Here is a 57671-nt window from a genome sequence, read left to right as displayed (position 1 = left end):
CATGGCATTTGAACCGGCATTGCTGCCTGTTAAAAATCCTCCTATCGCTCCAATGAACGGCGTTACAATCATGAACATCTTTCCGAACGCATTTCCTGCCGTTTGCGCGAGCAGCTGATGCATACCAGAAGCTCCCATTATTTCTGAGATAGAAATAAACATTGTGGTCGTAATCGCAAATGGGATCCATTGCTTTATTGTATTGCGTAATGACCGTTTCACAATTGAAAACGGCACACGAAACAGCATAATCGTAAAAACACATGTAAGGCCGAGCCAAAATCCAGGAGAGTATAAAAGTGCGAGCTTATAGGAATAGGATGGCAGGTCTAGAACGAAATTTGATTGTAGTGCGTATGAAACACTAGGGATTAACCGTGAAAGTAAAATGCATGAGGTAAGAAATAGGTATGGACTTAATATCTTGACAATATTTCGATTTTCTCCAGATAACGAAGCTGCACTTTGTGAGTATGCCGCTTTTCGTTTAGCGGCGGAGGTCTTGATGCTAATTAATCCAAAAGCAATTGTCATCGCTGAACTCAAAATACCCGCAAGCTCCACGCTTACGTAGGTGCTAAATAAAAAGATAGACAGCGAGAATAAAAGAAAAAAACCAAGCAGCTCCCGCCATTTTTTCCGCACTGCCCTCCAGCCCTCTACGATGTACAGAGCAACTATCATCATGTATGCAAAAATAGGTGTGCTTAGAACCGCTGTGCCAGACCCGATAACAGGAAGCGGAATATTCACGAGCTGCGAACCGATAATCGTTCCGGTTGCAAGTGCTCCCCATGAACTAGCCAGCAGTCCGATAAAGGAAAGAAGCGCAGACTGAAACGGCGGGTAACCAAGCGATAAAAAAATCGGCGCCGCAACCATAAAGCCGATGCCAAATCCACTTGCCGATTCGATAAGCGGACAAAGCCCAAAGCATATGAGCAAAGTCTGCATCAGACGGTCATTCGTTGTGTCCGATACAAAGGAGGCAATAGACTGGATTAAGCCTATTTGATTCATAAGGTGAAACAAAAAAATACCAAAACATAATACATACGCAACAATGAGACAAATCAATGCCCCCTTTGCCGTCGCATGAAGAATTTCCCCTGTATGTAACTGAAATGGCTGAAATAAAAGTACGATGCCTAAGCAAACCAAATAAGAGAAAATGGCAGATCGAAAAGATGTTTGCTTGAATACAAATAAAAACAGAAAAATACTGAGAATCGGGCTAAGAGCGAGAAGTATTTCCACGTTTTATCACCTTTTGTATGGTAATTTGACAGGTCATTGACCTGCCAAAAACTATTATATAACAGTTCACGCTAAACATAAACTGTTTTTACACAGTCAATTCCATATAAAAAGGACGCCCTGTTCATGAGGACGTCCCTTTGTATTTTATTTCACTGCAACAGTACGGGCAGCTTGAATCAAGTCACGAATCCCTTGCTTATCTCCTTCTTCCAGCAGGTCGATAATCCGGCTGCCGACAACCACACCATCACACGTCTTCGCCATTTCCTTCACATGCTCCGGCGTAGAAATACCGAAGCCGGCTAGTACAGGCAATGTTGTAACACTCTTTACGTGCTCCAAGTATTTGAACAAACTGTCTTGAAACTCACGGCGGGCGCCCGTTACACCTGTTACTGTTACCGCATATAAGAAGCCGCTCGCTTCAGATGCGATTTTACGGATACGTTCAATCGGGCTTGTTAATGTAACAAGCGGAATCAGCGCGATATTTGCAGGCTTTAGAAGCGGAGACAATATATCATTGTGCTCAAACGGCAAATCTGGAATAATTAAACCATCTACCCCGGCCTGCACGCAATGCTCAATAAAGCGTTCACGTCCAAAGGATAAAATCGGATTTAAGTATGTCATTAAGACAAACGGTACGGACACATGCTGGCGAACCTCTGTAAGAGCTTGAAAAATATCGCTTAGCGTTGTCCCGTTATCAAGCGCGCGCTTGCCAGCACGCTGAATCGTTGGGCCATCCGCAACCGGATCAGAAAACGGAATGCCGATTTCAAGGACACTTGCCCCTTCTTTATCTAAAAACAAAATCGTTTCCTTTAGCTTCTCTAAGCCTCCATCACCCGCCATAATATACGGTACGAATGCTTTCTCTCCTGCTGCCTGTAATCTTTGAAATACGTCTTGAATGCGTTCTGCTCCCATGTTATTTCCCCCCTGCCAAGTAGCCTTTTACGCTTTCTACGTCCTTATCGCCGCGTCCCGATAAGCAAACGACAATGCCTTCTTCCTTCTTCATCGTTGGCGCAAGCTTCATTACGAATGCAATCGCATGAGAGCTTTCCAATGCTGGAATAATACCCTCTTCACGAGCTAGCAATTGAAATGCCTCTAACGCTTCCTCATCTGTTACAGAATGATACTCGGCACGACCTAAGTCCTTCAAAAGGCTATGCTCCGGTCCAACACCTGGATAATCAAGACCTGCCGAGATAGAGTGCGCTTCTTGAATTTGCCCATCCTCATTTTGCAGCAAATACATCATGGAGCCATGCAATACGCCGACTCTGCCCTTCGTTAGTGTCGCCGCATGCTTCTCAGTGTCCACACCAGACCCCGCTGCTTCCACTCCATACAGCTTTACCTCTTCATGCGGAACAAATGGATAAAACATTCCCATCGCATTGCTGCCGCCGCCAATGCAGGCAACAACTGCTTCTGGCATTCTGCCCTCTTCAGCCAAGTATTGCTCGATTGTTTCTTTTCCAATGACGCTTTGGAAGTCGCGTACAATTTGCGGAAACGGATGCGGTCCGAGTACAGAGCCCATAATATAATGCGTATCCGCCACGTTTGTTACCCAGTAGCGAAGCGCTTCATTTACCGCATCCTTTAGCGTTGCGCTTCCAGAGGAGACACCTTGCACCTTCGCACCTAGCAGCTCCATACGGAATACGTTTAGCTTTTGACGGCGAATATCTTCTTCTCCCATAAAGATGATACACTCAAGTCCAAGCAATGCACAAACCGTCGCAGTTGCAACGCCATGCTGACCTGCGCCTGTTTCAGCTACGATTTTCTTTTTGCCCATACGAACTGCTAATAGCGCCTGACCGATTGTATTGTTAATTTTATGGGCACCTGTATGATTTAAATCCTCACGTTTTAAGTAAATTTTCGCTCCGCCTAATCTTTTTGTTAAATTTTCTGCAAAATAAAGCGGCGTTGCACGACCAACATATTTTTCCAAGTAATGGTTCAGCTGCTGGATGAACGCTTCATCCTCCATCGCTTCCTTATACGCAGCCTCTAATTCCAATACTGACTGCATTAATGTTTCCGGAATATAACGACCTCCGTAAATGCCATAATGGCCTCGTTCATCTGGATATGTGTAGTTAAGCATGTTGACTCTCCTTCACTGTTTCTATAAATCGCTTTATTTTTCTAACGTCTTTTTTCCCATCTGTTTCTAAACTGCTGCTTGCATCAATCATATACGGCTGGACAAGGGAGGCAGCTTCCTGCACATTGTCTGCGCTCAAGCCGCCGGCCAAAATAAGCTTTGAGCGAAGATCCTCCGGCATATCCTGCAGCACATTCCAATCAAAGGTTTTCCCGTTACCGCCGTGATACTTCTCCTTCGGACTGTCAAATAGCACATAATCCACATTATACCCCGCCGCCTGCTGAATCGCCTCGGGAGATGCAACGCCGAATGCTTTAATCGCAGGAATTTGTATAGTGCTGCAATACGCTTCATCTTCTTCTCCGTGCAGCTGCGCATAGTCGAGACCGCACTGCCTTACAATTGCCTTCACTCGCTCCTGTGTTTCGTTTACAAACACCCCGATTTTCAGCACATCTTTAGGCAGCTCAGCAATAATCTCTGCTGCCTGCTCCGGCGTCACCTGACGCTTGCTTTTCGCAAATACAAATCCCAGTGCATCCGCGCCATACTCGCACGCTTTCTTTGCTGTCTCTACGTCCGTAATACCGCAAATCTTTACCTTCATCCTCTTACACCTGCAATCCCGCAAACAATTCCTCAAGCGAGGATGCCGTCATAAACGCTTCTCCGACAAGAATCCCCTTCGCGCCCGCACGCTGCACACGCTCTACGTCCTCTCTCGTTTTAATGCCGCTTTCGCTGATGAACAATGCACCCGATTTCACAATGCGCTCCGCCAAACGCTCTGTTGTCTCAAGCGTAACCTCGAAGGTTTTCAAATTGCGGTTATTTACGCCAATAATCGCCGGCTGAATAGAAAGTGCCGTTTCCAGCTCCTCTTCGTCATGAACTTCTACGATTACATCAAGTCCATATGATGTCGCGTAATTGTACAGCTCTTGTAAACGCTGCTGCGATAAAGCCGCAACAATTAATAAAATAATATCCGCCCCTGCATCGTTTGCGCGGTCAATTTGTACCTCATCAATGACAAAGTCCTTGCATAAAAGCGGTACTGTCGTAACGGCACGCACCTTTTCCAAATCCGCAAATGAGCCTTTGAAAAACTTTGTATCTGTTAGTACGGAAATGGCACTCGCTCCGCACCGTTCGTACGTTTTCCCCTGCTCCTGTACATCAACATTTAAGTTTAAATCCCCTTTAGAAGGAGATGCCCGCTTAATTTCCGAGATAATCGTTAAGCTTTTATTACGCAGGCTTTCCGCAAGCGAAGCATGCGGCTTTTTTTCCCTAGAAAATGTTTGTGTCTTAAGTTCCTCAACTTCTACGCGCTTTTGTTCTAAAATCGTATCTAAAATAGTTCCCATCTATTTCACCTCTTCTGCGGTCTTATTGCTTTCTTTCGCCAGCTGCTGTAATTTTGCGAGCGCACTTTTAGAATCAATGCTCTCCTTCGCCAGCTCCACGCCTTCCCCAATTGTTTTTGCTTTTCCGTTCGCAAGCAGCGCCAAGGCTGCGTTTAGCAAGACTGTATCGCGATGCGGACCCAGCTCTCCCTGTAAAACGCCGAGCGTAATACGTGCGTTCTCCTCTGACAGGCCGCCGCGAATCGCGCTATTAGGCACACGTTCAAAACCCAATTCCTCTGGATGCACAACGATTTCTTGAATCTTTCCATCCTCCAGAAGAACAATATGATTTTCACCCTGCAGCGACGCTTCATCTAAGGATCCGTTCCCGTTTAGCACAACCGCCCGTTTTCTGCCAAGCTTATGCAGCACCTCTGCGACCGGCCGCAGCATTTCCCGTTTATAAATACCGATAAGCTGTGTTTCTAAGTCAATCGGATTCGTCAGCGGGCCGATAAAGTTAAATATTGTTGGAATATTCAGTTCTTTTCTGATTTTCGCAACCCGCTTCAGCGCCGGATGAACGGATGGCGCAAATAAAAATGCAATTCCTACTGTCTCTAATAATCGCTCAATTTCCTCAGGCGGGCAAGCAATATTTACTCCCAATCTCTCAAGCACATCCGCACTCCCCGTTTTGCTGGATACGGCGCGGTTTCCATGCTTGGCAACCTTAATGCCTGCACCAGCTAATACAAATGCTGTTGTTGTGCTAATATTAAACGTTTGTGCACCGTCTCCGCCTGTTCCGCAATTATCCATCGCGCCGGCAATTGTTTTTCGAAACGGCACCGCCTTCGCCCGCAGTGCGCGGACGAGGCCGAAAATTTCATCAGATGTTTCTCCCTTTACCTTTAAACCGACTAAAAATGCCGCTATTTCACTATCCGATATTTCCCCATCCACAAGCTGTAAGCCAGCCTCATATACTTCCTCTTCCGTTAGATTCTTCCCCTCAATTAACTTGCGAAGATACAGATTCATAGCGGCTCCCCCTTTGCGTATATTTCAAAAATTGATTGATCATTGTTTTTCCATCCTTCGTCGCAATCGATTCTGGGTGGAACTGTAGTCCAAACAGCGGATATTCACGATGCTTAATTGCCATAATTTCACCATCATCCACGCTTGTCGCCAATATTTCAAATTCGGCCGGAAGCGTAGTCTTCTCTGCTACAAGCGAATGGTAACGCATCACTGTAACCGGCTGCGGTACATCTTGAAAAATTGACGTGCCAGTGTGCTGCAGCACCGATGTTTTGCCATGCTTCACAAGATTCGCGCGCACAACCTTGCCGCCAAGGGCATGAACCATTGCCTGATGGCCAAGGCAAATGCCCAGAATAGGAATCGTTGGCGCCAGCTGCTGCACCACCTCAACGCAAATGCCAGCATCTTCTGGACGACCTGGACCAGGAGAAAGCACGATCGCATCAGGCCCAAGCTGCTTAATTTCGTCGATCGTAATTTTGTCGTTACGAATGACCTTGACCTCCGCATCGCACATACCGAGCAACTGATACAGGTTATAAGTGAACGAATCGTAATTATCAATTAATAAAATCATTTCATAACCTCCAATAATGCTTTCGCTTTATTTATTGTTTCATCGTACTCTGCTTCCGGGCTTGAGTCGTACACAACCCCTGCACCTGCTTGAATATATGCATTACTATCCTTTACAACCATCGTCCGAATCGCGAGCGCCATATCCATATCACCGGCAAAGGAAATATATCCGACCGTTCCCGCATATACGTTGCGCTTTCTGTTTTCCAATTCATCAATAATCGTCATTGCACGTATTTTCGGCGCCCCCGATACCGTACCGGCAGGAAGACAATGCTGCAGAGCATCTAGGCATGTCATTCCGTCACGTAATTGTCCCGACACCTCCGATACAAGGTGCATAACATGTGAGTAACGCTCCACGGCCATGAATTTATCAAGCTGAACAGAGCCGATTTCGCTAATAAAGCCAAGGTCGTTACGACCGAGATCGACAAGCATTAGATGCTCTGCCTTTTCCTTCTCATTGTCTAACAGCTCCTCTTCAATCTGCTTATCAAGCTCCGGCGTTTTGCCGCGCGGTCTTGTTCCGGCAATCGGATTTGTCGTTACCTTTTTTCCGTGCACTGCGAGCAGGCTTTCCGGTGAAGAACCAAGCACGATATAATCCGTAAAATCAATATAGAACATATACGGCGATGGGTTTGTTAAGCGAAGACGGCGGTATAAGCCGAACGGGTCACCCTCAAACTGCGTTTGCAGGCGCTGTGACAGCACGACTTGAAAAATGTCACCGGCGCGAATATACTCCTTTGCTGTTTCAACCATATCTATAAATTGGTCCTTCGTCACATTGGAGGTAAAGGATGCATCGAGGCGAACATGCGGCACATGCACCGTCATGCCTTCCATAACCTGCTGCTTCATCTGCCGCAGCACTTCTCCCACTTCTTCGTAGGATGTTTCTTCTCCCGCTCTGTATACATACACAAATGAGACGGTTTGCATCTTATGGTCATACACGAGAAACGTATTGTAAAACATCATGTGCGCTTCCGGCATCTGTAAATCATCTACATTCACTTCGCCAAGCACCTCATATTGCCGAATCACATCGTAGCCGACATACCCAATCGCACCGCCGCAAAACGGAAACGGGCTTTCCACCTCATGAAACGGAAGAACGTCGCCAATGACATCAAGTACCTTTCCTTCTCGAACCTCCAAGCGATCCTGAAGCAGCAGCTCTACCTGCTCTCCCTTGCTTTTAATTTCTAAATAAGGATTGCCGCCGATAAAAGAATAGCGTCCTTTATCCTCTTGTCTGAGCGAGCTTTCAAGCAAAAACTTTTTCGTCCCCTGCAGTCTTTGATACAGCACAATCGGTGTTACTTGATCTCCCTCCATTTGCTCGATAACTAAAAATGTTTTCCCTGCTTCCTTTTGCTGCAAAAACTGTTCTTTTTCCATCCTAAACCCTCCTATATATATAAACCGCTGCGATTTTTTCCATAAAAAAACCTCTGCATGTGGAATACATGCAGAGGACGATATACAATACCGCGGTGCCACCTCAGGTTGGATTCAAACGAATCCCTCTTTTTTCAGATACAGCTTTCATATCCTATCCTTGTAACGGCGGAACCCGGGCTGCCTACTATAGGTTCAGCGAGCCTCTCGTAAGTCCATTCCGTATGTGCAAACGCGCCGGGCTCTCACCCATCCCCGACTCTCTGGAACGCTGCTATCATACGTACTACTCTTACTCATCGATTTGATTATTTATTTTTTATAAACAAAAAGGGGCCACTCATCCTATCAATGAAAGGACGAGAAACCCCGTGGTGCCACCTTTATTGGCCGCAAATGCAGCCCGCTTTTCACATTCAAGCGATCGCTCGAACGTGTGTCTCTTATAACGATGAGACGGTTTCGCCAAAGCCTACTCCAATTTCGGTTTGGTAGCTCAGAAGCCCATTCCATACTGCTCTCATACTGATTCGCACCAACCATCAGCTCTCTGACATGTTCACAATATGTACTCTTCTTCTTCAACGCTTTCCGTATTTAAGTTACACCTATTGTAGTATATGAGATTTTTACATGTCAACACATTTCCAACTTAATTTTTCTTCCTGCTTTAAAGTTATTATTCTCCAAAATAAAAACAATCCCATAAATAGTCAAAAAATTCGCACTACAACCCTTTATATTTCTATCTTTCCAAGGGAGCTAAGTTCAGAATAATCTTATTTTTAAAAAACAATATCCTTACATCAGAGGAAGCAGCACGCTTGATCTCATATCAACATGAATCTGGGGAAATATAGTAAAAATAAATCGCATTGACATATCCAAAAAAAGAATACAAGCTCTAGCACAACAACAAATGCACACTTTCGACAAAAATACCGCATCCCCCTCCAAATTTCGCCGCAATCTTAATGTTTTCTTTATTTTACATTAAATAAACTGCAATACTTCTTCTGTATGATACTACTTAACCTGTTGAGATATTGCGGCTTCCGTTCAAGCTATCCCATTTATAGGCCCTACTTTTTGAAATAGGAGGTATTTCCATGATCACCCGATTTGAAGAATTCAAAAACAACGGTCAAGCCTCGCTCCCGAAACAAGAAGAACAGCGACATCTCTCCATTGCCCCCAATCCTGCAAGCGTCGTTGGTATACATGTAAGCAAGTCCAAACTAAAGCTGAAGATTGGACAGCAGGAGATACTTCATGCATCTGTTCTGCCTCATAACGCCGCTAACCAATCCGTAGAGTGGAAAAGCAACAGACCGGAGATAGCGGAAGTTATGCAGGATGGACAAGATGTCATTGTGAAAGGCAGACAGCCGGGACGCGCCATTTTAATCGTTACGACAGATGAAGGGAAATTTCGCGACATTTGTATCGTGACCGTACATTCGTACTTAACCAACCCAAAATAGCCTTTACGCATGTTCCGATGAAATCAAACGTCTTTGCTGCTGCGTCAAAAAGAAAAACACGCCAGCCAGCACAAGGGCACCGCCAAGTATCTGCATACCTGTCAAGCTTTCACTCAAGAGCAGAAAAGCCAAGGCCGTCGCGCCGACAGGCTCTCCCAAAATGCTCATCGAGATTGTGGTTGCATTTACATAGTTCAGCAGCCAATTATTGATGAGATGGGAAAGCGTCGGCACGGTGGCAAGCAGGAAAAACATGCTCCAATCAAGCTGCGAATAGCCCGAAAACGGCGTGCTTGTCACTGCGTTATATACCGTAAGAAACCCTGCCGCAAACATAAACACACAAAAGCTGTACAGCCAATGCGAAACTTTCTTCACCGTGCTTTGTCCTATGAGCAAATAGCCGACAACAGCAATCACGCTCAGGAAGGATAGGATATCCCCGAGCATTGCCTGTCCGCTTAAGCCAAAATCCCCCCAGCCAATCATCATTACACCGATGATTGCAATACCCATCGTAGCTAATGCTGAAGCCGTTGTACGCTCCCGAAAAAAGAAAAAGCCCCCTGCAAGCGATACGAGCGGCTGCAATGCTAAAATAATCGTAGAGCTGGCAACTGTCGTAAACTTTAACGAAGCGAACCACAGCAAAAAGTGCAGCGCCAAAAAGAAACCGGAGCCTGCAAGCAACAACCAATCTCTTCTCTCGATACTTTGAAACTCCGTGCGCTTGCGCCAAACCACCGGCAATAAAAAGAAACCCGCTAACCAAAGACGATACATACTTAAAATCGATGCCGGTGCACTCGATACCTTCACAAATATAGCTGAAAATGAAATTGCAATAATTGACACCGCAAGCGGCAGAGCAATCGATTTTCCTTCCTTCAAAGTCCTTCCCCCTCTTGTTTTATACCCAAATTATTATAATATGCCCAGGCATAAGAAAACACAAATTTTGGATACTCTCCAGCTCCCGCGGCCTGCTCCCTTCCGCAGAGCAACCTTCCCCGCCAAAGGCAAAAAGCGCCTCCTTGTGCGGAGAACGATCCCCTTCGCGAGCTAACCAGGCTGTGTCCGCTTTTCTTGTGAGCGGCTGTCGTAGCAATTTTCCGCCGTTATGATAAGATACACATATATACTTCTTGGGGGAATATGTATGTCAAACAAAGGAACCATCGAGGAAATTTCGTTTTACAGTGAAGCTCTTGACGAGCACATACCGCTTATCGTCTACTTACCGCCTTTTTTCACGCCGCTGCAAAAGCATTTGCTTGTGATCGCGCAGGATGGCAAAGATTATTTTCGCTTCGGGAGAGCAGCATCTGTATTAGAAAAGCTGCATGGAGAAGAAGCCATTGACCGTACGATTTTCGTCGGCATCCCGTACAAGGATGTAAGGGACCGCAGGGAAAAATATTATCCAAACGCCTCACAAAATGCGGCGTACATCCGCTTTTTGGCACATGAGCTTGTGCCCTACCTTGATGAAAAATATCCAACGTATCAAATGGGAAGAGGACGCATCCTAATCGGAGATTCACTCGGCGGAACTGTCTCCTTTATGACAGCGCTCTCTTATCCGCATACCTTCGGACATGTCATCATGCAGTCACCATTTGTGAATGGGGATGTGATGGAAAAAGTTCGTGCCTTTTCAGAGCCGCATCTGCTGGATCTATATCATATCATCGGCACAGAGGAAACAGCCGTCAACACAACCAACGGCGAAATACGGGACTTTGTAACGCCCAATCGCGAGCTGCATGCATTACTATCTGAAAAAGGCTTTTCGTACTACTACAAGGAGTTTCAAGGGGGACATATATGGAAGCATTGGCAAGCAAATTTGCCGCATGCATTGTCACACACACTAGTGGTAGAATAAGATTAACCGCTTTCTTACAATTGTTTGTATAATAAATTAATATATTTTTTCAAAGTATATATCGTAAACATAAAGGAGGCTCCTATTATGAAATTCGGAATTGTTATTTTCCCATCGAAAAGCATGCAAGATAAAGCCAACTCATTTCGCAAGCGCTACGATCCGCATTACGCCCTCATTCCGCCGCATATTACATTAAAGCCGGCCTTCGATGCGGCAGAGGAAAAAGCAAAGGACATTGCACGCGAGCTGGACAATATTGCAAGCAAGGTAAAGCCGTTTACGCTTACGGTTGGAAAAGTCAGCTCCTTTGCTCCTGTGAATAACGTCATTTACTTTAAAGTAGAAAAAACGCCCGAGCTTGAAGCTTTAAACGAAAAGCTTCATACAGGCTATTTCGCGCAGGAACGGGAATACGCGTTTGTGCCGCACATTACGCTGGGACAAAGCATGTCCGACGGTGAGCATTCCGATGTGTTGGGACAGCTGCGCATGATGGAGTTTCATCACCAGCAAATAGTCGACCGCCTTCACCTTCTATACCAGCTCGAAGACGGATCGTGGACTGTATATGAAACATTTCAATTTGGAAGGGATTGCTAGAGCTTTGAATGTACAAATCGCAACAACACAGCAACAAAAGCAGGATGCCTTTGACGTCCGTCAGCAAGTATTCGTTATAGAACAGCAAGTATCACCAGAGGAAGAATATGATGAATATGACGCTGCAGCAACGCACGTTGTCCTATATGATAACGGCGTGCCGGTCGCAGCTGGAAGAACGCGCATCGTGGACAGTGAAATCGGCAAATTAGAGCGCATCTGCGTGCTCTCGTCCCATCGCCAAAAGGGAGCAGGCCGTCTCATTGTGGAAGCGCTTGAACAAGCTGCAATCAAGCAAGGATTACATAAAGTAAAGCTGCACGCACAAACACAAGCAGAGGGCTTTTACCAAAAGCTTGGCTACCATACCGTGTCCGATGTGTTTATGGAAGCAGATATCCCGCACGTTGTTATGGTGAAAGAGCTGTAAGAAAAGCTACGGCTATCTCTTGATAAAAGACGAGGACAATTCCGTTCTCGTCTTTTTTGCGTTCCTATGATAAGATGAAACACGTCTAAAGGGGGTTCATTATGAGATTTGCCGTCTATAACGGAAAAGAAATCAATCTACAATACTTCCCGCGGGAAAGCTTCCAAATCCTATACGAGGCAGGTCTTCGCGGCGAGGTCACATGCGCACACTGCAGTGAACCTGTCCGCTTACATCTTGGTATCCGGCAGCCGCCGTATTTTTCCCATATTGTTTCAAGCGGCACGTTCTCCTGCGAAGCAGCCGACCACGCACGTCTAGAGGCAAAGCAAAAGGAATTAGCCTCTGTCGGTTCTCATACAGAGCACGGCGGCTTCCGAATCCCAAAAGCCCGTCCTATTTCTGAAAATCCTGTCTCGGCTTGGAAACAAACACAACCGGTAAAAGGAATTTCCAAGTTTACCGAGCAAAGCGAGCGCAAAATGTATTCCATTTTAAATGAAGAGCAATTTCCGCTCGACTCTGCGCAGTATAAAGCCGTTACACATACGGAAGGCCCGCTGCTCATTCTCGCTGGCGCAGGCAGCGGCAAAACGCGCGTATTAACAGCGCGTACTGCATATATGATTCAAGAAAAGGGAATTGATCCAAAATCGATTATGCTCGTTACCTTTACGACGAAGGCAGCACAAGAAATGAAGAACCGTTTGCTTCGTTTTTCCAGCCTTTCTCCCGCCATCGTACATTCGCTCGTTGTCGGCACGTTCCACAGCATCTTTTATAAAATCCTGCTGCACCATGATGGAGAACGATGGTCGCCGCAGCGCTTGTTAAAGCATGAGTGGATGATTGACCGCATGCTAAAGGAAGCCGGTGCAGAGCTTGGGCTGGACGAAAAGGAATTTCCATATGATCAAGCTGCCCAGCAAATCGGGTATTGGAAAAACACACTTACTTCTTATGACATTGTAAAACCAGAGTCAGACTGGGAGGAAAAAGCGCTGTATTTGTACAAGCGGTATGAAGAGATGAAAAAGGAACGGGGCACGTTTGACTTTGATGACATGCTGCAGGGGTGCTATGAGCTGCTCAAAACGAATGAAGCGCTGCTCGCGCGCTATCAAGAGCGCTTTCGCTATTTCCTCATCGACGAGTATCAGGACGTCAACAAGGTACAGTACGAGATTATGCGCATGCTGTCGCGGCATACAAATAATCTGTGTGTCGTCGGCGATGATGATCAGGCTGTGTACGCGTTTCGCGGCAGCGACCCGATGTTTATCCTGCATTTCGACCGTGATTACCCGGATGCAGCTGTTGTGACACTTAACCAAAATTACCGTTCCTCCCACAGCATCGTCACGACGGCAAACAAAGTGATTACCTTGAACCGGAATCGCCGTGAAAAGCAAATGGAGGCACAGTTTCAATCGTCTTCACAGCCATGCTTTTTCTTTCCATACGACGAGGAGGAAGAAGCAACAATGATTGTGACAGATATACAAGAACAGCTCGCAAACGGCGCACAGCCAGCGGACTTTGCAGTGCTGTACCGGACAAACTCAGCATCCCGTGCGGTCTTTGAACGATTAACAGAGTCAGGTATCCCATTTGTGGTCGACCGCGATTCGCACTCGTTTTACGAACGGCGCATCGTGCGCAGCCTGCTCGCATATTTACGCCTCAGTCTCAACGAAGACGATGAAAATGCTATGAGCGATTTGCTCACAACGCTCTTTCTCAAGCAATCCGTTATGCAGGACTTAAAGGCAACAAGCATCTTAGAGGATTGTACGCTTGTCCGCGCACTCGGCAAGCTGCAAAACGTTCATTCCTTTCAGCAAAAAAAGCTGCAAAAAATTGCCCCGATGTTTCGGAAGCTAAAGGATCTGTCACCGCTGGCAGCCATTGAAATGGCTGAAAAGGAAATGGGCTTTGCTGATTTTGTGAAAAAGCGCGGCAATGAAGGCAATGCGATTGAAAAAGGCTCTGATGATATTCGTGACTTAAAGGTCGCAGCACGGAAATTTACAACGGTTCTTGCCCTTCTCGCTCATGCTGACCATATCACACGCGTAACTGCTGATATGAAAAAACGAAGCGCAGCACCCGATAATGCCGTACAGCTTCTAACCATCCACCGCTCAAAAGGCTTGGAGTACGAGCAGGTGTACCTGCTTGGAGCAGTTGACGGCTCGCTGCCGCATGATTTTGCACTGGAATCCTTTCGGGACGGTAACAGCGCTCCGCTTGAAGAGGAACGCCGCCTGACTTACGTTGCCCTGACGCGCGCAAAGGAATCACTATATGTATCAGTTCCAAGCATGCGGCGCGGCCGGACAGCTTACCCGTCTAGATTTATTAAATCGTTGTTATAAAGCAATAAAGAAAGCAGAGCAAAGTGGCAGCTCTGCTTTACTCGTTTTCCTGGTATCCTTGCTGCGAAGATTGCTTCTTCTTACCGCAGCCGCAGCCTTTTTTCTTTGTGTAGCCTTGCTGCTGCATTGCTTGCTGCTGCTGCATTGCTTGCTGCTGTTGCATTGCTTGCTGCTGCATTTGATAATATTGCCATTGATTGAAACCAGAACCGTTATTCATAGCATCTCCTCCTCGTCTTTTAAGTTGTATTCTATTCAGTATATGAATACACACCGGCTCTAGTTCACCTATTTTATTCCTCTATCAACTTGCTGACAACTGTTTCAATCACAGCTGCTATACCGGCGATGCCCAGCAAAAACACGAGCGGTTCGGCAAGCTTTGGCATCCAATAATACAAAAGCAATAAAAAAGCTGTCATCCATACACCCGTACACCAATAACAGCTAAGCAGCTCCCCGATCCATTTTTGCAGGCCGCTTCCTTTTATTTTTGTGTACGTAACAAGAGAGCCGTCTTCCTCCAATACCTCCAGCTCCTCAATAAAAGGAGCTCGCAGAAATTTTGTAATTTTATCGTAAACAATTAATCTCGTTAACCGAAACGAAGCAAATGAAAACAAGACAAGCAAAAACCAATTGTTTAAAAGCATCCTTCCGCCCCCTCCACCATATGCCCATTTCTAAAAAATCGGCGTTCATGCAGTAACCGAACGTACCCCAAATCAATATCTTATTACTGTAAACCAAAACTCAATTATAAGGAGTGAAATCAATGAGCTGCAATGATAGACACCATCATCATGATCATGACTCCAACTGCGTAGCTGATATACTAAAATTTATTAATGAACTACAAGATTGTGCAACAGGCCCTGCTTCTTCTGGATGTCCTACATCCTGCGAAATGCCTTTCCTTGGAGCAAACCCTGCCATGCCGATAGCAAACACTCGCCCCGTTGCTCTCAAACAAAAAGGATGCTGCGAAAACTTTTCAGCAAACTTCTTTTTGCCAATCGCAGGAGGAACTTCATTTTTTTGCCAAACTTCTGAAGTCTTCCGGGTAGAAAGTGTAGACCATCGCTGCGCAGTACTACGGCCACTAGCTATAAGAACTGCAAGCACAACCACACCTTTTCCTAATGAACCTGTAGAATTCTGTGACGTATTCACTGCAGGAAGTACCCTAGTTGCTACAAACTCTTGTATTACCATCGATTTAGATTGCTTCTGTGCTGTCCAATGCTTACCAGATGTAAATATTGCTGGTGTATAAATGTAAACTAAAAAAACATGAGGTGGTAGGCTACTACCACCTTTTACATATTTACTGCCCAATCATTTGAATGAGTAAGATGTCCTCTATGTTGATAAGCATATCAAACAGCTTTCTAGGCGATTTAACTGAAACAACTCCATCCTCATAAGCTGTAATATATCCTATATGGGATCCCATTTTTGTTCTTATATAGCATCTAACCTGTGGAATATAATGTGGACGATTTAATAAATACTGTACCTTTTCATCATTACTCATCTCCCTAAAGGGCCTTCCCCTCCAATTCCGCTCTTCTTCATCCTTCGCCTGCTCTACATCCTCGCCTGCCGATGTATCTTCTTGCTCCTCTGTTTCCTCTAACTGAAGTGCGGCTCCATTTTCCTGCTCCTCTGTTTCCTCTAACTGAAGCGCGGCTCCATTTTCCTGCTCCTCTGTTTCCTCTAACTGAAGTGCAACTTCATTTTCCTGCCCCTCTACAGCTTCCACCGATAGTACAGCTATACTATCCTGTCCTTCTTTCTCCTCTAGCTTAGATTCCTCAACAAACTCCTCTAATTGTTTGGCTTCAGTTGCCGCAGCATACGTCTCTATTTGCGGCTCAACTGCATAGTTATCCTCTTCATCTGGCGGCTCCTGCCAATTTCCTACTAATTCCGCTGATGTATCTGTTTGTTGAACTATTTCATTTTTTTCTTTTTTTCTGCCCGGCTTAATAACAAATGTATTTTGCATGACATGCTTTCCTTCTTGAAATGTAGGCTGTGCAATATATAGCAACGGTACTTGCTTGCTGTTCTTCTGCTTTTTCTTCACCCCTTGTCTCCTCCGTTTCTCTAAGACTTTTATACTGAGAGTATATTCAAGAAACCTATAAATTTGCTTATTTATTTTTTGCTGCTTTATTCTGTAACAAGAGAACACTCAAACATATCTCATTTAGAGTGGTATTAAATTGTGGATATTTGCAAAAAAAATAAATTGTTTTTTAAAATCTGGGGGCTTATCCATATCACATTAGCAAGTTCCTGCATTAAATATATTGTAAAAATCTTAAGGAGATGAAAACATATGTCTGATTTTTTCAAATGTCCTCCTGCATTTCCACCTAACTTCCCTCCAAAAATTCCAGCATACGGGCACCTATTCAGGGACACAGGAAGACAACCGCTTGTCGTAGGTACAGGAGCAGCACCAGCACCGAATATCGTAACTTTTACTGGAGTCGGTCCAATAAACAGAACGGCTCCTCAAGGTGTGGCTCCTGCAATCGTAGGATTAATTATTCTAGAACCTGGAGTATACGAAATTGACTACAGCGTGACAGTTGAGGCCGTTCTTCCCGCTACCGCTGAAGCAACTACAGCTATAGATGTCACTGCACGATTGCTAGATCAGGGCACTGTTATCCCTGGTTCGCAATCTAGATTTAGAGAAAATAAAGATGTCGCTGCTGCGGCTATTACTATTGCGGAAGTATTGACCAGCCCTGTTATCCGAGTTGTTACAACTGCTCCTAGACTCATCCAGATTGAATTGCTTGTTGCAGGAAATCCAGGAGTAACTGCGTCAGTTCAATTCGCTTCATTGCAAGTAATTCAAATTGCTTAATTCTTAAATAACAAACGTGTGGAGGAAGTTTGTCCTCGCACGTTTTCATATTTTACAACTTATCCAAGATAATCATTTTATACTCCCATCCTATGTTACAGGTCAGTCAGTAACTAATTGGCGGTGTTGAGCCACTTTCAATTACTATAAATATTTATCTCTCCTTTTCTATAAGAAACCAATAATAAGCAAATGAATGAGACACAAATATTTTGCACTACGGCAGATTTTCCAACGAAATAACGTATTGGAAAATTCATATCTCTATTCAAGGATGCTCTTAAGATATGGTAGAATCGGCTCTCTTTTTAATAAATAGTTCCCGCTCATCTACAGATTGGCCTGGTATACTTTCAATTGCTTTGCCTACTAAAAAGGGTTGTTGTAGCTAGTAAGAATAATTGAAACTATTATGGTAAATATATTCATACAAAGCAAACACTATCACTGTATGGTTTCCTAAATAAAGTTTTATCATCTAGCAGTGTATGCAGCCTTTTATAAAAAAATAGAGACAATAGCATAAGGTGCTAAAGAGATAATAGAACATCTTGTAAATCGCATGTATTATCTAGCATCAGCCAAAGAGAATACATTTAAATTAGGATAAAAAGGGTTTTTTCACTAGATTATACTTGCACCGAAGTACAGCTACTAACATATAGTGTATTGTTAGTTTTTATATACTAACTTAATTAATTGACAGGAGGGATATTTATCCATGGCATGTGAAGGAAGCGTATGCAGCATTCTGTTTAACTTAACGCGAGGGATTATTATCACAGTTGTAGGTCAATCAGGCTTTGTTTATGGACCAGCCAGATTTATAGACATTGATCCAATAAATTGCTTGGTTACATTGGAAGAGGAAGTAGGGCTCTCTCCGGTTACTACGAATATTATCCACATTGACTGTGACAATATCGAAAGCGTTATGATTCCAGTTGATACAGCTACGAATTAGGAAGTGACAGTTCCAATTGATGTTGAAACTATTATATATTTCTTCCGGCTACCTAGGCATTTACGATTACCTGGATCAAAGCATTACAGCCGAGCTAAGCAGCCAGCATTATGAATGGACCCACTTTCATCCAACAGAACACATAGGAAAATTAAAATCTATCGTGGCTGCTTTTCAACCAAAGGTCGCTCTGACATTGACAGGCGACCATCTTTCCCCGCAAGCCATTCAATATTTAAAAGAAAGCGGCATTAGCCTGGCATGCTGGATGACTGAAGATCCTTTTTATATCGATAAGACTATAGAGATGATTAAGAGCTTTGATTATGTCTTTACAATTGATAACGGCGCTCTACAGCACTATCAATCCGTTCACCCAAACGCTCATCATGTACCGTTAGGAACAAACCCTGCTATTTTTAAGCCCCTGCCTGTGAAAAATGTATACAAAAGCGATTTGCTTCTTGTAGGATACCCATACCCTACAAGGGTGAATCTTATCCATTTTCTTTTAGAAAATACTAAATATCAAATCACACTAATTGGAAAAGGCTGGTATAATAGACTGCAGAAAAAATGGAGAAACAACCACAGAGTTATTATTAAGGATACATGGATTGAGCCGCAGGAAGTTGCTTATTATTACAACGGGGCCAGCATCGTATTAAATCCTCATCGAAGTCACAATTTTATGTACAATCAAAATACGCGTAGAGTTGTTAACGAAAGTATTAATAACCGAACATTTGATATTGCAGCATGTGAAGCCTTTCAACTAATAGAGGAAAAACCTGATCTTCATTCTATCTTTACCGAAGAAGAAATGATATCCTACCAAGACTATGAAGATTGCTTACAGAAAGTAGTTTTCTATATGAATAATGAAGAACAAAGACGGATAATTGCCCAAAAGGCTCGAAAGGCAGCAGAAAAGCATACATTTCACCATAGAATTAAAGAAATAATTAATATTATTCAATCCCAAAACCTGAATGATTCACAAACATAATTGCTGGAGAAATAAAATCTCAATATCCATTAAAAATACTCATTTCGAGTAATATATCGAATTTTGTGACGCTAAAGTTATAAAAGGAATAGAAAACTTAAAAAGAAAAATAGCTGATCCAATCATCTATCTAGCGAGTGGTATTTGTCCCATGAACCGACCTCAGCTACGACTGCTGCCGCGTTCGTAGCCTGAAAGCAATTCATCGGTACTTGACCATTGTCCAGTTCTCCTACGTCTATTGTCACGTGAATGAACTTAGCTGTTTTTCGGAAGATCCTAGGGCCTTCCGAAAAACAGAAGAAGTACAAGTTCAGGCATAGAGTACTCCCATTTCTGACTTTGCAGAAAAATATATTATTGAATTCACTCAACTCAAGTTACTAATTATATCTTTTAGTTCTATTAATTTCTTCTTTAATGTATTTTGAGAACCTTCTACTTTTACATAATTTAATCCATTTTCCCTAAGTTTACTCCAAGTATCAATATCACTATAACATTTGATGACTTTGTTTGCGAAATCTTCTGAACTCTCACCTATTAATGCTACATCTTCATTTACACCCAACTGCTTTGCTATTAAAGGAGTGACTACAGCAGGTAAACCATGTGAAAATGTCTCAAAAGCTTTTAGAGGGATTCCTGCAGCATATCTTGTAGGTATAACAAAAACTCTGCTTTTATTATAGTAGTCCCACAAGTTATCAACCTTTCCAGTAACTTCAATCTGACTTGAAGATAATTTTTGAATAGATCTCAAGTGATTAGTTCCGACAATCCAAAGCTTTGCACCAAGCTTCTCATAAATTGCTGGATAAATTTCTTTAACAAAATAATTTATGGCATCCTCATTAGGTGAAGGAGAGGAAAGAAATCCCCCTACAAATAAAATATCTTTCCGTTGTTCAAAAGGGGTAGGCGTTACATTTAAATTTACAGCATGCCCTATCACTGCTATAGGTTTCTTAATATCATTACTAATCACTTTTTTTTCAAGATTGGACACAGTTACAACTATATCTGCTTTATCTATTAAATCCATTTCCTCTCGAATCATCTTATTTTTTTCTTGATCTGATAATACTCTTCCCTGCAATTCTAATTCAAGAATTCTCCGCTTGGAATACAATGCTTCAGCATCATATATGATTGTCTGATTTTTATTGATTAATTTAATCATATTGTATATTTCATTCATGTTATGAGGCCGGCTTATCCAAATAACATCATAGAAATCTTTTCTTTCTGCATAAAAGCTAGAAAAATTTATTTTTCTTTGTACAAAATTATATAGCACTTCTATTCCCTTTTGTTGCAATAGACTCGTATAGGGCTCTTTCTTTTCGGGAATTTGAAGAGGGAAAAATGTTACTTGAAAACCAAGTTCAGCAAGGGATTGCAAAATGGAGAAAGTTCTCGGAAAACCCGACCCAAGTTCCAGTGCAGGAATACGGTCATCTACTACTAAGATTTTAAGGTTATTTCGACTATATTCCCTTGCAAAAAGACGATTTTCTTCACTAGGTGAATAATAGAATTGAATTTGTGTTTGCCATTTTTTTTGAAACTTTTCTTGATTTTTCTTCTGTATTTCTATCGCTTTAGCAGACGTTGAGCTTCCAAACTCATGATGAATCACTTTAGATGCAGGTTGAAACATTACTTTATATCCTAATTCTCTAATTTTCATAGATAAATCTACTTCTTCATAATACGCTGGATAAAATTGTTCATCAAACCTATCTACCTTATTAAATAATTCTCTTTCTACTAAAATGCATGCACCAGAACAATAATGCACCTCCCGAACATAAGAATATTCGGGTTTAAATGGATCATCCTCTCTTCCATATCCATAACACGAACCATCATTAAAAACCATACTTCCTGCTTCCTGAAGTTTTCCATTAGGATAAATTAATTTCGCCCCAACCATTCCAATGCTTTCATCACTCTCTATTAACTCAACAAGATGCTTCAGCCAATCCTGTTGTACTTCTGTATCATTATTTAAAAACAATAAATATTTACCTTTTGCGTAACCTGCTGCATTATTGCAATTTTTAATAAAGCCTTTATTTTCCCCATCTCTAATCACAATAATATTATTAAAAAATTTGTCTATTTCTTTTGTTTTATCAGTAGACATATCGTCGGCAATAATAAGTTCATAACTAATCCCATTTGTATTTGCATATATGGACTTTAAACAGGCATATGTGTATTCCCACTTATTAAAGACAGGAATGATAATTGAAACTAATACTGGATCATTATTCTCGAGAACTCTCACTTCACTTGGATCATTATTCTCGGGAACTCTGACTTCACTTGGATCATTATTCTCGGGAACTTTCACTTCACTTGGATCATTATTCTCGGGAACTTTCACTTCACTTGGATCATTATTCTCGGGAACTTTCACTTCACTTGGAATAGTCCCAAACATTTTTCCTCTTTTGATTAGCTTTCCATTCTTTACTTTCAAATTCCCAACTAATCCAGGTTCATTTCCAATTAATTCTTTATCCATGTTTATGAGAATTTCATGTTTCGATCTTGCACAATCCCAAATTCTTATGTCATCTAACCAGCCAATAAAGTGGCCATACGGCTCCAAAACGCCAAACACGCCTGATGGAAAAATATTCTCTTTTTGACTTGTTAACCCCCTTTTTACAAATACACCATTTATATAAAGATTAGGGGTTTTATTGTCAAATACAACAGCAACGTGGGTCCAATCTGTTATTCTAGTATGGTACACCAATGTCGCTGGAAAGTAATTATGGCAATGTTCAAAAACTGCGATTCCGTTTATTCCTACTGATACGCCAGTGCCTGCCTCGTTGCCATCCATTCCTCCATGTCCTGCCCCAATTACCCAAGATTGCCCCTTATGGCCCGAAACTTGAGATGTTGTTTGAAAAGGTGCGTGAATTCTGGCATTGGGTTTCACCCAAAATTCATATGTGAAGGTATTTGATATATTCGAAAACAGCCCTTGTATTGCTATCTTCTCTTTTCCACTAAAGTGTAGGCCTTCTAAATTCATAATCTGTATGTCCCCCTTTCTCCTAATAATAAAAAGAAGCGGTACAAAGATATTACAATTAACAAACAGTTTGGTTAATTGCAGTATCTTTGAATGCCTTCCTTCCGCCTTTCACTATAAAAGAAAAATTCCTCTTTTAACCCTTCACAAGAACTTAACTGTATGAAGCGTAATTTGACATGCCAAATTACTCTATTCTTTTCTTGACTGAATTAGCAACAGCAATTGTGATAAGCAAGTAACAAAGGATTTAAGACATTTATTTAGGAATAGAACAGGAATGGCAAAAATAATGGCTGCAATAGGTGCTATTGATCTGTATACTATCGTATAATTTTTATATCTCATCGATATATTCTTTTCATCCTGTTTCTCAATGCCTTAGCAATTCCAAATAGGGATTCAATCATAATAAGAATATTTCACTCTACAGATTATTAAACTTCTTAGCAAATTATGCATTTTGTAAATAAGAGTAAATCATTGCTAAAGAACAGGCTGTAATCACTTATAACAGCCCTAGTTGAGTCAATTATGTCATCACAGAAAAATCACTGCCGATAATGGTATTATTTCAAATTACGAATGCTTTTTTGCTGAGAATTGAATCCATGTAAAATAATACGGTTCCTCAAACTCATACAGCGAGAGTAAGCTATCTATAACAATTTTATTTGAGCACGACGCTAGAATATACAATAATCAATTACCATGAATAAACTAATAGTAACTATATAAATATAATTAGGAAGGATTAAAAAAATGACCCATAAGAAAGTGGTATGTGTTTTAGGCATGCATAGAAGCGGCACATCAGCAATTACTAGAGCTCTTAATATACTCGGGGTAAATTTAGGAGAAACTGATAAGCTTATGAAGCCAGGTTTTGATAATCCAAAAGGCTATTGGGAAAATAATGAAATCGTTGATATCCACGATCAAATCCTGCAGTTATATTCTAAAACTTGGGATTCTACACAACCTTTACCATACGGATGGTGGAAAAAAGCTGAAATGCTTACATTTCGAAATAGACTTATAGAAATTGTACAAAAAAACTTTGGTGATTATGATTTATGGATGTGGAAGGACCCTAGGACGTCCCTGCTAGTCCCTTTATGGATAGAAATTTTAAAAGACTTAAATATCAGACCTCTTTTTGTCATCTGTATCAGAAATCCACTTGACGTTTACCTATCTTTAGAAAAAAGAAATCAATTCTCTAAAGAAAAATCATTCCGATTATGGAACTTATACACACTATCTTCACTATTTTGGACAAAATACGAAACTAGAATCATTGTCCATTATGACTCTTTATTAAATGAAACGGAGGCTACACTAAAAAAAATATCAAGTAAGCTAAACATACCATGGCCTCAAAATACAGACCAAGTATTTAATGACTTAAATGAGTTTATTGATCAAGAATTGCGGCACAGTTATTCCAGTATTGATCAATTAATGAATACTGATGGTGTACTAAAAGAAACAAAAATATTCTACTCTCAATTACTAAAAGCTATAGAATCCCCTTCAATGCAATTTAATAACATAGTTGACAAATTGTATTATTCGCTATTCTTGCACAGGGAAAAATAGTAATTCCGTTCTACCTATTGCTGCTTCGGGAATAATTAAAATATTACTCTATTCTATATGTATGAGTTGTCATGAGCTAGAGTTATTGCAAAACCTATCTTCTGCAGAACATGCACATAAAAAAGCCGCCTTTCTTCCCCCCTATGATAGACGCTGACCTAACATAGGAAGAATGACGGACTATTATTAGCGCTGCCAACTTGCCAAATCCTCATTCACAAACATATCTATCAGACTAACAACAGTACTCTTCGCGAAATACATGCTCAGAGGGATGGTTTGGAACATTAAAACAGAGCCCCACCTTGGCAAAAACTTATATAAAGGGCATTCAAAGAATCAGATGAAATGTCTCTTTTCGGTGTTGGCATTAAACCAATAAGAACACAGAAAGAAGAAAGGAAAATACAAGAGAGGGGAAATGCAAAGCGCTTTCTCCTTTAGTATCAGCGCTTACACCATGAGATTACGTTTAATATCAAAGGAACTTCTTACCGGTTACAAGAAAAGAAAAAAGCAGGAATTTATCCTACCCAAGCAACTACTTAACCGTTTATAATCAAGAAATTCATTGTCGTTGAAATTGTGAAAAATCCAGGTTCTCCATAATTTTGTGAAGTCTTACTCTACAATTATTTTCTAAAGATGTCTGCATCCTCCTTCAATATAGTTTTTATTCCCGCTTCTAAATCTGTTTTGCATAACCAACCTATTTCTTTTAACCTGCTTATATCAGCTTTTGATTCCATTATTTCGTTTTTCCGGTAAGGTATTACTCCAAAGTTTAAAGTTGTTCTTGACTGTGTAATTTGATGTATCAATTCCACAAACTGTCGAATGGAGATTGCTGTACCACTTCCAACCTCATATTCCTTATAAAACTCTAACCCTTGAATTTCATTGCTCAATATAAGGGAAAAAGCAGAGACCACATCATCAATATAAATAAAATCTCTTTTTTGTTCCCCTTTTGTAAGTCTTAGCTCAGGTACATTCTTTAAACAACTCTTGATAATATATATTGGGAATTTTGAAGCATCATCACCAGGTCCATATATATGTTCCAGTTTCACGTTAATAAAGCGAATCTTTTTTAGAGCAACTAAATGCTTGCTTAATTCTATAAATTGAAATTTTGATAAGGCATAGAAGTTTAAATCTTTGCTGGCAGTAGTATCTGTATTAATAAATATGTTCGTGTTATACGAAGATGCAGCCTCTAGCAATTTAAGAGGAAATAAAACATTTGATTTCAATATTTCCGAAAACGACTCGCCGTTTCTTCCATAACTTGTAGCAGTATGGATAACTGCATCAATTTTTTTATGATCAATAAAAGGTTTCTCAATTGAACATATATCTATATTATAAGTCTGAATGCTTGGCAACACTTCTAATATCCTTGAAGTATTAGAGTGGGATCGTTTTAATAAAATGATTTCATGACCTTCTTCTAGAAGCGCTTTTATAATATGGCTTCCTAGAAATCCTGTTCCGCCTGTTAATAGTATTTTCATGATATACCCTTAGATTTTGTTTTTTGATATTCCTCAATCTGCTTTAAACTAATTTCCCTTACATCATTATTTGATTTGTACTCCTTGATCCACTCTAAAATTCTATCTATTGCCTGATCTATCCCCCATCTCGGATACCATCCTAATTCTGCCTTTGCCTTAGAGCAATCTAATTTTAAATAATGTGCTTCATGCGGGTGAACTCCTTGAACGAACTCATAGGAAGCATTATTCCCCCATTTATTACATAAGTTTTTAGTAATCCATTCTACAGACTTACAATCATTATCGTCTGGCCCAAAATTCCATGCACCCGCGTATTTTTTCCCATTACTGTAGAGCTGTTGAGCTAATAAAAGATAGCCGCTTAAAGGCTCTAATACATGCTGCCATGGTCTAATAGCGTGCGGGTTTCTAAGTTTAATTTTGTTTCCCTTTTGAAGAGCATCTAAACAGTCTGGAATTAAACGTTCTAATGCCCAATCCCCGCCGCCAATTACGTTTCCAGCTCTAACAGTTGCAACTCCTACACCATGCTCATGATAAGTGCCAGCATTAAAGAAGGAGTTAAGATAGCAAGAAGTGATCAACTCCGAACAAGCCTTACTGTTGGAATAAGGATCGTACCCCCCCAGCCTTTCATTTTCTCGATACCCCCATGGCCATTCTTGATTTTCGTAACACTTATCAGAAGTTACATTGACGACTGCTTTTACCCTTCCTTTCTTTTCATTAAGTATCCTTATTGCTTCCAAAAGATATGCAGTTCCTAACACATTGATTTCATACGTTTTAATAGGATCTCGATATGATTCTCGAACAAGCGGCTGTGCAGCCATATGAATGACAATATCAGGGTCTGCGTTAAACAGTGTAGTTTGTAACTTCAGTCTGTCTCTTATATCACCAATAACAGAATTGATATATTTACTAATATTACATAATTCAAAAAGACTTGGATTAGTTGGAGGAGCTAATGAATATCCAGTTACTTTAGCACCTAAAGAACAAAGCCATAAACAGAGCCATGAACCTTTAAATCCAGTATGACCGGTGACAAAAACTTTTTTCCCTCTCCAAAACATTGGGTCAATCATAATGGTACACCTCCTTAAAAAGTTCATTAATCCCAGATTTTCCATTTTGCTTTTTCTGACTTCCATAATTCATCTAAATATTTCTTGTCTCTTAGAGTGTCCATTGGATGCCAAAAACCGGAATGTTTAAAAGCCATTAATTGTCCGTCCTTCGCAAGATTTTCTAAAGGTTCCTTTTCAAAAACTGTTTCGTCTTTCTCTATATAATCAAACACCTCAGGTTGTAATACAAAAAAGCCGCCATTTATCCATCCCCCGTCACCTTGTTTCTTTTCTTGAAATTTTTCTACTTTTAAATCGGATGTTAAGCTTAAAGCCCCAAACCTTCCATCTGGTTGTGCTGCAGTAACAGTAGCTAATTTTCCATGGGAACGATGATATTCTACTAATTTCTGAATATTAACATCCCCAACTCCATCTCCATAAGTCAGCATAAAAGGTTCATTTCCTATATATTTTTTAATTTTTTTTATGCGCCCTCCTGTCATGGTACTAGCGCCTGTTTCAGCTAAGGTTACTTTCCAAGGTTCGGCGAAATGATTATGAATGATTTGTTCGTTTTCATTCCTTAAATTAAACGTTACATCTGAATTATATAAAAAATACTTCGAAAAATATTCTTTTATCGCTGCACCTTTATAACCAAGACAAATGATAAAGTCATTAAAACCATAATAAGAGTATATTTTCATTATATGCCAAATGATAGGGTGCTCCCCAACTTCGACCATCGGCTTCGGTTTCAAATGAGTTTCTTCACTTAATCTTGTTCCGAGTCCACCAGCAAGAATAACTACTTTCAACCTTGATACTCCCTTTCAAAGATTCCATAAAGTACTTTCACCATGTATTGAAGCATCTCTGTATTTATTCCAGGATGTACTCCAATCCAGAAAGTTTGATTCATAATCTTATCCGTATTAGTTAACTCACCAACCTGTTTATATTGAATTCCTTTATATGCAGGTTGTTTCAAAAGATTTCCTCCAAATAGCAGCCTCGTACCAATTCGATATTTCTCAAGAAGTTCAACTAATTGATTACGGTTAATTGGTGATCTGTCCCTTACTGTAATTGGGAAACCAAATGGACTAGGATTACTTTTCGGTGTAGGTTCCGGCAAAATCAACATATCCTCTAAGCCCTTTAATGCTCCCTGTAAAAAAGTAAAGTTTTCTCGTCTTTTTTTAATAAATTCCGGTAGTTTTTTTAGTTGAGCAACCCCTACCGCTGCCTGCATATCTGAAACTTTAAGATTATATCCTATATGACTATATGTGTACTTGTGGTCATATCCGTAAGGCAGGTCTCCTAACTGCCAGCAAAATCTTTTATTACAAGTGTTGTCCTTGCCAGGGGCACACCAACAATCCCTTCCCCAATCCCTAAAAGATTCTACAATTCTTTTTAAAATTGGATTGGAAGTTAGTACAGCGCCTCCTTCTCCCATTGTTATATGATGAGCAGGATAAAAGCTTACAGTAGCTAAATCTCCAAATGTTCCTACCTTATTACCTTCATATTCAGCACCAACAGCGTCACAGGTATCTTCAACAAGCCATAAATTATATTTATCACAAACTCTTTTTACCTCAGTTAAATCAAATGGATTTCCAAGGGTATGAGCAATCATAATTGCTTTTGTACGCGGACCGACTGCTTCTTCTAACTTAGACGTATCAATATTATAAGTAGGAATTTCTACGTCTAAAAAAACTGGAACTAATTGATTTTGAATAATCGGATTAACCGTTGTAGGAAAACCTGCTGCAACAGTAATAACTTCGTCCCCCGGTTTAAGAGCTCTTTCACCTAGCTTTTGCGATGTTAAAGCAGAAAGCGCTAATAAATTTGCACTTGAGCCCGAGTTTGTTAACAGAGCGTAACGTCTGTTCATATATTTTGAAAATTCTCGTTCAAATTTTTCTGCATATCGCCCAGCTGTTAACCAAAAATCGAGGGAGGAGTCTACTAAATATGTTAACTCTTCTTCATCAAAAACTTTACCACTAACTGGAATATAATCTTTTTCGGGATCAAACGCTTTTCTCATCCACTTGCTTTGGTAATATTGTTTAGTTATTTCAATAATTCTTTTACGAAGTTCTTCAGTATTTTCACTCACTTTTATTCCTCCTCTTTCTATGTGTATGCATTAGATTTTTAATAAACAACATTTATCACCTCTGGATAAAAAACAATTTAAAACTAGATCAAATTTGTTTAATAATATCCTATGTTAAAATTCTTAAACCGTTTTGGACTTATAACTTAAAACAACAAGAAATTCGTAGTCAAAACTATCTTTGTCTAAACTAAAGCCTATTAATACTACCAAGAGTTAGATACCCGCTAAGTCTAATATTTTTTTCATTTTATTAATATCAACTACTATGTCGTCATGATTTGAAAAAGCTGCAGGAGAAGCTCCTCCTTGACAGACCATATAGTAATAGTCCAAATAAACGTAATTAGCAATTTTCCAATATACATCGCATATATAATTTATAGAACTAAACTCAATCACTTTTGTTCCTGGATTGCAAAAGACTAGGTTCGAAAGAGCTGCACTGATTGGAGAAACTATAATTTTGGCAGAAGAAAACAGGCTTATTTTTTCATTCAAAGAGAGTGAACTTAATGAAACTTTTTTAAAACCGTGCTTCGCCAAAAACTCCATTAGTTCATCTTCATTCAGTACTTTTCGGTAACTTGCATCATCACGGCTTATATAAATTCTTTCAAAATCACTTATTTTTTTTACATGTGGATTTTTATCTAGGAATTCGCTTCTAATAAAATCACAAGCCCATTTTGGGTAACCAATTCCACCTGGAACAGATGGAACAATTAACTTTTTTGCCTTTAAATGAAATGTATCATCAGCTAATATTATTTTTTCTTTAGGGATACCTAAAATAGATAATGTTTCAAATTTAAATTGTGATATTGCCGGCTGATGACCATTAATAATATATTTATCAACTGTAATACCGCTTTTATTAATTAAATCAATACGAGGTAAAATATCAAAGAACCAATGAAAATAGTTATTATGAAAATACCATGCCAATGTTGCTACAGTTTCTGTAGTATATTTAACGTTAGGTAATAACTTTTGAAAAAGTTCCTCCTGATCTTTCTTTCTGGGTGGATAACAAACATCCCAAAAAATCTCATTGTTCGGGGTTATCACACTTCCACAATTACCAATTACATGACCATCTGGTATTTCCGTTACAAGTGCTCTCCGAAACTGACGAATATTGTTCCATCTCGGAGAATCAATTCCTTTTGCCGGTGGAAGATGGAATAGATGGTCTGGATAAATTTCTTGAGATTTTAACCCCTGTTCTTGGTTCATTTTTGTCATTCCTTTTTATTCTTTATGGGATTACTTATTAATCATTAGACGAAATTACCTAAAAACATTGAAACTCGTTATTGTAAACGTATCATTAATAATTCATAGGTTATTATTAGCTTTTAAAATGAATTTGGCAGTAATTTTGACGAATTCTGGGATGGTAAAGATTCTAAAATGTGTAAAAGCTATTATTGCGGGGATTTATATTAGAAGAGAACATGTTTTAATCCTTTCGTGTGCCATTTCAGGCGAATGAGGTTCTTCCAAGCGGTCTGTAAATCATATAAACTACTGGGCCATTCTGATTGTTCATCACCTGTACCCCATGCCTTGTCATTTTTGCAAGTGAATTAGAATCATAATAGTTAGACCATCCTCCTTCAAACTAGGTACTGCCTCAATACATTAGGAAGGAGGACGGCCTCTTTATGCACAATTTCTACATAAAGATAAGCTTTGTAACATACTCAATACTCGATTAAAAAGCTAGTCTTTCATCAGATTTATAAATTATTCATAAACTGCTTACATGTCCTCAATACCTGCCATCTTCAATATTTTTGACAATTTTTCTGTATCTACAACAATGTTATCCCAATTTGGAGGATTAATAGGAGGATTCCCTCCTTCACATACCATATAATAGTAGTCTAAATTAACATAATTGCTAATTTTCCAATATCCATCAAACACATAATTTTTGGAACTAAATTCAATTACTTTTGTCCCTGGATTGCAAAACACTAAATTTGTTAAACCAGCGCTAATTGGAGAAACTATAAATTTCGCTGAATTAAATATATTTATCTTATCGATAAGGGGCACCGAGCGTAATAAAACTTTCTTGAATCCATACTTCTCCAAAACCCCCATCACTTCTTTTTCATTAAGGACTTTTCGAGACGCTGCATCATCACGGCTTATATAAATTCTTTCAAAATCATTTAGTTTTTTTACACTTTTATTCTTCTCCAAAAACGCCTCTCTCAGATAATCACAGGACCATTTTGGAAAACCTGAAACGCCAGGAACTGAAGGTACGGCTAGACGCTTAGCCTTGATATGAAGATTCTCATGTGTCAATATTATTTGGTCTCTTGTTATTCCTAGTTGGGCAAGTGTTTCGTATTGTATATCTGGCTGGCGAAGATCGCCATTTAATATATATTTATCAATTGGAATACCACTCATTTTTAGTAAATGAATCCGTGGTAAAACTTCCAAAAACCAATGAAAATAATTGTTATGTCCACATTTTGCAATTGTCGCTACCGTTCCTGCTGTATAGGTAACAGGAGGCAATTGCTTTTGACGAAAAACACTATGCTCAGTTGGTTTGCTTCCATGTTCTATAGACACATCCCATAAAAGTTTATCATCCGGAGTAATTACATTAGCGTTTAGCCCCCACAACCGTCCGTTAGGTATAATCGTAACAAAAGAGTTCCGGAATCTGCACATATTATCCCAACGCGGAGAATCCAATCCCTTTGGTTTTAAAAGTTCGACAGTTTCATCTGGATAGAGTTCCTTATAAATTTTTGGGACTCCATTAAATGCTTTTATCCAATCCCAAGTGAACGTATGAAACCCAGTTGGTGGTCTCAAATCTCTTTTATCAATCATTTCACCACTCCTCACGCATCAGTTATAATAATTCATTCCAGGAAAACTGTTAGTTGATTGATGTAGCCCTCTAAATTCACACATTAGTACGAAAGAAACCACTGATTAATATATAAGGCATCGTCCAATATTACTAAGAGATTACTATACGTATAAAACTCTAATGCGCAGGCGTACTATTCCTTTTTTTAAGGAAATTATTTAATTCTTTTCTTGTTTCATTACCTAAACTTTGAATTTTATTATTTAGCAACTCTTTAGCATACTGATATAGTTGTATGTCTAAAGAATTATTTGCCGCTATTAAATCTATTAGATTTTCTTCAATTAACTCTTTCTGAGGCCGTTTTTTTGTTACATTTTCCTTTTTGTAATGAATGATACTATCATCCCATCCAAATTTCTTTTTCATTAAAAACAAAGATTCATTAAAATTTTCAGTTATACCCACAACAGAAAATTTTTCTCTAATATTTTTCATTGCCATATCAAGGTCATATTCTCCGCCTGAAATAATTTTTGTTTGGTGATTTTTAGCTTGTTCTTCTTCTTCCAGAAAGTATTTTAACCCTCTATCTTTGTATTTTTTATGCATTGGATTAGTAGGATCCGTACATATAAAATAGTATAGGGAAATTACCCTTTCAATGGGATCACGTAGCATTGTCGTATAACTGTATTGTTTTGAAGTGTAATCATGCAGGCCATACGGATGATGCCCTGTTATACATTTTAATTCGGCCTGTTTATCTAACCTATTTTTAACTATTTCTAGCTCTTGCAATTTTTTTTCAGAATAATCTATTCTGTAAATATTTTCTTCGCCATATTGACTTTCTAGAATGCTTATTAATGTAGTTCCTCCAGATTTTGGGATATGCAAAAAAATTAATAGTTTTTCCTCACATGAGTTATTACTATGTTCCATAAGACACCTTCTTAACAGAAATAAAGATAATATGTTTATAAATACTCCTCTCATTACTGATAGAGTAATTTGTCCTCAAACGCCCTTTATCATATTTTGTTTTACTGTACCTTAAACCATTTCCCAGGAATATATTCTAAAATCAAATTCAGAGCTCCGGTCTATTAGTACAACACTTTCATCTGTATTCATTTGTTCTGTTACTAAAGGATCAGCTATTGCATGTACACCATGCAAAAAATATTCATATATTTTTATATAATCGCTAAATTTATAGTCAGCACATAAACATTTTATTGCTTGGTAGTCAACTGGATTAAAAACTAGTGGAGATTATGATAATAGTAGGAATATTGAATAGAAAACAATTAAAGACATGTACTCATTAGTAGAGTGAGCAAGAAGGAAAATAACTACAGTTCTGCATTTGTTATCAATGATGTTTCTTTAACCTTCCATGTTAAGCTGTAGAAATCTGCTTCGTATTTTTCTTTATACTTGTATAAGCTTAGCAAACCAAAATTGGTAAATATCATAAAGAGATTCTTCTAATGATATTTTAGGCTTCCAATTTGTTTGAATACGTACCTTTTCATTATTTCCGATTATTACTGGAGCGTCTGAAGGTCTCATTTTAGAATTATCTGGAGCTATTTCTATTGGTAATTTTGAGAAGGAAAGAAAAATATCTAATATGCTTTGAATCTTAGTTCCCATTCCTGAGCAAACATTATATACTTCACCAGCATTCCCATGCATGGCAATTTCATAGTAAGCTTTAACAATATCTCTAACATCAGTGAAATCCCGTATAGCTTCTAAATTCCCTATCCTCATTTGGTTGTTCTGTGCCTTACCGCTATTGATAAGGGCAATTTGATACGCAAAATCCGAAGTTACAAACCCGAGACGCTGCCCCGGACCAATATGATTAAATGGTCTTATGTGAATGACGTCTAAATTGTCAGCTTTATGGTACTGTTTAATTAGCATACTTATCGCTGCTTTACTAACACCGTACGGACTTACAGGATTTAACTGGTTCTCTTCAGATAGTTTGTTGTGCATAGAGTCAATTCGACCATATTCTTCTGATGAGCCAATCGTTATAATTCTAATTGTTTGGTCCACTTTTTTTACAGCTTCAAGTAAATTGATAGTCGCTATTGTGTTTGCCTCTACCACATCTCTTCTTGCAGTCCATGAATATTTGACATTGCTTATTCCTGCTAAATGAAAAATATGGCTGGGCTTTATATCATTTAAAAGTTTAATAATTTGATCTTCTAGCATTAAATCAAGGCAAAAGAGGTTTGTTCCTTTTCTCTCTATCCTCGATGTTCCAAAAACAGGGATGGAATAAGAAGCTAATAATTGTTCAAGATGTTTACCTACAAATCCAGACATGCCTGTAATTAGAGCTCTCATTTAGAATTCTCTAACCTTTTCAGGTCACTCTCAACCATCATTTTCACTAGTTTTTCAAAGGAAACCTCAGGCTGCCAATTTAATTTTTGTTTTGCTTTGGAAGGATCACCTAATAATAAATCAACCTCCGCTGGACGCATAAACTTAGGATCTTGAATAACATACTCTTTCCAGTTAAGACCAACATGTTGAAAAGCAATTTCCACAAATTCCTTCACAGTATGCGTTTCACCTGTAGCAATGACATAATCATCGGGATGCTCTTGTTGAAGCATTAACCACATTGCTTTTACATAATCACCCGCAAATCCCCAATCACGTTTTGCATCCAAATTCCCTAAACGTAATTCTTTTTGCAGACCGAGCTTTATCTTGGCAACAGCATCGGTTATTTTGCGTGTTACAAATTCCAGGCCTCTTCTTGGAGATTCATGATTAAATAAAATCCCTGAGCATGCAAACATATCATAACTTTCACGATAATTAACAGTAATCCAATGGCCATATAATTTTGCTACACCATATGGGCTACGTGGATAAAATGGGGTCATTTCTGTTTGTGGGATTTCTACCACTTTTCCAAACATTTCACTGCTTGAGGCTTGATAAAAACGGGCACTTGGCTTGCCTAACCGAACAGCCTCCAACACATTTGTAACTCCTAAACCTGTCACCTGACCTGTATAAATGGCTTGTGTCCATGAATCACCTACAAAGGATTGCGCAGCTAAATTATAGACCTCATCAGGGTCTGAAACTTTTATTACACGAATCAATGATGATAAATCCAACAAATCACCAGGTATAAATTCAATCTCCTTAACTATTTTTTTTATGTTCTCAAAATTTGGGGTAGCTGTCCTTCTTCTTAATGCATAAACTTTATACCCTTTATCCAACAACATCTCTGCTAAGTAAGATCCATCTTGCCCTGTGATACCAGTGATTAGCGCTTTTTTCATCCAATCAACTCCAACGCTCTTTCTTCTTATCGGTTACAGCATATGCACACACTAACTAAAGAAGTGACAGAAGAAGCATCATTTTACCATTTTTTGGTAAAATTAACAACATATCACTTATATATTCATAATCATTAATAATGATAATCAGATTTTATGTATGTGATTTCAAATGTTTATAAAATACAGATTGATTAATTACAACATACTGTTTGGTACAAGGTATTAAATACCCATTTATTCCCATATCGCTTGTATGCAGTATCTAGGCATTGTCTCATACTATATAATATATTTTACTTCGCATATATCCTCATATAGTCCTTATGGAGACCTCGGAATAGAAAATAATCCATCAGATTTCACTGGATGCTAGGGATTAATAAATAGGATACAGGTACAAATGATTGCAAAGTAAAAGAAAGTCTTCAATAAAACGTCTATTTTATGTGAATAGTATCACCTGTTCATGACTAGCTACATATAAATTTATTAAAAGTATTGTTATGTCAATAAAATAGACATATTGACTATACAGAAATAGCTAATCTCATGCTGTTGTCCCCCCATCGTTAGAATAATACCACATACCTATTGAACGGAAGTTCCGTTATCGAAGTGCCTTATGTGTATCTTACACACAATTTTTGAGCGATCTAAAATGGAAATATCAGCAAAGACACTATGAAAACAAAAATCATCCCACAACAAGGCACCGTTTTCTATTTGAGTATAAATATATATGTTTCGTCGAGGAGCTATATAAAAGATTTAATATTAGAAAGTTGGCATGCTATGAAACTTATTTTATTATCTGGGGGGTCTGGAAAACGGTTATGGCCGTTATCAAATGAATCCAGATCTAAGCAATTTTTGAAAATACTCCGTAACGAACATGGAGCCCAAGAATCCATGATTCAAAGAATTTGGGGACAAGTTCACTCTATCGGTTTAAAAAACTCTACCTATATTACAACCTGTAAATCACAAGTCGATATCATCCAAAGCCAATTACACAATGAGGTTCCGCTTATCGTTGAACCGGATCGACGAGATACGTTCCCTGCTATTGCTTTAGCGGCAGTGTATCTTTATTCCGCTCTCAATATAGATTTAAATGAAACTATTTGTATAATGCCTGTTGATGCTTATGTGGAGAATTCCTTTTTTGAGGCGTTACCCAAATTTGAGAAGATATTAGCAGACTCAAATGCCTCACTTGCACTCATGAGGGTTCGCCCATCTCATCCTTCTGAACAGTACGGCTATATTGTAACTAAGCCTAATAAAACCGGATCAACACAAGCATCATCGTATATAAATGTCGACTATTTTGTAGAAAAGCCTGAACAAAGTAAGGCAAGAGAACTTATACGTAACAAGGCACTTTGGAATTGCGGAGTATTCGCCTTTAAGTTAGGATTTCTAATTAAGTATCTAGCTAATATGAAAATACCTATTCAATATAACGAATTTATTCAACAGTATTCTACTCTCCCGCAAAAAAGTTTTGACTATGAAGTCGTAGAAAAATGCAATGATATTGTGGTAATGCCTTATGAAGGAGCTTGGCTCGATTTAGGTACTTGGGGCACTGTTACAGAGATTATGGAAACACAAATTGTTGGAAAAGGTATTCTCAGCGAAAGTTCCCTTAGTACTCATATCATTAATGAACTAAATATACCTGTTGTTGCAGCAGGTATTTCTAATAGTGTTGTAGTAGCAAGCCCTGAAGGTATTTTAATAGCTGACAAGCTGGAGAGCGGCAAAATTAAAGAGCTTATTAAGTATTATGATCAAAGACCTATGTATGAGGAAAAGCGTTGGGGAAGCTACCGTGTCTTAGATTATAGTAAGCTTAAAGATGGAAATGAGGTTTTAACCAAAAGACTTAAAATTTTAGCTGGAAAAAATCTTAGCTATCAAATGCATTCCAAGCGTAAAGAAGTTTGGACCATTATCTCAGGAGAAGGCGAGCTTATTATAGACGGAAAATTCAAAACTATAAAACCTGGGGATGTTATTTATATTCCGACTGGAATGAAGCATGGGGCACGCGCGATTACTGATCTAGAGTTTATTGAGGTACAAATGGGCAGTGAATTAGTGGAAGAGGATATTGTGCGTACGCATATGACCTGGGAGGAAATCGAAAAAGACTTCAGGGAAGTCTTTTAAATGATTGCAGAAGTAATACGGCATGAGAATAAATTGTATGAATTATGATTGTGCGGTATTAATATCGTAAAAAGAGACTGAACAAAAGACTACAAAGATGCAACCCTTTAAATTTCAGTCTCTTCTCCAGCTATTCCTTACCCTAAAACATGATACCCCGCATCCACGTGAATGTTCTCGCCTGTAATGCCACGGGACAAATCACTCATTAAGAACAATGCAGTATCTCCAACTTCCTCCTGCGTTACATTGCGGCGAAGCGGTGCCTTCTCTTCAATCTCCTTCAAGATGCTGTTGAATTCGCCAATTCCTTTCGCGGACAATGTGCGGATTGGTCCTGCGGAAATAGAGTTTACGCGAATACCTGCCGCTCCCAAATCGTTCGATAAATATCTCACACTTGCTTCAAGCGCTGCCTTTGCTACGCCCATTAAGTTGTAGTTTTTCACAACGCGCTCGCCGCCGAGATATGTTAGTGTGACGATGCTGCCGCCTTCTGTCATAAGCTCCTTCGCTGCCTTTGCTACCGCTGTTAAGGAGTATGCGCTAATGTCTAGGGAAAGCGCAAAGCCGTCGCGGGACGTGTCTACATAACCGCCTTTTAAGTCTTCCTTATTCGCAAATGCAATACAGTGGGCCAAGCCGTGAATTGTGCCAACCTGCTCCTTCACTTCCGCAAAGCAGCGTGCGATATCTTCATCGCTTGTTACGTCGCACGGTAATACTAAAGCGTTTTGTCCTTCTAATGTTGCCACCAAATCACGAACGCTTTGACCAAGACGCTCGCCTGCATATGTAAAAATTAAGTTTGCTCCTGCATTATGTAAGGAACGCGCGATACCCCATGCAATGCTGCGTTGATTCGCTACACCCATTACGACAATGTTTTTTCCTTTTACGTTAAGAAGCTCCATAGTTTCGTCCTCCTAAATTATATAATAATAAACTAACACTAGTTATTAGTACCTGCTACTATTTTTTTATTGTAGCATATTTTGTTTCAGATGAAAACGATATCCACTAAACTTTTTCGACCTCTCCGCATTATTTCCCTCCTGCCTCGCTCGATATAATCCTGCCATGGAAGAAACAATGTATTTGCAAACTCGTTAAAATTCGATAAGATGGTAATAGGAAAAGCGGACTCGGCCTGTTTTTGCTCCCGTAACAAAATGCTCCTCACCATCAAAGGCGCTTTTTGCCTTTGCATAGGAAGGGTTATTTTGTTATGGAAGCAGGACGAGGGAGCTAGACAATCCCCCAAAAGTCATACTTTATTGTCTGCAGAAATAGAAAGGATTGTAATATGGAAAAAGACAATGCACGGGAATATCAGATAGATTATGCTTTAATTATTATTTTGCTTCTCATTGCAGCCGTGAGTTGTTTTGCAATTAAAAGTGCACAGCCTTCGTTGCCTCCGCTGCTGCAGAATGTAAACTTCGTAGCAAAGCAAATTCAGTGGTACGTAATTGGTGCGATTGCGATCGGTGTTACAATGATTATCGACTTTGACCGGTATAAGCAAATTTCTTGGTATTTATATGGCTTTGCGATGATCCTTTTGCTCGGTCTAGAATTTAAAGTACCAGGCGCTAAAACAATTAAGGGTGCAACAGCTTGGTATGAACTTCCAGGAATCGGAAACTTCCAACCGTCTGAAATCATGAAGCTGTTTATGATTCTTGTATTAAGCCGGATACTTACTAACCATAAAGAGATGTATCCGAATCCAACACCTGAGGAGGACTTAAAGCTTCTCGGCAAAATCTTCGGCGCAAGTCTCCCGCCTCTGCTGCTTATTGCAAAAGAGCCGGATTTAGGAAATACGATGGTAATGACATCAATTATTGTTGCAATTATTGTGGTCTCCGGCATTCGCTGGCGCTTTATTTTAGGATTGACCGGAATTACAGTCGGTGCCGCCTCCCTTCTTGTATACATTTACTTTGCGCATACTGCTTTCTTTAAAGAGCATATCTTAGAGGAATATCAGCTGGATCGCTTCTATGGCTGGCTGGCTCCATACGAATATGAACGGCAAGGCTATCAGCTGCGTCAAGCCATTTTGGCTACCGGTTCAGGTGAATTATACGGGAAAGGCTATCAAGGCGGCGAGGTATACTTCCCAGAGCCTCATACAGACTTTATTTTCACCAATATTGCCGAGCAATATGGATTTTTGGGCGGCAGCGTCGTCATTTCGCTATTTTTCCTGCTCATTTACCGTATGATTCATATTGCACTCGAAAGCAATGAACCATTTGGCAGCTATTTATGTGCAGGAACGATTGGGATGTTTACATTTCAGGTTTTCCAAAACATCGGCATGACAATCGGCCTGCTTCCTATTACTGGTATTACGCTGCCTTTTATGAGCTACGGGGGAAGCTCACTTTTGACGTATATGATTGCAGTCGGCTTTATCCTTAATGTTCGCTCCCGAACAAGAAAATATATGTTCGATTAAGTCTGTCCTTTTTTGCAGGACAGGCTTTTTCTTTGTACAATGAAACAAAAGGAAAAAAGTGGGTGTTACTATGTATGATGTTATCGGAGATATTCATGGCTGTTATGAAGAGCTTGTCACTTTAACAAAAAATCTTGATTATGATTGGGAGAGCGGTATACCCGTTCATCCAGATGGAAGAAAACTCGTCTTTGTCGGAGATTTAACAGACAGAGGGCCCAAGTCATTGGAAACAGCAGCACTTGTATGGGAGCTCGTTGTAAACAGAAAAGAAGCATACTATTCACCAGGAAATCATTGCAACAAGCTATACCGTTTTTTTATTGGCCGCAAAGTTCAGCAAACCCATGGCTTAGAGACAACAGTAGCAGAATATGAAGCACTCGGACAGCGCGAGCAAAAAGCAATTCAAAAAAAGTTTATTGATTTGTACGAGTCCTCCCCGTTATATCATGTATTAGATGGAGGAAAGCTCGTCACTTGTCATGCCGGCATTCGGCAGGATTATATCGGAAGAGAAGGAAAAAAGGTAGAGACATTCGTACTATACGGTGATATTACAGGGGAGAAGCATCCCGATGGCTCTCCGGTGCGCCGCGATTGGGCGCAGCGACATACAGGAGATGCGTGGATTATATACGGTCACACGCCAGTTCGGGAGCCGCGCTTTGTAAATAGAACAGTCAATATCGATACAGGAGCGGTATTTGGCGGAAAGCTAACAGCCCTGCGCTATCCCGAAATGGAAACGGTATCTGTTCCGTCGTCAATGCCGTTTGTACCCGAAAAATTTAGGCCATTTGACTAATAACGACCATTTTGACTCTACTAAAAGAGCATCCTACCTGCGAGGATGCTCTTTTAATATCTGTTCCATATCATCTGGCAATGGTGCCATAAATGTCATCATTTTCTCAATGACAGGATGATAAAACGTTAGCGTTTTGCTATGAAGTGCTTGGCGATCCATCCTATCTCTTCTGCCCCCATATAAATCGTCCCCAAGAAGAGGGTGACCGAGATGTGCCATATGAACCCGAATTTGATGAGTCCGTCCTGTTTCAAGCTCCAATGCAACATGCGTTATATTGTCATATCGGTTCACAACTTGAAAATGCGTAACAGCACGCTGTCCGCTTTCGTGTACGATCCGTTCAATAATGCTTTCTTTTTTTCTTGCAATTGGCGCGTCAATTGTTCCGTTTTCCTGTTCCATAACACCATGTACAAGCGCCTCGTACGTACGGCGCACTGCTTTTTGTTGATGCTGCTGTGAAAGCAGATGGTGAATAAAGCGGTTTTTTGCAACAAGCAGCAGTCCTGATGTATCGCGGTCCAGCCGTGTCACAACGTGAATCGTATTCGGAAGCTGCTGCTGATCGTAATAGTGCAGCAAAGCGTTAGCAACTGTTCCGCTCGGATGCTCCCGTGACGGAATGGTTGCCATATATGGACGCTTATTTACGACTATAACATGCTCATCCTCATACACAATATCAAGAGGAATGTTTTCGCCTATCATCCCTTTTCCCCTCTCTTCAGGGGGAAACGAAATCACAAGTTCTTCTCCAGCTGTAAGTATATGACGGACAGTTGCATGCCGGCCATTGATTTCAATCGTTCCGCCGCGAAATTTTATATCCGTCAGCGCCGCCTTCGAAATACCCTTTTCTCGCAAATATTCGCGGATTAACATTCCTTCTTCCTTTGGTGTAATAGTCCATTTTAGTGTAGTCAAACGGCATAACCCTTTCTATCTATCAGCGACAAATGAATCGCGCACCCGCTTCCAAAATGGAAATGGCCTAAAGCGAACAAAGCGCACCTTTTGATTGGCGACGCGGCATTGAATTGACTTCACATCTTGATGAGAGAGTGTCAAATGATCAATTGTAATTTGCAAATCCATGTCTGTTACCGGCTTTAAGACACACGTATGGTGCTTTGGTAGCACAAGCGGTGAGCCGACTGTCCGAAACACGCGGTTGTTGATAGATGCCATCTCCGTCAGCTGTATCGCTTCAATCGATGGATGGATAATGGCGCCGCCGAGAGCCTTATTATAGGCTGTGCTTCCAGAAGGAGTAGAAATGCAAAGCCCATCGCCTCGAAATGTTTCAAAATACTCGCCCCGAATCTCCACGTCAATGACAAATGTTCCTTCGCTGCTTTTTACGGTCGCCTCGTTTAACGCTAAATGCTGAGACTCCTTACTGCCATCTAAGTAACGGATGATCACCTCTAGAAGCGGATACTCTACGACTTGAAACGGCGTTTTTGCAATCGCGATCACAAGCTTCTCCACTTCATTCGGCAGCCAATCCGCATAGAAGCCAAGATGCCCTGTATGCACACCAACAAACGCAGTCTTCTCAAGCCGATGGCAGTAGCGATGAAAGGCTTGGAGCAGCGTACCGTCTCCTCCGACAGAAATAACAATCTCTGGCTCCTCTTCATTATTCACAAACTCAAAGTCCTGCAAATACTCGCGCATCGTATTCATAAGCAAATTCGATGCTTGGTCTCCCTTTGACATGATTGCAAAGTTCATCAGTCAACACAACACCCTTCAAAAAATTATTCTGATTCTTGCTTTCGCGAAAATACCTTTTGTGCTTCTTGAATTTCATCGCGGATGGATGACATCTCCTCGTCAAGCCGATATGCAGCCTCCGCTGCATGCTGCAGACGCAGTCTGATATCCTCTGGAAAGCGTCCGCTGTATTTATAATTTAAGGAATGCTCAATCGTTGCCCAAAAATTCATCGCCAATGTACGAATTTGCAGTTCAACAAGCACTTTCTTTTCACCGCGAATCGTTTGCACCGGATAACGAATGACAACATGGTAGGAACGATAACCGCTCGCCTTAACCTGTGTCACGTAATCACGTTCTTCCACAATTTCAAAATCATTGCGTTTCCGAAGCAGTTCAACGACCGGTTTAATGTCATCTACAAACTGGCACATCATACGAAGCCCGGCAATATCCTGCATTTCCTCTTCCAGCCTATCTAGCGGAATATTCCTTTTGACTGATTTATCGATAATACTGGCGACCGATTTCACCCTGCCAGTAACGAACTCAATGAGAGAGTGCTCCGACAACATTTCAAACTGCGAGCGAATTCCTCTCAGCTTTACTTTTAATTCCCCTACAGCCTGTTGATAAGGCGCCAAAAACTCTTCCCAGTTCCGATTCAATTTGACCACCATCCAACATCTATAATAAAAAGACCTCTTCTACCTTTCTGACCAATTCCTCTCCGTAATTAGCGTTTCCTTCAATGTTTTGGACCAAATACCCGATCTCTTCCTTCAACTGTGTAAGCAGCACTCGTACTCCATTGATAACAACAACTACCTCTCGATCTTCATCAAGCCCCTGCTTCAAAGCGGGCCATAGCGTATAAGGAATACTCACATATACATATTCTTGTTCATTTTCCAAAATATATAAAAAAGCAAGCTGTTCAGAATCCACCAACACATGTTCTCTCGGCTGTAGCTCATTCGCATTTACAGTTGTATTTTCCGCATAAAAAATAAGAGCCTGTTCCTGTTGCTCGACGCTCTTTATGTCAATCTTCTTTTGCATCTTTAAATTCCTCCACCACAGTATGTAACTCCTTTGAATCATGTTTATTGTAACACAACCGGCGCCTGAACAAATAAAACATTGAATCAAAATTCCTAAAAAGGGATAATAGACCCAGAAATATAAGGAAAGGAACTGCCAACTATGCGTCAAGAAATTGAAATTGAATTTAAAAACATGCTAACAAAGGAAGAATTTCACCGCCTGTGCGACTCGTTCGCCGTAACAAACTTTACAGAACAAGTGAATCATTATTTTGAAACCCCCTCATTTTCTTTAAAGGAAAAGGGAGCAGCGCTGCGTATTCGCGAGAAAAACGGAATACATACAATCACTTTAAAGCAGCCAGCAGTAACCGGCTTGCTGGAAACACACCAAACCGTGACAAAGCAGGAAGCAGAATGGATGATGCGAACGGGGACAATGGTTCCAGGAGCTGTGTATGATCAGCTTCTTTCACTTCACGTTCCGGTGCAGCAACTGAATTACTACGGCAGCTTAACGACACAGCGTGCAGAGCTGCTGTACGAAAACGGAACTCTCGTATTTGACCATAGTTTCTACTTTCATCATGATGATTATGAATTAGAGTATGAAGTACAAGATGAAGAGACAGGAAGGAAAAGCTTCCTCCATTTGCTAGGACAGTACAATATCCCGGTTCGCCCAACAAAAAATAAGGTTCAACGCTTTTTTCTTGCAAAACAAAGTGCATCACAATAAACTAGCAAAGAGTTATACTGCTTTAGGCCTAGATTCACGATTAAGAGACATAACCCAAAAGTTATGCTTTCCTCTACAAAAAAGCTCTACTTCCCATCGAAGTAAAGCTTATCTAGCTGCCTATGTTATCCATCCTCCTGGTCTTATAAAAGCCTGAAATATAAAAGGAGCGCGGCCACGGACGATAAAGATAAGAAGCGGTGTAAATTGAAATATTGGATCCGGCGGAAAAGAAAATGGGAAAAAAACAAGAGTAGGACCAGCTTCTGAAACAGGGTCTGTTGTTGGATCGTTCCACACCATCCCTTTTTCCAGAAGCTCCTCACAACGCGATTCAGTTAATTTGAGAATCGAAATATCGTTTTCGTAACATATTACTATAAAATCTGACAACATAATCTCACCTCCCTATAATAGGAGATGTAAATTTCCCTTCATTGGTGTGGACAAGCATAGTACGTCAATAGCCTATTTTACTTCAATGAACCTAAGCCTATAAAAGAGAAGTATTTTGTCACAATGCGCATCATTTGCACTATTCATGGGGAGATTGCTACAATAAGTATACATTTACGGGAAAAGGAGCAAAGCTGTATGAACGGAGATCATATCTCACCATTTGAAGCAATCGGCGGCGAAAAGGGGATCACGGCATTAGTTGATACATTTTATTCTTACGTAAGCCGTCATCCGGATTTATCTCCCATTTTTCCGAATGATTTGACAGAAACCGCTCGAAAGCAAAAGCAGTTTTTAACGCAATACTTAGGTGGACCAAGCTTATACACAGAGGAGCATGGTCACCCCATGCTGCGCGCACGGCATATGCCGTTTCCGATTACACCAAAACGCGCAAAGGCATGGCTTTCTTGTATGGAAAGGGCAATGAATGATACAGGAATACATGGTCCCATTCGCGATTTCGTCTTTGAACGCCTGACTTTGACAGCAAACCATATGATTAATACACCAGATGAAACAGGTGAGGCATAATGAACAAAATAAAATGTGATTCAACCAAGTCCGCAACTTCCCATAAGTGCGGAAAAAAGCCAGTGGAGGCCTTTTTATTTATTGATCCGCTCTGCATGGACTGCTGGTCGATTGAACCGCTTATCATGAAGCTATGGCTGGAGTATGGCAACTACTTTACACTCCGCCATATTTTAACTGGGAAGGCAGAAGCGGCCGCTGTTTCTCCGGCACACAAATGGAATAAACCTGCTCATATTCGATTTGTGTGGGAAAAAACATCGAGCCTTCATGGTCTTTCCTGTGATGGTAAACTTAATACGCACCATTCCTCCTCCTCACCATACATGACTTCCCTTGCCATTAAAGCGGCAGAGCTGCAAGGAAGAAGAGCGGGTATGAAATTTCTCCGCACGCTGCAAGAATCGGTATTTTTACAAAGAGCAGCACATCCAAACAGAGAGCTGCTGCTCGCTTGTGCGGAAAAAAGCGGAATTGATATGGAAGAATTTAAACGTGATTTATGCTCTGTGAGCGCAACAAAAGCTTTTCAATGTGATTTAAAGTTTACAAATGAAATGCATGTGACGGAAATCCCTTCTCTTATATTCTTTCATTCCAATTCTGATGAGGAAGGCTTAAAGCTGCCTGGTATGTATTCCTACGATGTGTACGTACAAATCTTAAAGGAGCTTATAAATGAAGACCTAACTCCAGAACCGTTGCCCCCTTTAGAAAAGCTTTTACAGCAATATGATTTTACATTTGCCGACGAAATGGCTGTCATCTATAATGGGTCGACTTTAGAAGCAATGCGTGAAATGAGACAGCTTCTGCTAACAGGAAAAGCTGTGCAAATGACATCGGAAAAAGGAGTCTATTGGAGATATAATGCAAAAGAAAAGGACCCGGCATAACCGGGTCCTTTTCTCTTACGGCTTATAAAATATTAAAGGGGATGGGAGAAATTTTCACGTTCAAACAAAGGGGTATATGTTTGTTGTGAATTCGTTCACACTCATTATATTACAATATTCGACTCTCTTTGACAACATTTTTATTTATTATTTCACAAAAATGACACATTCTAAACGCTTTTAGCCCGGAATATACTTTAATAAATGGAAAGGGGGTGGAAAGAACATTGGGTAAATATAAACTCTTTGGAAGTATAGTATTTCTAATTATAACGTTTTCCCTCTATATTTTATCACTATTGGAAACATTTCCCCTTGTTTTATCTATCCCACTCTTATTCGGAGCTATTCTGTTATTCGTTTTTCTTATTAACGGACGCAAAAGGTTTAAAGGGTTTAAGTCTTAGGGAATGCAAACTTAACCTTCTTTGTCCATGCAGTAAAATGTTCCTCACCACTGAAGGGACTTTTATCCTTATGCAGAGAAGAACTTTTTACAAAAGAGAGCCAGGAAACACCCTCAACATCACACTTTCCAGTAAAAAAGCGAGTTCAAATGAGCTCGCTTTTGCATTTTATACGAATAAATTGGCAAATAAAGGACCGAGCAAGCAAGTTAAAACGGCAGTTAATGTCATCGTTACTGAACCGACAACGCCCTCTCGTTCGTCATGCTTCATCGACTGTGTCACACCCATAATATGGGATGAACAGCCAACACCAATTCCTTTTCCTATGAAGTTCGTTATACCACTCCATTTTAAAAGGGACGGACCCATAATCATTCCGGTTATCCCTGCTATAATCACGAATGCAGCCGTTAAGGATGGAATGCCTCCAATTTGCTCCGAAACACTCATTGCAACAGGCATCGTTACCGATTTGGGTAACGTAGTGAGAATAAGGCTTTTATCTGTCCCGAACATACGCGCGATCACTGCCTCACTGCAAATAGCTACAATTGTTCCGACAGTAACCCCGCCGCCAATTGGTACTACATATTTCTTTAAGACACACCGCTGTTTATACAGCGGGATTGCGAATGCAACAACGCCTGGTCCAAGAAGCTTTGTAATCCAGCCCCCTCCATTCTCTATATATGTTTCGTAGGGAATGTGAAATATAAGCAGACATGTAATGATAAGTGTGGTCGCAGTAAGCACCGGCATGGTAAAAGGAGTAGGGACCCACTTATAGAGCTTCTTGCTCACCTTATATAACACAATCGTAAACATGATCCAGCCAAATGCCTGTAAAATATTCATGACACATCCTTTTCCTTTCTCCTTGCGAGATATTGTCCTGTATGTCCCGAAACAACAATGATTAACAATGTGCTAATCATTGCAGTGACAAATAAGCCCCCTCCTTTTTGTATAAGAAACGAGCCGTATTTCATTAACCCAACTGTAGATGGGAGCAATAGAAATGGCATAATTGCTACAAGCCTTTCTCCTCCCAGCTCAAACCAACGCAACGGCAAGACCTTTGCCAACAAGAGTCCAAGTAACAAGAACATCCCAATTAAGCTGCCTGGAATCGAAAGGTGAAGAGCTTGCTGAATCCAGGATCCTATTATATAAAAAATAGACAATAGGCCAACTTGCAATATGATTGCTCCGACCTTCAATTCTTTCACCCCTAACTTTGTGAAGCTTTAAACATACATATACCCAATTCATCTGAACGTGCTTCCGTTATACAATCCAGTTTCTTCCCACTCAACATCAAAAGTATCATGCACCCTAACCTTGCTGTATGAAGAACACAATGTAATTTCATTATATGAAAGCTGCATTGTGTCGCCTTTGTTTCCGTTAGAAAACCTCACAAAATTTCTTCTTTTTCAGAGAGACTTATGTCATAAAATTTAACAGAACGTAAAGGAAACTCATCCCATCTGACTGCAGGTACCACCGATAGCAGCGTCCCTTATATAAAACAAAAAAGCAGACGTGGCCTAAATGGTTACCACGTCTGCTGCCGCTTATTATTCTTCTCTTGCCTGCTTTTTACATACTATGACTGTCCGATACATAGCTGAGGTAAAAATTCATGTTGAAATTTGCTTCCATTGCTGCCCAGCTGCATCTTCCGTTCTAAATTCTTTGTGACAATAAAAATCTTTCCGTTCTTTTCCTTACTTCTCAAATAAAAGCTGTTCAAGCTCATTTAATTTTTCTTCAAACACTTGAAGGGCTTCCTTAACAGGAGCTGGAGATGTCATATCAACGCCCGCCTTTTTCAGCACTTCAATTGGATAATCAGAGCTTCCTGCTTTTAAGAAATGACCAATGTATTTCTCAACAGCCGGCTCACCCTCCTCCAGGATCTTCTTCGACAATGCCGTTGCCGCACTGAAGCCTGTTGCGTATTGATATACATAATAATTGTAATAGAAGTGCGGAATGCGGGACCATTCTAAACCGATTTCTTCATCAATCACAAGCGCATCGCCAAAATACTTTTTGTTTAAATCATAGTACATGGACGTCAGTAAGTCCGGTGTTAGCGCTTGTCCCTCCTGTACCTTCATATGAATTGCATGCTCGAACTCCGCAAACATCGTTTGGCGGAACACCGTGCCGCGGAATGTTTCTAAATAATGGTTCAGCAAGTATAGACGTTTTTTCTTATCCTCTGTTATTCGAAGCAGGTAATCATTCAATAATGCCTCATTGCACGTAGAGGCTACCTCAGCCACGAAAATTGAATAATCTCCATACACGTACGGCTGCGTCTTGCGCGTATAATAGCTGTGCACAGAGTGGCCAAACTCATGGGCAAGTGTGAATAGATTGTTCACATTATCCTGCCAATTCATTAAAATATACGGGTTCGTGCCGTACGCACCGGAGGAATAAGCACCGCTTCTCTTTCCTCTGTTTTCGTATACATCCACCCAGCGGTTTTCGTAGGCTTCCTTTAGGATTGATACATACTCATCGCCAAGCTTCGCGAGTGCCTTCAGCAAAATATCCTGCGCTTCCTCATACTTAATTTCCATTTTAACTTCCTTCACAAGCGGCGTGTATAAGTCGTACATATGAAGTTCATCAAGCTCAAGGGCACGCTTGCGAATATCAATATATCTATGCAGCAGGTGCAGGTGATCATTTACCGTGTTAACAAGCTGATCGTATACCGCTTCGGGAATATTATTATTGCTTAACGCAGCTTGACGCGCTGAATCATATTTGCGAACGCGGGCATAGAAGTTATTTTTCTTCACCGCTCCGCTTAATGTACTTGCAAATGTATTTTTATATTTACCATATGTTTCGTATACCGCATGAAAGGCATCATGACGAACACGCTGGTTTTCACTTTCTAAAAACTGAATGTACCGCCCGTGTGTTACCTCTACCTCTTCCCCATTTTCATCTTGGATAGACGGGAATTTCAAATCAGCATTGTTCAGCATACCGAATGTGTTGCTGGATGCGCCCAGCACCTCTGATGCTTGTGCGAGCAATGCTTCCTCGCTCTCTGATAACACGTGCGGACGCTGACGATTAATTTCATCGAGCGCATGCGCATAAACCTTTACTTCTTCATTTTCCTGTAAAAAGGCTTGGATTTTCTCTTCCGGAATAGAAAGAATTTCTGGAACAATATAAGCCATTTCACTGGATGCCTGGGCATACAAATTTCTAGCCCGGTCGTTATACGCCTGGTAGAAGGAGTTCGTTGTATCTTGATCGTATCGCATATGAGCGTATGTATATAGCTTACCGAGACGCATTGTCACTTCATCCTGGTATTGAAAGGCTGCAAGCAAATCATTTGCAGAATTGCCAAGCTTTCCTTTAAACTCGCCAAGCCTTGGGAGCATCTCTTTAATTTGCTTAAATTCAGCCTCCCATTGTTCATCTGTTGCAAAAATATCCTCTAGACGCCATGTCGATTCCGCAGGTACTTCACTGCGTGCAGGCAATTGCTTTACCGCTTTTTGTTCCGCCATGTTCATTCCTCCTTAAATAAGAGCTTGTAATAAGTATTCTCTCCTGTCTGCTTCATTCCTTCCGCACGCTTCTATTATATCCGTTTTTCGGCTGCTGATGTTGCAGCTTGATCATCCCGAAAAAGAAGGAGCGCATGCTTCATGACCTCCTCGTCTCTCGCAAATGCTTCCCTTTCTGTTTGCGGAACAATATTGAGTTCCTTTCTTTGATAGGTGTGTCCTGATACAAGCTCGATAAGACCGCAGGAGCATAAAAAGGCTACATATTCCTTTAATGCACTTTTAAAATAGGAAAACGGATAATAAGGAAGAATGCGCCTTTGAATCACAGGGTGCTGTTCGATATAACGCACAATTTGCCAAAAGGAAATCCTCTCCCCTGCTCGCATCGTTTCAAATACATCAAACAAAATAAAGCTTTGCCAAATGATAGCAGGTGTTTGAATTGCAAGGAGTGAAGGAAGCGGTACACCTGCTTCTGCAGGAAGACGAGACGGAGAAACCCCTTTCGTATATATGTATTGGAAGAACTCTTCGCAGCCGCGGCGCATATGTAAAAACTGCCCCATACGCCAGCGTTTTTTCTTTTGCAGCCATTGCTGCCTCAGCTGTTCAAAGGAAAATGGAGACGGAGAAAATATTGAAGAGATAGTGGATGAGGATAAACGATGGACGAATGTGTGGGCAAATGATGTGGAAGAGGAAAAGGGAAGAAGCGGCGAGCATTTAAAAAACGAAGCAGCATCCGGACAAAAATACAGAACATACGGCATTCTATTCTGTGCAAATAAGGCAGAAAAGGAAGAAAGTCGAAGCCAGTGGGCCGCATAGCGCTTATACTGATTGCCGCCTAGAATCCATAATACCCGTAAGCCTTCACGCCAATACGAATGGGTCCGTTCCAGAAATCTTCTTGCAGAAATGGAGGAACATTGAAATTCAACAGCTGCCTGTACATCAGCACGGGTAAGCAGCAAATCGGGGCGTTGGCGAATAGAAGACAAATACACTTCAGGCTCGGCAAAAAAACCTTGGGCTTTAAACCAATGGTACAGCATTTCTTTTCCAGCGAGATGGTATGCAGATTCTGGCTCTAAATCAAGACTGCACACCACCCTGCGCTTATGGGCGAAATGATATTTTTTCTTCGCTCCCAGCTTCAGCTGTACCTCTCCTTTGCAAACAGGACAGAAGAACACCTCATTTTCACGCATCCTCTGCAGCAGTTCCTTACCAAGCGGCTGCAGCAAATTAAGGCGTTCTCCGTTTTGCTTTAGGGCTACAAACAAAGTATCACACTCCTTTTCACCTGCTAGTTTCTACAAACAAACCGAAGAATCCTTCCTGTTTGATTACAGTAACGGTGACAGGAGCCGATACGTGGATTCAACAATACGCATTACGAGACGCCTTTTGTTAAACTTATCGATATGGATTTCCTGTGAAACAGTCAAATCCTCTTCAAAATCTTGTATGAGCTTGTGAATGCTTGCTGTATCATATAAGAATGCATTGATTTCAAAATTCAAATGGAAGCTCCTCATATCCATATTAGCAGTCCCAATAGAAGCGAGAGAGGAATCAACAATCACAATTTTGCTGTGCAAAAAACCTCTTTGATATTCATAAATCTTCGCTCCTGCCTCAAGAAGCTCTGGAAAATAGGAACGGGAGGCGTAGAAAACAGTTCGTTTATCAGGCTTGCTCGGCACGAGTAAACGAACATCAATCCCGGCAAGTGCAGCTACCTTTAATGCAGCTAAAATATCATCATCTGGAATAAAATAAGGAGTAGCAATCCAAATAGACTTGCGTGCTGAAGAAATCATCGCAAAGTACAAATGCTTAATTGTTTCCCACTTACTGTCAGGTCCTCCTGCTACAAGCTGCACGCCTCCAAGCCCTTCTCCCTCGATGTATTCCGCACTAAGTGAGAGCGAATCAAGAACTGCTTCACCCGTCATATAAAACCAATCCTGTAAAAAAATAAGCTGCAGGCTTTGAACTGCTTCGCCGCGTAAATATAAGTGAGTATCCCGCCAAAATCCAAAATACTTATCTTTTCCTAAATATTCGTCTCCAATATTCAGCCCTCCGACAAATCCTTCTTTACCGTCTACGATTACAATCTTTCGATGATTTCGATAATTAATCTTGTCATTTAAAATGGGAAAACGAACTGGGAAAAACGGAATCATTTCCACGCCTCCGCTTCGCAGCTTCTCCACATAGGCTTTAGAGAGACGGAAGCTGCCAACAGCATCATATAAAAATCGAACCTTTACCCCCTCTGCTTGTTTGCGAAGAAGAATCTCTTGAATTTCAGTGCCGATTTTATCATCACGAACGATATAATACTCCATATGAATATGATGCTTTGCCTTCTCAAGCACCTCTTTGATGGAAGAAAACGTCTCTTCTCCGTTCGTTAGCACCTTGGTTTCAGTATTGAAGGAAATATTCAGCGTACTAAGACGCGCCGCAAGGCGAAATAACAGTTCCTGATGCGTATGCTCAGCTAAAAATTGCTGTTGCCTCTCGTTTTCTTTATATTGTAAAAATGCCTGCTCATCCAGAAGTGCCTTCTTTTGAAACATTCGTTTCCGGCGAAAATTTTGCCCAAACAGTAAATAAGCAAAAAAGCCAAAGACTGGGAAAATACCGAGAACAATGAGCCATGTCAACGTTTTAGACGGTTGTCGATTTTCAAGAAAGATCACAAAGCCGATAAAAAAAGCCGACAAGGTAAACAACACGCTCAGCACACCAAATACTGAAATGTTTTTATGTATCAAATCTGAATAAAACGTCACATCATTAATGAGCCGAAGAGTAAGAAACACTGCAAATAATAGAACGAAAAACAAGATAAGTTTTAAGATATTCTTCATATCGTTCCCCCTTTCTGAAGAATGGAGTTCCTCAAGTTACGCGGGCTATGCCCGCTTTTCCTAATGCTTCACTTGCATCGGTCGCTCTATCCACAAAGCAGCCCTATCAATGAAAGAAAAAGGTACCTTCTTGTAATGAAGAAATATTTGCTGCTTGGAATACTGCGGATCGATTCCGCTTTTCTTTATTGTATGCAACAATGAAAAAGCCGATTTCAATATAAAGAAATCGGCCTACGCTTTCGGCGGAAAGTTTTTGCGGATGACAGATAGGGCATTTTCAGAAATCACAGTTTTGCCGTATTCCTGTACGCGATGAATTGTCATAGCAGACTCTTCGCCATACTCCATAATAACGCTTAAAATGCTGTCCATTTCCTCTTCATCATGTAACTCTTCATCAAATTCTACATATAAATAGTATCGTCCGTCAAAAACATATAGTTCATTTTGAATGTCCTCGAGCGCGATGCAATGACTCAATGAGATGACATCCTCAAAGTCTTGAAACTTCACAAGAAACCCTAATGTTCCATCCTGGCTTAAGTACGTATAGTCTTCCTGCTCAAGCTGCTGTTCGAACAAGGATTCAATCCGTTCATCAAGCGGAATATCAATAATTTTATCAAGGCCAATCGGTAACTCAAGCTTTTGCCCATCTTTTGAGATTTGAGCTCTCGTCACAATGACCTCAATTCCTTTTTCAAGCGCCTGTACCTGAATCCAAAGCGGTCCATCGACAAAGAAGTCATCCTGGTCGCGTACTTCGTCCATCATCTCCCAGAACAACTGTTCGCTTTTTTCGCGGTTATACCAAATTTCCTCTCGGTTAAAGCCGCGCTCCTCTATATCGATGTATGATATATAAAATTTTACTGTATGATCATTAATTCTTTCGATATCCAATCTTGCTCTCTCCCTTCCTGTTTGGCATATTTGATGAAGGGACCCCCCCTAGGCTATGGTGCATTTGTACTATCATATCACGATGCTGGAAAATCCTCTAGGAAATCTTGTACTCTCATTTTATGATAAGAAGCGTCGAAATGGAAATAAAATCACCGTTTTTTTTAAAAACAGACATTTGCCCTACAAAAGACAAGGGAAAGAAGATCATCCTGCCAGTTTCACGAATCGCTCCTGTCATTTCTCTAGTAGATATGAGCCTTTTCTCCGTCCATTTAGCATGTAATTCTTCGACAAACTTAGTGATTTTCCTTTTCTTGACAGTTTATAACATTGTCCCTTATATTGATTAAAAGTACTGAGACAGAAAAATAATAGACGGGGGACTATACATATGGATTTTGACTTTCTTATGTCGATCCTTATGATTGTAGGCATCGATATTGTTTTAGGGGGAGACAATGCGATTGTCATCGCTTTGGCGAGCCGTAATCTGCCGGAAAGTCAGCGTAACAAAGCTATTTTTCTTGGCACAGGCTTAGCTATTATCGTGCGTATTTTATTAACGGTTATTGCAGTATACCTGCTTGCGATTCCATTTTTGCAGTTGATTGGCGGAGTTTTACTTCTATTTATTTCCTATAACCTGCTTACAGGTGAAGGAGAGGATCTTTCTAAGATTCAAGCAAGTCCTACCTTGATGGCAGCCGTCCGTACGATTGTGTTTGCTGATATCGTCATGGGATTTGACAATGTGCTCGCTGTTGCCGGCGCTGCACATGGAAATATTATTCTTGTTGTGTTGGGATTAATCGTTTCAATTCCTATCATTATATGGGGCAGCAAGCTCATTTTAGTACTGATGGAAAAATTCGCTGTTCTCGTTTATGTTGGTGCCGGAATTTTAGCTTATACAGCAGGTAAAATGGCAACCCATGAGGAAAGATTAGCAAGCTTTTTTAGCGAAAATGCCTTTTTACAAATGGGAATTCCAGCAGCGGCAGTTATCGGTGTTTTGGCAGCTGGATATATTGCCAATCAAATTAGGTTAAAGAAAGCGCATAACTAAATGAAACAACATAGGTAATGAACATTTAAATATCCATAATGGCTTAATCCGCACAAAAAGGAGAGGGTGTCCCAGAAGGCAGCACATTGCTAGCCTCTTGGAACACCCTTTGTTTTTATTTTAAAGAAAACTCGCCGATTGGCGAGCCGTTAGGCGAAGACAGGAGCATAGTTGCACTTACACTGTATTCCTAAAATTTCCGACTACGTCGAATTGGCTTCCAGCTGGAAATTTATACTTTCTTACAGTGTAAAAAAACAACAATTGCTCTGTCTTTAATCTAATATAGTCACTTCAATAATAATAAACAAAAGGACAGTTCTTACATTGCAATAGTTTGCATCTAATACATTAAGACAATCTCTTTGTCGTTATTTCACTTTTCTAAGTGTAAATATTTTGGAATCAAAATCTCGTTTATTCATGATGGTTGTATCATCAAATCCCAGTTCTCCCTTGATTGGCGGTGTTAATACAATTCCGATGTTTTCTAGCTCACTGCCTGTATACTGCAAGCCATTTTCTTCAATTTCATATAGAGCAATAGGATCTAATCCTGGAACCTTCACCCTTCGATAGCTATCGTTGGGAATAGACAGCACTTGGAACCATGCTACGATCGCCTGTTCTTTATCTTTTGTTTTTACCATCCACATGGTTTCGTTTTCTTCAAAAGGACTGGCCAAACGGGTAAACTCTCCAAATAATAATAGTTCACGATTTCTTTTGTAATATTTAATTTGTTCTTTAATTTCTTCCATTTCTTCCTCTGTTAATGTATTTGGATCTAATTCATATCCAAATACACCAAAAAACGCCACATTTGCACGAGTGTCAAGAGGAGTGATTCGTCCAACTTGATGGTTAGGAACAGCAGATACATGTGCTCCCATGGAACTAACCGGATAAACCATTGAGGTACCGTATTGAATTTTCAGGCGCTCAATTGCATCACTATCATCACTTGTCCATGTTTGCGGGGCATAATAAAGCATTCCTGGATCAAATCGTCCGCCGCCTGATGCACAAGATTCAATTAGTAAATTAGGATATTTTTCCAATAATTTATCAAATAAAGTGTAGACACCTAAAATATAACGATGCATTAACTCCCCTTGTGATTCTGAATCTAAATAAGCTGAATATGCCTCAGAAATATTTCGGTTCATATCCCATTTAATATAAGAAATATTCGCGTTACTTAAGATTTCATCCATCATTTCAAAAATATGTTCTACCACTTCTGGATTACCATAATCCAGCACGTATTGAAAACGAGCCGGTTTTCTAAAACGTCCTGGTGTCCCGATGACCCATTCAGGGTGTTCCTTCATTATATGGGAGTCACTGTTAGACATTTCTGGTTCGAACCACAAGCCAAACTCCATCCCTAAATCGTTTACCTTCTTTGCTAAACCATCAATTCCGTTGGGAAGCTTTTCTTTATTCACATACCAGTCACCTAATGATGAATTATCTAAATTACGTTTTCCAAACCAGCCATCATCTAATACAAATAATTCCACACCTAACTCACTCGCTTTTTCCGCAATACTGATGATTTTGTCTTCCGTAAAATCCAAGTAAGTTCCTTCCCAGTTATTCATGACCACAGGACGAGTTTTATATGCCCACTTAGGATTAATTAAGTGATTATTATATAAATCGTGATAAGCCTGACTCATACCATTCAAACCTTTATCTGAAAATACAAGCACTGCTTCTGGTGAATAAAACTCACTAGATGGTTTTAATTTCCATCGGAAGCGATTTGGATGGATACCAATCATTAAACGATTAACATAGTAGTTATCCACATCCACTTGAGCTAAAAAATTCCCACTGTAAACTAAGTTCATACTATATACATTGCCATGATTTTCTGTAGCTTCCGGATGCGCCAACGCAATAAAAGGATTATGGTTATGGCTGCTTGCCCCACGAGTTGAATATATTGCCTTAACTCCTGGTTCGGCTGAAGCACGATAGAAATGTCTTTCTCTGCCCCATAAACCAGATAGGTGAATGACATCATATTTTTGATCTGGAATATCCACACTGGCACTTAATAATCGTTCAATTGTAATGTTTTCATCACCATTGTTATATAGGCGTACCGATCTTGTAATAATAGGAAGATTATTAAATATCGTATAGTTCAATTCCACTTCCAAACCTGACAATTCATCCTTCATAAAGATAGTTAGGGTTTCGCACTCATCTTTATTGGCAAAAGTTGTTGGCATACCAGGAATCTTTGCTTTTCCTTTTGCTGTTTTATACGAATTATATTCTAACTCTAATATATGAGAACCATTCTCAAAGGTAACGTCAATAGCAGCTTCTCTGAAATCGCCGCCACCACTTAGCGGAAACTCTTGTTTAATGCCATCTAAACAAGTAATTAAGTCATTATCAAACTCGACAACAGACATAGGACGGTAACTTCTTTCGACTAAGCGACTCACAGAATCAGAAAAAACTATTTTACTTCCATAATAAATATGTTCTAATTGCTTATTCTCCATAACACGGAAAATGTAACTAATTTTATCATTCGTTAAGTGAAACGTTTTTTCTTGTTCATTAATAAATATACTCACTTACTATTCCTACCTTCATGATTTTTTACACTGTAGTACAGTGTAAGTGCAACTACGCCTCTATCTTTGCCTAACGGCTCGCTAATCGGCGAGTTTTCTTTACAAGATGCAATCTACTATTCTTTATAACCTTTGATGTCACATATTTAAATAATGGCCAAATCGATACGAATAGGAGTGCTGCTGGTATTATGGGGAATACTGCCGGAATCCAAGAAAGCGTACAGCTGGATTGAATTATATTCGCTTGGTATCCTGCAAAACTTAGCAGATACCAAGCGAATAGAGAAGGAATTTTTGAAGTCCTCACTCATTCAATTGAACAGCCGAGTATTACCCTTTTACCGCTCCAGACGATAAG

The 57671-nt window shown here is 40.2% G+C and carries 54 protein-coding genes and 2 other annotated features (2 of these 56 only partly in view); of the genes, 18 read left to right on the top strand and 36 right to left on the bottom strand.

Annotated features, from left to right (window positions below):
* From AC6HZ4_RS06405 to trpE, 8 genes are all read right to left on the bottom strand, one after another.
* Positions 1-1257, bottom strand: partial view of an L-lactate permease gene (locus tag AC6HZ4_RS06405; protein ID WP_497494152.1) — the 5' portion only. 246 nt of this gene lie to the left of the window's left edge; 1257 of the gene's 1503 nt are visible here — the first part of the coding sequence; the start codon lies at positions 1255-1257; its stop codon lies beyond the left edge, outside the window.
* Positions 1258-1404: 147 nt separating this feature from the next.
* Complete coding sequence (trpA, locus tag AC6HZ4_RS06400) at positions 1405-2193, bottom strand: tryptophan synthase subunit alpha (protein WP_497494150.1); 789 nt, start codon at positions 2191-2193, stop codon at positions 1405-1407.
* Between the two features lies 1 nt (position 2194).
* Positions 2195-3394: a tryptophan synthase subunit beta gene (trpB, locus tag AC6HZ4_RS06395; protein WP_497494149.1), complete on the bottom strand. Its 1200-nt coding sequence runs from the start codon at positions 3392-3394 to the stop codon at positions 2195-2197.
* The gene (locus tag AC6HZ4_RS06390; protein WP_497494148.1) at positions 3387-4004 is read right to left on the bottom strand and encodes a phosphoribosylanthranilate isomerase; all 618 of its coding nucleotides are present in this window, start codon (positions 4002-4004) and stop codon (positions 3387-3389) included. The genes trpB and AC6HZ4_RS06390 overlap by 8 nt, the downstream gene beginning before the upstream one ends.
* Before the next feature lie 4 nt (positions 4005-4008).
* Positions 4009-4767 carry an indole-3-glycerol phosphate synthase TrpC gene (gene trpC / locus AC6HZ4_RS06385; protein ID WP_497494147.1) on the bottom strand — a complete coding sequence of 253 codons (759 nt, stop codon included), beginning with the start codon at positions 4765-4767 and terminating at the stop codon, positions 4009-4011.
* On the bottom strand, positions 4768-5793 hold the full coding sequence (trpD, locus tag AC6HZ4_RS06380; RefSeq protein WP_497494146.1) for an anthranilate phosphoribosyltransferase: 1026 nt from the start codon (positions 5791-5793) through the stop codon (positions 4768-4770).
* On the bottom strand, positions 5765-6376 hold the full coding sequence (locus AC6HZ4_RS06375; protein WP_497494145.1) for an anthranilate synthase component II: 612 nt from the start codon (positions 6374-6376) through the stop codon (positions 5765-5767). Before AC6HZ4_RS06375 ends, trpD begins: the two co-directional genes overlap by 29 nt.
* Complete coding sequence (gene trpE / locus AC6HZ4_RS06370; RefSeq protein ID WP_497494144.1) at positions 6373-7788, bottom strand: anthranilate synthase component I; 1416 nt, start codon at positions 7786-7788, stop codon at positions 6373-6375. The genes AC6HZ4_RS06375 and trpE overlap by 4 nt, the downstream gene beginning before the upstream one ends.
* Positions 7789-7858: 70 nt before the next feature.
* Positions 7859-8097, bottom strand: a binding site (T-box leader).
* 43 nt (positions 8098-8140) lie between these two features.
* Positions 8141-8382: a binding site (T-box leader), on the bottom strand.
* Between the two features lie 515 nt (positions 8383-8897).
* Here trpE and AC6HZ4_RS06365 point away from each other — a divergent pair.
* Positions 8898-9272 (top strand): Ig-like domain-containing protein, encoded by a 375-nt coding sequence (locus tag AC6HZ4_RS06365; RefSeq protein ID WP_497494143.1) that lies wholly within the window; start codon positions 8898-8900, stop codon positions 9270-9272.
* Between the two features lie 3 nt (positions 9273-9275).
* Here AC6HZ4_RS06365 and AC6HZ4_RS06360 read toward each other — a convergent pair whose 3' ends face one another.
* Positions 9276-10163: a DMT family transporter gene (locus AC6HZ4_RS06360; RefSeq protein ID WP_497494142.1), complete on the bottom strand. Its 888-nt coding sequence runs from the start codon at positions 10161-10163 to the stop codon at positions 9276-9278.
* A 268-nt stretch (positions 10164-10431) separates the two neighbouring features.
* Between AC6HZ4_RS06360 and AC6HZ4_RS06355 the strand changes: the two genes are divergently transcribed.
* The 4 genes from AC6HZ4_RS06355 to AC6HZ4_RS06340 all read left to right on the top strand — a co-directional run bounded on the left by AC6HZ4_RS06355 (position 10432) and on the right by AC6HZ4_RS06340 (position 14571).
* Positions 10432-11160: an alpha/beta hydrolase gene (locus tag AC6HZ4_RS06355; protein WP_497494141.1), complete on the top strand. Its 729-nt coding sequence runs from the start codon at positions 10432-10434 to the stop codon at positions 11158-11160.
* 87 nt (positions 11161-11247) lie between these two features.
* On the top strand, positions 11248-11763 hold the full coding sequence (locus AC6HZ4_RS06350; RefSeq protein ID WP_497494140.1) for a YjcG family protein: 516 nt from the start codon (positions 11248-11250) through the stop codon (positions 11761-11763).
* 4 nt (positions 11764-11767) lie between these two features.
* Positions 11768-12193 (top strand): GNAT family N-acetyltransferase, encoded by a 426-nt coding sequence (locus AC6HZ4_RS06345; protein ID WP_497495618.1) that lies wholly within the window; start codon positions 11768-11770, stop codon positions 12191-12193.
* 101 nt (positions 12194-12294) lie between these two features.
* Entirely contained in the window at positions 12295-14571 is a 2277-nt protein-coding gene (locus AC6HZ4_RS06340) for an ATP-dependent helicase (RefSeq protein WP_497494139.1), read from the top strand.
* Positions 14572-14608: 37 nt separating this feature from the next.
* Here the strand turns inward: AC6HZ4_RS06340 and AC6HZ4_RS06335 are convergent, their stop codons facing one another.
* Together AC6HZ4_RS06335 and AC6HZ4_RS06330 are read right to left on the bottom strand one after the other, a co-directional pair.
* Positions 14609-14791 (bottom strand): cytochrome C oxidase subunit III, encoded by a 183-nt coding sequence (locus AC6HZ4_RS06335; RefSeq protein WP_497494138.1) that lies wholly within the window; start codon positions 14789-14791, stop codon positions 14609-14611.
* Between the two features lie 73 nt (positions 14792-14864).
* Positions 14865-15224, bottom strand: coding sequence for a DUF1360 domain-containing protein (locus AC6HZ4_RS06330; protein WP_497494137.1), 360 nt, complete (start codon positions 15222-15224; stop codon positions 14865-14867).
* Between the two features lie 122 nt (positions 15225-15346).
* On the opposite strand from AC6HZ4_RS06330, the gene AC6HZ4_RS06325 reads away from it, so the two are divergent.
* Positions 15347-15847, top strand: coding sequence for a CotY/CotZ family spore coat protein (locus AC6HZ4_RS06325; protein WP_497494136.1), 501 nt, complete (start codon positions 15347-15349; stop codon positions 15845-15847).
* A gap of 51 nt (positions 15848-15898) precedes the next feature.
* On the opposite strand, the gene AC6HZ4_RS06320 is transcribed toward AC6HZ4_RS06325, so the two are convergent.
* Complete coding sequence (locus AC6HZ4_RS06320; protein ID WP_497494135.1) at positions 15899-16663, bottom strand: CotO family spore coat protein; 765 nt, start codon at positions 16661-16663, stop codon at positions 15899-15901.
* A 255-nt stretch (positions 16664-16918) separates the two neighbouring features.
* Here AC6HZ4_RS06320 and AC6HZ4_RS06315 point away from each other — a divergent pair, with 255 nt between their 5' ends.
* The 3 genes from AC6HZ4_RS06315 (at position 16919) to AC6HZ4_RS06305 (ending at position 19431) form a co-directional block, all read left to right on the top strand.
* Entirely contained in the window at positions 16919-17458 is a 540-nt protein-coding gene (locus tag AC6HZ4_RS06315) for a hypothetical protein (RefSeq protein ID WP_497494134.1), read from the top strand.
* Positions 17459-18179: 721 nt separating this feature from the next.
* A complete protein-coding gene (locus AC6HZ4_RS06310) occupies positions 18180-18422 on the top strand; it encodes a CGEA protein (protein WP_497494133.1) in 243 nt (80 codons plus the stop codon).
* 22 nt (positions 18423-18444) lie between these two features.
* The gene (locus AC6HZ4_RS06305) at positions 18445-19431 is read left to right on the top strand and encodes a CgeB family protein (protein WP_497495617.1); all 987 of its coding nucleotides are present in this window, start codon (positions 18445-18447) and stop codon (positions 19429-19431) included.
* A gap of 370 nt (positions 19432-19801) precedes the next feature.
* Here the strand turns inward: AC6HZ4_RS06305 and AC6HZ4_RS06300 are convergent, their stop codons facing one another.
* The gene (locus tag AC6HZ4_RS06300; RefSeq protein WP_497494132.1) at positions 19802-22489 is read right to left on the bottom strand and encodes a glycosyltransferase; all 2688 of its coding nucleotides are present in this window, start codon (positions 22487-22489) and stop codon (positions 19802-19804) included.
* Between the two features lie 762 nt (positions 22490-23251).
* On the opposite strand from AC6HZ4_RS06300, the gene AC6HZ4_RS06295 reads away from it, so the two are divergent.
* Complete coding sequence (locus tag AC6HZ4_RS06295; protein ID WP_497494131.1) at positions 23252-24091, top strand: sulfotransferase family protein; 840 nt, start codon at positions 23252-23254, stop codon at positions 24089-24091.
* 632 nt (positions 24092-24723) lie between these two features.
* Here AC6HZ4_RS06295 and AC6HZ4_RS06290 read toward each other — a convergent pair.
* The 9 genes from AC6HZ4_RS06290 to gmd form a co-directional block, all read right to left on the bottom strand.
* A complete protein-coding gene (locus AC6HZ4_RS06290; RefSeq protein ID WP_497494130.1) occupies positions 24724-25608 on the bottom strand; it encodes an NAD-dependent epimerase/dehydratase family protein in 885 nt (294 codons plus the stop codon).
* Positions 25605-26705, bottom strand: a complete 1101-nt coding sequence (gene rfbG, locus AC6HZ4_RS06285; protein WP_497494128.1) for a CDP-glucose 4,6-dehydratase — start codon at positions 26703-26705, stop codon at positions 25605-25607. Before rfbG ends, AC6HZ4_RS06290 begins: the two co-directional genes overlap by 4 nt.
* A gap of 26 nt (positions 26706-26731) precedes the next feature.
* Complete coding sequence (rfbF, locus tag AC6HZ4_RS06280; protein ID WP_497494127.1) at positions 26732-27508, bottom strand: glucose-1-phosphate cytidylyltransferase; 777 nt, start codon at positions 27506-27508, stop codon at positions 26732-26734.
* On the bottom strand, positions 27505-28830 hold the full coding sequence (gene rfbH / locus AC6HZ4_RS06275) for a lipopolysaccharide biosynthesis protein RfbH (protein ID WP_497494126.1): 1326 nt from the start codon (positions 28828-28830) through the stop codon (positions 27505-27507). The genes rfbF and rfbH overlap by 4 nt, the downstream gene beginning before the upstream one ends.
* 216 nt (positions 28831-29046) lie before the next feature.
* Positions 29047-30069 (bottom strand): glycosyltransferase family 61 protein, encoded by a 1023-nt coding sequence (locus AC6HZ4_RS06270; RefSeq protein WP_497494125.1) that lies wholly within the window; start codon positions 30067-30069, stop codon positions 29047-29049.
* Between the two features lie 528 nt (positions 30070-30597).
* A complete protein-coding gene (locus AC6HZ4_RS06265; RefSeq protein ID WP_497494124.1) occupies positions 30598-31698 on the bottom strand; it encodes a glycosyltransferase family 61 protein in 1101 nt (366 codons plus the stop codon).
* 160 nt (positions 31699-31858) lie between these two features.
* Positions 31859-32626 carry a sulfotransferase family 2 domain-containing protein gene (locus tag AC6HZ4_RS06260; protein WP_497494123.1) on the bottom strand — a complete coding sequence of 256 codons (768 nt, stop codon included), beginning with the start codon at positions 32624-32626 and terminating at the stop codon, positions 31859-31861.
* 492 nt (positions 32627-33118) lie between these two features.
* The gene (locus AC6HZ4_RS06255) at positions 33119-34054 is read right to left on the bottom strand and encodes a GDP-mannose 4,6-dehydratase (RefSeq protein WP_497494122.1); all 936 of its coding nucleotides are present in this window, start codon (positions 34052-34054) and stop codon (positions 33119-33121) included.
* Positions 34051-35016, bottom strand: a complete 966-nt coding sequence (gene gmd / locus AC6HZ4_RS06250; RefSeq protein ID WP_497494121.1) for a GDP-mannose 4,6-dehydratase — start codon at positions 35014-35016, stop codon at positions 34051-34053. The genes AC6HZ4_RS06255 and gmd overlap by 4 nt, the downstream gene beginning before the upstream one ends.
* Before the next feature lie 795 nt (positions 35017-35811).
* Here gmd and AC6HZ4_RS06245 point away from each other — a divergent pair.
* Positions 35812-37197, top strand: coding sequence for a sugar phosphate nucleotidyltransferase (locus tag AC6HZ4_RS06245; RefSeq protein ID WP_497495616.1), 1386 nt, complete (start codon positions 35812-35814; stop codon positions 37195-37197).
* A gap of 137 nt (positions 37198-37334) precedes the next feature.
* Here the strand turns inward: AC6HZ4_RS06245 and fabI are convergent, their stop codons facing one another.
* On the bottom strand, positions 37335-38111 hold the full coding sequence (gene fabI, locus AC6HZ4_RS06240; RefSeq protein WP_497494120.1) for an enoyl-ACP reductase FabI: 777 nt from the start codon (positions 38109-38111) through the stop codon (positions 37335-37337).
* Positions 38112-38503: 392 nt separating this feature from the next.
* Here fabI and AC6HZ4_RS06235 point away from each other — a divergent pair, with 392 nt between their 5' ends.
* Entirely contained in the window at positions 38504-39667 is a 1164-nt protein-coding gene (locus tag AC6HZ4_RS06235) for an FtsW/RodA/SpoVE family cell cycle protein (RefSeq protein WP_497494119.1), read from the top strand.
* Between the two features lie 70 nt (positions 39668-39737).
* Positions 39738-40475, top strand: a complete 738-nt coding sequence (gene prpE, locus AC6HZ4_RS06230) for a bis(5'-nucleosyl)-tetraphosphatase PrpE (RefSeq protein WP_497494118.1) — start codon at positions 39738-39740, stop codon at positions 40473-40475.
* 33 nt (positions 40476-40508) lie between these two features.
* On the opposite strand, the gene AC6HZ4_RS06225 is transcribed toward prpE, so the two are convergent.
* Genes AC6HZ4_RS06225 through AC6HZ4_RS06210 form a run of 4 tightly spaced genes read right to left on the bottom strand, consistent with a single transcriptional unit; the run spans position 40509 to position 43265 of the window.
* The gene (locus tag AC6HZ4_RS06225; protein WP_497495615.1) at positions 40509-41363 is read right to left on the bottom strand and encodes an RluA family pseudouridine synthase; all 855 of its coding nucleotides are present in this window, start codon (positions 41361-41363) and stop codon (positions 40509-40511) included.
* Positions 41364-41420: 57 nt separating this feature from the next.
* Positions 41421-42218, bottom strand: coding sequence for an NAD kinase (locus AC6HZ4_RS06220; RefSeq protein WP_497494117.1), 798 nt, complete (start codon positions 42216-42218; stop codon positions 41421-41423).
* A 26-nt stretch (positions 42219-42244) separates the two neighbouring features.
* Complete coding sequence (gene yjbM, locus AC6HZ4_RS06215; RefSeq protein WP_497494116.1) at positions 42245-42871, bottom strand: GTP diphosphokinase; 627 nt, start codon at positions 42869-42871, stop codon at positions 42245-42247.
* Between the two features lie 19 nt (positions 42872-42890).
* Positions 42891-43265 carry a UPF0738 family protein gene (locus AC6HZ4_RS06210; RefSeq protein WP_497494115.1) on the bottom strand — a complete coding sequence of 125 codons (375 nt, stop codon included), beginning with the start codon at positions 43263-43265 and terminating at the stop codon, positions 42891-42893.
* Between the two features lie 144 nt (positions 43266-43409).
* Here AC6HZ4_RS06210 and AC6HZ4_RS06205 point away from each other — a divergent pair, with 144 nt between their 5' ends.
* Positions 43410-43988 (top strand): CYTH domain-containing protein, encoded by a 579-nt coding sequence (locus tag AC6HZ4_RS06205; protein ID WP_497494114.1) that lies wholly within the window; start codon positions 43410-43412, stop codon positions 43986-43988.
* Positions 43989-44108: 120 nt separating this feature from the next.
* Here AC6HZ4_RS06205 and AC6HZ4_RS06200 read toward each other — a convergent pair whose 3' ends face one another.
* Positions 44109-44384, bottom strand: coding sequence for a hypothetical protein (locus AC6HZ4_RS06200; protein ID WP_497494113.1), 276 nt, complete (start codon positions 44382-44384; stop codon positions 44109-44111).
* Between the two features lie 198 nt (positions 44385-44582).
* On the opposite strand from AC6HZ4_RS06200, the gene AC6HZ4_RS06195 reads away from it, so the two are divergent.
* From AC6HZ4_RS06195 to AC6HZ4_RS06185, 3 genes are all read left to right on the top strand, one after another.
* Positions 44583-44981, top strand: coding sequence for a globin domain-containing protein (locus AC6HZ4_RS06195; protein ID WP_497494112.1), 399 nt, complete (start codon positions 44583-44585; stop codon positions 44979-44981).
* The gene (locus tag AC6HZ4_RS06190; RefSeq protein WP_497494111.1) at positions 44981-45877 is read left to right on the top strand and encodes a ClpXP adapter SpxH family protein; all 897 of its coding nucleotides are present in this window, start codon (positions 44981-44983) and stop codon (positions 45875-45877) included. Before AC6HZ4_RS06195 ends, AC6HZ4_RS06190 begins: the two co-directional genes overlap by 1 nt.
* A gap of 227 nt (positions 45878-46104) precedes the next feature.
* On the top strand, positions 46105-46284 hold the full coding sequence (locus tag AC6HZ4_RS06185) for a hypothetical protein (protein WP_497494110.1): 180 nt from the start codon (positions 46105-46107) through the stop codon (positions 46282-46284).
* A 168-nt stretch (positions 46285-46452) separates the two neighbouring features.
* Here the strand turns inward: AC6HZ4_RS06185 and AC6HZ4_RS06180 are convergent, their stop codons facing one another.
* The 6 genes from AC6HZ4_RS06180 to mecA form a co-directional block, all read right to left on the bottom strand.
* A complete protein-coding gene (locus AC6HZ4_RS06180; protein ID WP_497494109.1) occupies positions 46453-47142 on the bottom strand; it encodes an LrgB family protein in 690 nt (229 codons plus the stop codon).
* Positions 47139-47507, bottom strand: a complete 369-nt coding sequence (locus AC6HZ4_RS06175; RefSeq protein ID WP_497494108.1) for a CidA/LrgA family holin-like protein — start codon at positions 47505-47507, stop codon at positions 47139-47141. The genes AC6HZ4_RS06180 and AC6HZ4_RS06175 overlap by 4 nt, the downstream gene beginning before the upstream one ends.
* 510 nt (positions 47508-48017) lie before the next feature.
* Positions 48018-49841, bottom strand: coding sequence for an oligoendopeptidase F (gene pepF, locus AC6HZ4_RS06170; protein WP_497494107.1), 1824 nt, complete (start codon positions 49839-49841; stop codon positions 48018-48020).
* A 74-nt stretch (positions 49842-49915) separates the two neighbouring features.
* Complete coding sequence (locus AC6HZ4_RS06165; RefSeq protein ID WP_497494106.1) at positions 49916-51130, bottom strand: competence protein CoiA; 1215 nt, start codon at positions 51128-51130, stop codon at positions 49916-49918.
* Between the two features lie 63 nt (positions 51131-51193).
* Positions 51194-52732 (bottom strand): cardiolipin synthase, encoded by a 1539-nt coding sequence (gene cls, locus AC6HZ4_RS06160; RefSeq protein ID WP_497494105.1) that lies wholly within the window; start codon positions 52730-52732, stop codon positions 51194-51196.
* Between the two features lie 234 nt (positions 52733-52966).
* On the bottom strand, positions 52967-53638 hold the full coding sequence (gene mecA / locus AC6HZ4_RS06155) for an adaptor protein MecA (RefSeq protein WP_497494104.1): 672 nt from the start codon (positions 53636-53638) through the stop codon (positions 52967-52969).
* Positions 53639-54032: 394 nt separating this feature from the next.
* On the opposite strand from mecA, the gene AC6HZ4_RS06150 reads away from it, so the two are divergent.
* Positions 54033-54707, top strand: coding sequence for a TerC family protein (locus AC6HZ4_RS06150; RefSeq protein ID WP_497494103.1), 675 nt, complete (start codon positions 54033-54035; stop codon positions 54705-54707).
* 371 nt (positions 54708-55078) lie between these two features.
* Here the strand turns inward: AC6HZ4_RS06150 and AC6HZ4_RS06145 are convergent, their stop codons facing one another.
* Complete coding sequence (locus AC6HZ4_RS06145; protein WP_497494102.1) at positions 55079-57310, bottom strand: alpha-galactosidase; 2232 nt, start codon at positions 57308-57310, stop codon at positions 55079-55081.
* Positions 57311-57643: 333 nt separating this feature from the next.
* On the bottom strand, positions 57644-57671 hold the end of the coding sequence (locus AC6HZ4_RS06140; protein ID WP_497494101.1) for a carbohydrate ABC transporter permease. The gene runs 788 nt beyond the window's last position; 28 of the gene's 816 nt are visible here — the last part of the coding sequence; the start codon falls outside the window, past its right edge; it ends in the stop codon at positions 57644-57646.

Source organism: Ectobacillus sp. OTK (assembly GCF_059698935.1).
This window is presented reverse-complemented; position numbering and strand designations above follow the sequence as displayed.

Coding starts and splice junctions, on each gene's coding strand:
- cls (WP_497494105.1), bottom strand. CDS start 52,732: ATGAAGAATATCTTAAAACTTATCTTGTTTTTCGTTCTATTATTTGCA.
- AC6HZ4_RS06205 (WP_497494114.1), top strand. CDS start 43,410: ATGCGTCAAGAAATTGAAATTGAATTTAAAAACATGCTAACAAAGGAA.
- AC6HZ4_RS06210 (WP_497494115.1), bottom strand. CDS start 43,265: ATGCAAAAGAAGATTGACATAAAGAGCGTCGAGCAACAGGAACAGGCT.
- AC6HZ4_RS06390 (WP_497494148.1), bottom strand. CDS start 4,004: ATGAAGGTAAAGATTTGCGGTATTACGGACGTAGAGACAGCAAAGAAA.
- AC6HZ4_RS06295 (WP_497494131.1), top strand. CDS start 23,252: ATGACCCATAAGAAAGTGGTATGTGTTTTAGGCATGCATAGAAGCGGC.
- fabI (WP_497494120.1), bottom strand. CDS start 38,111: ATGGAGCTTCTTAACGTAAAAGGAAAAAACATTGTCGTAATGGGTGTA.
- AC6HZ4_RS06270 (WP_497494125.1), bottom strand. CDS start 30,069: ATGAACCAAGAACAGGGGTTAAAATCTCAAGAAATTTATCCAGACCAT.
- gmd (WP_497494121.1), bottom strand. CDS start 35,016: ATGAAAAAAGCGCTAATCACTGGTATCACAGGGCAAGATGGATCTTAC.
- trpA (WP_497494150.1), bottom strand. CDS start 2,193: ATGGGAGCAGAACGCATTCAAGACGTATTTCAAAGATTACAGGCAGCA.
- trpC (WP_497494147.1), bottom strand. CDS start 4,767: ATGGGAACTATTTTAGATACGATTTTAGAACAAAAGCGCGTAGAAGTT.
- pepF (WP_497494107.1), bottom strand. CDS start 49,841: ATGGCGGAACAAAAAGCGGTAAAGCAATTGCCTGCACGCAGTGAAGTA.
- rfbG (WP_497494128.1), bottom strand. CDS start 26,705: ATGATTGACCCAATGTTTTGGAGAGGGAAAAAAGTTTTTGTCACCGGT.
- AC6HZ4_RS06355 (WP_497494141.1), top strand. CDS start 10,432: ATGTCAAACAAAGGAACCATCGAGGAAATTTCGTTTTACAGTGAAGCT.
- AC6HZ4_RS06235 (WP_497494119.1), top strand. CDS start 38,504: ATGGAAAAAGACAATGCACGGGAATATCAGATAGATTATGCTTTAATT.
- trpD (WP_497494146.1), bottom strand. CDS start 5,793: ATGAATCTGTATCTTCGCAAGTTAATTGAGGGGAAGAATCTAACGGAA.
- AC6HZ4_RS06330 (WP_497494137.1), bottom strand. CDS start 15,224: ATGCTTTTAAACAATTGGTTTTTGCTTGTCTTGTTTTCATTTGCTTCG.
- AC6HZ4_RS06300 (WP_497494132.1), bottom strand. CDS start 22,489: ATGAATTTAGAAGGCCTACACTTTAGTGGAAAAGAGAAGATAGCAATA.
- AC6HZ4_RS06260 (WP_497494123.1), bottom strand. CDS start 32,626: ATGGAACATAGTAATAACTCATGTGAGGAAAAACTATTAATTTTTTTG.
- prpE (WP_497494118.1), top strand. CDS start 39,738: ATGTATGATGTTATCGGAGATATTCATGGCTGTTATGAAGAGCTTGTC.
- AC6HZ4_RS06340 (WP_497494139.1), top strand. CDS start 12,295: ATGAGATTTGCCGTCTATAACGGAAAAGAAATCAATCTACAATACTTC.
- AC6HZ4_RS06375 (WP_497494145.1), bottom strand. CDS start 6,376: ATGATTTTATTAATTGATAATTACGATTCGTTCACTTATAACCTGTAT.
- AC6HZ4_RS06150 (WP_497494103.1), top strand. CDS start 54,033: ATGGATTTTGACTTTCTTATGTCGATCCTTATGATTGTAGGCATCGAT.
- AC6HZ4_RS06200 (WP_497494113.1), bottom strand. CDS start 44,384: ATGTTGTCAGATTTTATAGTAATATGTTACGAAAACGATATTTCGATT.
- AC6HZ4_RS06325 (WP_497494136.1), top strand. CDS start 15,347: ATGAGCTGCAATGATAGACACCATCATCATGATCATGACTCCAACTGC.
- AC6HZ4_RS06245 (WP_497495616.1), top strand. CDS start 35,812: ATGAAACTTATTTTATTATCTGGGGGGTCTGGAAAACGGTTATGGCCG.
- AC6HZ4_RS06265 (WP_497494124.1), bottom strand. CDS start 31,698: ATGATTGATAAAAGAGATTTGAGACCACCAACTGGGTTTCATACGTTC.
- AC6HZ4_RS06190 (WP_497494111.1), top strand. CDS start 44,981: ATGAACAAAATAAAATGTGATTCAACCAAGTCCGCAACTTCCCATAAG.
- AC6HZ4_RS06195 (WP_497494112.1), top strand. CDS start 44,583: ATGAACGGAGATCATATCTCACCATTTGAAGCAATCGGCGGCGAAAAG.
- AC6HZ4_RS06365 (WP_497494143.1), top strand. CDS start 8,898: ATGATCACCCGATTTGAAGAATTCAAAAACAACGGTCAAGCCTCGCTC.
- AC6HZ4_RS06290 (WP_497494130.1), bottom strand. CDS start 25,608: ATGAAAATACTATTAACAGGCGGAACAGGATTTCTAGGAAGCCATATT.
- AC6HZ4_RS06220 (WP_497494117.1), bottom strand. CDS start 42,218: ATGAACTTTGCAATCATGTCAAAGGGAGACCAAGCATCGAATTTGCTT.
- AC6HZ4_RS06225 (WP_497495615.1), bottom strand. CDS start 41,363: ATGTTAATCCGCGAATATTTGCGAGAAAAGGGTATTTCGAAGGCGGCG.
- AC6HZ4_RS06335 (WP_497494138.1), bottom strand. CDS start 14,791: ATGAATAACGGTTCTGGTTTCAATCAATGGCAATATTATCAAATGCAG.
- AC6HZ4_RS06350 (WP_497494140.1), top strand. CDS start 11,248: ATGAAATTCGGAATTGTTATTTTCCCATCGAAAAGCATGCAAGATAAA.
- trpE (WP_497494144.1), bottom strand. CDS start 7,788: ATGGAAAAAGAACAGTTTTTGCAGCAAAAGGAAGCAGGGAAAACATTT.
- trpB (WP_497494149.1), bottom strand. CDS start 3,394: ATGCTTAACTACACATATCCAGATGAACGAGGCCATTATGGCATTTAC.
- AC6HZ4_RS06180 (WP_497494109.1), bottom strand. CDS start 47,142: ATGAATATTTTACAGGCATTTGGCTGGATCATGTTTACGATTGTGTTA.
- AC6HZ4_RS06315 (WP_497494134.1), top strand. CDS start 16,919: ATGTCTGATTTTTTCAAATGTCCTCCTGCATTTCCACCTAACTTCCCT.
- AC6HZ4_RS06255 (WP_497494122.1), bottom strand. CDS start 34,054: ATGAGAGCTCTAATTACAGGCATGTCTGGATTTGTAGGTAAACATCTT.
- AC6HZ4_RS06310 (WP_497494133.1), top strand. CDS start 18,180: ATGGCATGTGAAGGAAGCGTATGCAGCATTCTGTTTAACTTAACGCGA.